The following is a 57,671-nucleotide window of genomic DNA, read 5'->3' as shown; positions in this document are numbered from 1 at the left end:
GCCCGTATCTTGTTGAGTCCCACATCGGTGCTCACGCCCCGTTTACTGTGACTAATGAAGGGTTATCTATGATGGCGGAAGCGGTACAGGCAACAGGACGTGGGATTCACGTTCACGTCGCCGAAGACCGTTATGATGTGACACACAGCCACCATCATTACGATCAAGACATTGTTGAACGTTTAGACAGCTTTGGCTTGATCAATGAGAAGACATTGCTAGCACATGGTCTGTTCTTATCTGACCGTGATATCGATATCTTAAATGCGAAAAACGGTTTCTTAGTCCATAACGCACGTTCAAACATGAACAATAATGTGGGCTACAACCAGAAAATAACTCGCTTCAAAAATGTAGCATTAGGTACCGATGGTATTGGTGCAGACATGCTTGAAGAGCTTAAATTCTCGTTCTTTAAACATCGTGATGCGGGTGGTCCATTATGGCCTGATAGTTTTGCGAAGAGCTTGTGGAATGGTAATGAAATTCTGGCAAGGAACTTTGGCGCCAAGTTTGGCCGCTTAGATGCGGGCAATAAAGCGGATTTAACCATCTTAGATTATACAAGCCCAACACCGTTTGAGGCAGATAATCTAGCGGGTCATATCGCTTTTGGCATGAATGCAGGGAACGTAAACAGTGTCATGGTTGAGGGTAAATTCAGCTATGAAGACCGAGCTTTCCCATTTGATATCGAACCAATTTACGCTGAGGCTAGAAAGGTAGCTAAGCGTGTTTGGAACACAATGGATCAACTAAACTAATGTGAGGTTTGGTTATGGACGCAGTTAATACTAAGTTTAAGTGGCAAGAAGCTACTGGAGAAGCGAAGTATATAGCTGACCGTCATTATGAAGGCGTACTTGAGGGGCGATTTTATCGCTCCTCATGTCCTCGCGGCATAATTAAAACGGTCGAAATCCCAACGCTACCAGCAGGTTATCACCTGTTTGGTGCCGAAGATGTACCTGGACAAAATGCATTGCCAATCGTTGAAATCGATTGGCCTGCGTTTGCGGAAAAAGAAGTTCGATATGTCGGTCAGACGATATTTTTACTCGTCGGTCCGGACCCTAAAATTATTGAACAGCTACTCGAAAAAATAGACGTAGAGTACCTCCCTCAAACCCCTGCTTATACTATCCCTCAATCCAAGTTTGCCTTAGACGGGCCTATTCACGGAAGTAATAATCTGTTTGACAGTCATGTGCTCAATAAAGGCGATATTGTTGAGGGATTTTCCAACGCTGTCACTGTGATTGAAGAGCAGTGCGAGACGGGTTATCAAGAGCACATCTATCTTGAAACACAAGGTGTTGTGGGTTATCCCAAAGATGGAAAAGTGGTGGTTGAAGGTTCAATGCAGTGTCCTTGGTATGTGCATCACTGTATGGCCGTAGTGCTTGGACATGATCGTGTAAGAGCGATTCAGTGCCCAACAGGCGGCGCGTTTGGTGGTAAAGAGGATTACCCTGATGTATTGGCGGGTCCGTTAGCTGTTGCGGTTGAAAAACTGCAACGCCCAATTCGAGTGATTCTTGAGCGCAGTGAAGATATTGCGTTTACCTCCAAGCGACATCCCGCGAGTTTCCATTACCGTACCGGACTTGATGCCAATGGTAAAATTGTGGCGATGGAGATAAATATAGACATTAATTGTGGCGCCTTTTTGAGTCTGTCGGGGATTGTCCTACAACGCTCAATTACCACCGCAACCAATGTGTACGATATTCCTAATGTCCGAGTTAATGGCAATGCCTGGGCAACCAATACCGTGCCAACTGGTGCATTTAGAGGATTTGGGTCACCACAAACCTGCTTTGGCATTGAAACTCACATGAATCATGTGGCTAAAAAAATCGGACAAGATCCTGCTTTCTTTAAACAGCAACACTTCTTAACCTCTGAAGCTACCTCGTTAACCGGCGGTACTATTTTTGGCGATTTAGTGCTGGACAAAATGATGGATCGAATCGAAACGTTATCGGAATATCGCAATAAAGTCGACCAATACAGCCATCATCCAAAGCGAAGTGAGAAATGCCGAGGAATTGGAATGGCGGTATTCCAGCATGGCTGTGGTTTTGCCGGTGATCTGGAAGATGTGTTGGTTAACGCAAAAGTAACCATCATTAAACAAGCCAATAATCAAGTTCATATCTTGGCATCCAATACTGATATGGGGCAAGGGCTAAGTTTGACTTTCCGAAAAATCGTAGCGGAAAATCTAAAACAACCTATAGAAACGGTATTCTTGGATACACCGGATACGGCAAAGGTCCCTGACTCTGGGCCAACCGTCGCATCAAGATCCATCGTTATTGTTGGTTATTTACTTGAAAAAGCAGCGAAGAGGTTATGTGCAGCATGGGTTGATGGCGAGCATATCGAAATCAATGAAGCTTACCGTAAACCTGACTATCACGTTTGGGATCAGCAGAATTACCAAGGCAATGCTTATCAAGTGGTAAGTTACGGCGTTAACGTGGTTGAAGTCGAAGTAGACATGGCGACGGGTCAAACGGAAATCATCGGTGCTTATGGGGTATTTGATATCGGTAAAGCGATCGATGAGCAGGTCTTTAAAGGACAAATTGACGGTGGCATGGTGCAAGCGCTTGGTTATGGAAGTTGCGAAAAAATGGAGCTGACCGACAAAGGAATATTTGCCCAACGAACCATGGCGGATTATGTGATACCTACCGCATTGGATGTGCCGACTATTGAGAGTGATTTGGTTGATAACCCTTATCCATATGGTCCTAGCGGAGCTAAAGGAGGTGGAGAGTTGACCCATAATGGAGCTGCAGCAGCATACGCAGCAGCTGTTGAGTGTGCGATCAATCGACCATTCTCTTCCATTCCTGTCACCGATGAAAAGGTGTTTGAAGCACTAAGAGGTAGTGATCATTATGATAGTTGAATTTTATCTCAATGATAAATTAACTCAGGTCGAATCTGAGCCCATGCAATCCGTATTGAATGTATTGCGTGATGACTTGAACAACACCGCGAGCAAAGAGGGGTGTGGCGAAGGTGAATGTGGGGCCTGTTCGGTATTATTAAATGGCGAACTGGTGAATGCGTGCATGACGCCTATTGCTCAGGTAGAAGGGGAACACATTACAACACTTGAAGGATTAAGAGAGACCGTCAAAGGGAAGTGCATCATTAACGCTCTGCTTGAAGCAAAAGGGGTTCAATGTGGTTTCTGTACTCCTGGTATGGTGTTGGCGCTCTATGTATTAATGGAGCAGAAATACAACAGCCATGCGGACGGGTTATCAGAGTTGGAGATCCGCACCGCATTATCAGGCAACCTGTGCCGTTGTACGGGTTACAGCATGATTGTTGATGCCGCAAAAATCGCATGGCGAAAATGGGGGGAGTTATGACAGTCAGTTATCGACCCGAGTCGCTGGAGGTTGTGTTAGATAAGCTAGCACAGGCAAAACATACCCTGTTCGCTGGTGGTTCTGATCTCATGGTTCAGCACAGTGCACGACCAGGGATCCCTCCAGAATATAATGAAAACGTAATCTTTTTAGATGCGATTACGTCATTAAAAGAGATAAAAGCGATAACAGTAAAAGGAGACCGTTATATCAGTATTGGGGCAGGAGCCAAACTCCATCAAATAGAGAGTGATCCATTAGTCCCAGAGATACTGCAACAGAGTGTTGGTAGTATCGCGGCACCTGCCTTGAGGAATCGAGCGACACTCGCAGGCAATATCTGCAATGCGTCACCGGCTGCGGATTCACTGCCTGCCCTGTATGTGCTTGAGGCGCTAGTGATACTTGCTAGTGTGGATGGAGAACGTACGGTGGCCATCAGTGATTTTATCACCGCACCTGGAAAAACGATAATCGCTGAAAATGAACTGCTTATTGCAGTACTCATTCCTAATGTAGAGTGGCCTATCAGTTTTTATCACAAGGTAGGAACCCGAGCAGCAAATGCTCTTACTAAGTTATCTGTGGTGGGAGTTGCAAAGGTTGTTGATGATGTCATGGTTGATTGGCGCATTGCCTTTGGTGCTGTTGGCCCTACGGTGATCCGATCAACCGAGATAGAGAAACTGTTATGCCAACAACCGCCAACGGCATTGATACAAGAGAGATTGGTCAATAAGGTGGTTAACGCCTATGGTGACATTATTAAACCTATTGATGATCAACGCTCTACAGCTAGTTATCGTCACGGTGTTTCATTAGCACTGTTGAAACGTTGGTTGAACCAATTAGCCGACCAATAATCAAGATGAAACGCCTATCAAGGCTATCAATATCAAATTGATAGCCTTTTTTCTTATTTTGATAAAAAACCTCTCAGAAAATCATATTTGGTATTGGATTTAATTTTCGGCACACATTGGATTATGAATTTTTGCGTCATAAACAGCATAAATTCGCTGAAAAACGAACAAATCACGACCAATATCACATTATCTTTAGTTAGTTTGTTATCAACAAATTTTGGCTTAAATGTTGCTATTTAGTACTTAAGAAGCTGCTGATATGAGCGGATATTTTTAAATTAGAAGAAGCTACTGATTTTAAATTACGTAAGATTCAAAAAGGTAACCACAATGATTGAACATTATTTACAACCAAACTCTACAGCTCAAGCCCTCCAATTGGCAAAAGAACATGCGGGTGTGTCAACTTGGTTTTCTGGTGGTTCTAAGCTTAATGCAGCGCCAACCAAAACAAACAAAACTGTTGCCATTTCGCTAGATAAATTGGACCTTGATAAGATCGAAATGAATGAAGAAGCGCTGCATATAGGCGCAACGTGCAACATTCAAACATTGATCGATCATGAACTCACGCCTTCTGCACTTAAACAAGCGGCAGGGTTTATTTACTCAAGACACGTTCGTAATCAAGCGACGATTGGTGGAGAGATTGCCGCTAAACAGAGTGAAGCTCTTATTGTGCCAGCACTGTTTGCACTTCGTGCCCGCGTGATTCTTGCTGATGATCGTGAATTGAACGTTGAAGAATATATCAATGCAGACGAAAGAGAATTAATTGTTAAAGTCATCATTCCAAACCCTCAAATTGCGTGTATCGGGTATAACTTAACACGTTCTGCAGCAGGCCTATCCGTAATGACTGCCGCAGTTTCTATTGATGAAAATGGTAACAAAATCATCGCCATTGATGGTGTGTCTACGAAATATAATGGAAATGCCACGCCAGTACGTTTACGTGATCTGGAACTTCAAGATCTGAAAGGTGAATTGTTAGAGCAAGCTGTTTCTGAAGCCGTACACCCCGTAGAAGATTTATGTGGCGGCGTTGCGTATAAACGTTATGTTGCTGGCGTTATCATTACCGATCTACTTGCAGAATGTCAGCAGTTAGCAAAGGATATTTAATCATGACTATTACTTTTACATTAAATGACCACCTACAAACAATACAATGTGAGCTAGGTGAGAACGTTCAAACGCTACTACACGGTTTAGGTTATCACTCCGTTCGTAATAGTGATGATGGTTTTGGTTTTGCAGGTTCAGACGTTATTTTACTGAATGGAAAACTGGTTAATGCCTCAATGCTGATAGCAGCTCAATTACAAGATAAGTCTGTAGTGACTGCGGAATCTCTAGGCGAATGGAATCAACTTAGCCTAGTTCAACAAGCGATGATCGATGTTGGTGTTGTACAGTCAGGGTATAACGATCCCGCATTGGCATTGATTTTGACTGAGTTACTTGAGAGAGACGCGCAACCATCACGTGATGTGATTGATGATGCGCTGTCAGGACTGTTCAGTCGTGATGCAGGTTATCAACAGTTTTATGAAGTGGTAGAACTGGCAACCAATCGAATGAAAGATCCTAGCTACACTAAACAGTTTGCGCCTGAGTTTCGCGAAGAGCTTAATGTTGTTGGCAAAAATAGCCCGAAAATAGACTCGGCAGTTATGGTTCAAGCTAAGCCATGTTATGTGGAAGACAGAATTCCTGCTAATGCATGTGTTATTAAAATGCTACGTAGCCCACACGCTAGCGCATGGATCACTGAATTAGACGTATCAAAAGCGGAAGCGCTTCCGGGTGTTGTTTCTGTCATCACTCATAAAAACTGTCCCGATGTACCTTATACCCCAGGCGGACAAAGTGCGCCAGAGCCATCGCCACTTGATCGCCGTATGTTTGGTCAAAAACTGCGTCATGTTGGTGATCGTGTAGCGGCTGTTGTAGCGGAAAGCGTTGAGATCGCAGAGCACGCATTAACGTTAATTGATGTTGAATATGACGTACTACAAGCGGTAATGAGCATTGATGAAGCGCGTGATGCTAATGCCCCTATCATTCATAATGAGCCAATCGAATATGGTGTAGGTGCTCCGGATGATCTTGCTGAGCAGAATGAGAATGCTGACCCACGTGAAGGAAAGTTAATCGTTAACTTCCCAATCGGGTGTTACCCACGTAAAAATATTGCCGCCAGTGTTCGTGGTCATATCGGTGACTTAGCGAAAGGTTTTGCAGAAGCTGACGTCATTATGGAACGTACTTACGAATCGAAACAGGTACAACAACTGCCAGTAGAAACGCACATCTGTTACAGCTACATGGATGGTGAGCGTTTAGTCATGCATGATGCGACTCAGGTGCCGTGGCATGTTCGTCGTCAAGTGGCGAAGATCCTAGGGATTAAACAGAACAAAGTACACATCGTCAAAGAGCGCGTAGGCGGCGGATACGGTTCGAAGCAAGATATCTTACTTGAAGACGTTTGTGCATGGGCGACATGGACAACTGGCCGTCCGGTCTATTTCCACCATACACGTGAAGAGGAGTTCATCTGTAATTCTACTCGTCACGTTGCTAAAGTTACGGTGAAACTTGGCGCGACCAAAGACGGTAAACTGACTGCGATTGATATGGAGTTCCTAGCCAATACTGGTCCTTATGGTAACCACGCGTTAACCGTACCTTCAAATGGCCCAGCGCTCTCTTTACCACTTTATCCTTGTGATAACGTTGATTTCCGCGTAACAACTTACTACTCAAATATCTGTCCTACCGGTGCATATCAGGGCTACGGTGCGCCAAAAGGTAACTTTGCGTTAACCATGGCGATGGCGGAACTGGCAGAAGAGTTAGGCATTGATCATTTAGACATGATTGAAACTAACCGGGTTGTTGAAGGCCAAGAGTTGAAGATTTTGGCGGCGATTGGTGAAGGTAAAATGCCGACATCGACTCCTAAAGTGCACAGCTGTGCCTTGAAAGAGATTCTACGCGAAGGTCGTAAATTGATTGATTGGGATTCACCTAAGGCGTCAAATGGTGATTGGAAGGTAGGCCGTGGTGCTGCCATTATTCAGCAGAAATCAGGCATCCCAGATATCGACCAAGCAAACTGTAGCATGAAGATGGCTTCTGATGGTACCTTCATTATCCACTCAGGGGGTGCCGATATCGGGACCGGTTTGGATACGGTGATTGTTAAGTTGGCAGCGGAAGTGTTGAGTTGTCCACTGGATGATATCACCATCCACTCTGGCGACACTGATCACGCCCCATTTGATAAAGGTGCATACGCTTCTTCAGGAACGTGCTTCTCTGGCAACGCGGCGAAACTTGCAGCGGAAGCAATGAGAGAGAAAATCTTGAAATACGGTGCTGAATTGCTAAAAGAGCCGGTTGAAGATGTCACCATTGTTGCACCTGGCTTAGTGAAAGGTAAAACAGGCGCAACAGTCAGCTTCTTCGATATTGCTCATACTGCTGAGAGTGGCACAGGTTGGGGACAGTTATTAACCAACGGTTGCTTTACAACGTCTGAGTTCGCTTTCCCATATGGTGCTAACTTTGCTGAAGTAGCGGTCAACACTCGTACGGGTGAGATCAAGCTGGATAAATTCCATGCGCTATTAGACTGTGGTACACCGGTCAACCCAGATTTGGCGCTAGGTCAGATTTACGGTGCTAGTATGCGAGCGATTGGTCATAGTATGAGTGAAGAGCTGATTTATGATGATAACGGTAGCCCATTAACACGCGATCTGAAGAGCTACGGCGCACCAAAAATTGGTGATATCCCAACTGAGTTCAAAGCGGTATTAGTACCGAGTGATGATCCTGTAGGGCCTTATGGCGCGAAATCTATCTCTGAGATTGGTGTGAATGGTGCAGCACCAGCGATTGCATCTGCTATCCATGATGCGTGTGGCGTGTGGTTACGTGAGTGGCACTTTACACCAGAAAAAATCTTGAAAGGGTTAAATAAAATATAAAAAACCTCAAAGCGGTCTTTTGCATCTCTGTGAAAGACCGCTTTTTTATTATTGATAAAAACAATTATAATTATGAAATAAAGTTTAGAGGGTATTATGGAATTTTCACACGCAGTAAAAGCAATTCGTGGGACACTATTAGATATCGCGAAAGTGGTCGATAAACCGGAAGAAATTGAAGAGAACTTACGTTATATAGAAGATGGATTAATGCTAGTCGAACATGGCCGCATTAAGTGGGTAGGACAGTGGGAAGATGGAAAGCACTTAGTTCCTGCCACTGTTCGTATTCGTCACTATCCTGGCAAAATGATCATGCCGGGTTTTGTGGATACTCATATTCACTATCCGCAAGCTGAAATGATGGGGGCTTATGGGGAGCAGCTGCTGGAGTGGCTTGAAAACTACGTTTTTCCTACGGAAGCCAGATACGCAGATAAAGAGTACGCACGCGAAATGTCGAACTTCTTTATCAAACAATTATTAAGAAATGGCACCACAACTGGGCTAGTGTTTGGTACGGTACACCCAGAATCTGTTGATGCACTGTTCGAATCTGCTGAAAAAATCAATATGAGAATCATCGCGGGTAAAGTGATGATGGACCGAAACGCACCTGATTATCTACTCGATACTGCCGATATCAGCTATAACCAAACCAAAGAGTTGATTGATAAATGGCATAAAAAAGGTCGCGCGTTATACGCCATTACACCTCGTTTTGCTCCTACTTCAACCCCTGAACAGCTTGAGATGGCCGGTAAGTTAAAAGCAGAATACCCGGATACTTATGTTCATACGCACCTGTGTGAGAATAAGAATGAAATCTCATGGGTTAGAGATTTATACCCAGAACGCTCAAGTTATTTAGATGTCTATCACCACTATGGACTGACTGGTTCGAAGAGTGTGTTTGCACACTGTGTTCATTTAGAAGATGAAGAGTGGGACTGTTTAGCAGAAACGGATTCAGCCATCGCATTCTGTCCAACCTCTAACCTCTATTTGGGCAGCGGTTTATTTAGACTGCAAGAAGCTTGGAAGCGTAATATTCGAGTGGGTATGGGAACCGATGTTGGTGCTGGAACCACTTTTAACATGTTACAAACCTTGAATGAAGCCTACAAAGTGATGCAGCTACAACAGTATCGTTTACCGGCGTTTGAGGCATTTTACTTGGCAACATTAGGTGGTGCTAAGTCACTTTCACTGGACCACTTAATTGGTAACTTTGAAGTCGGTAAAGAAGCGGATTTTGTCGTCATCGATCCCTGTGCCACCCCACTGCAGCAGCTTAGGTTCGATAACTCTAAGTCCTTAGCAGATGAACTATTTATTTTAATGACATTAGCGGATGATCGCAGCATTTATCGCACCTATGTAGATGGTCGATTGGTATACGAACGCAGCTAATGATGTAAAGACAGTTACCCTATTTCAATTGCAATTAGTACATACGAAGGAAGGCGAATGCACATCTGTGTCATTGCCTCACCCTTTGTTATGGATGATAAACTAGAAGGAATACATGATGTCTGATAATAGTAGTGTACATAATGCGCAACCCGAAGCAGAAATGGACCCGCAACCAGTAGGTCTTAGTTCATTAGATAGTTATTTTGAAATAACACAACGAGGGAGCAGCGTTAGAAAGGAAGTTCTAGCGGGTGTGACCACATTCTTGGCCATGGTGTATTCGGTAATTGTTGTACCGAGCATGCTAGGGGCAGCAGGTTTTGACCCTGGTGCAGTCTTTATTGCAACCTGTATGATTGCCGCATTCGGTTCTCTATTAATGGGTCTGTGGGCGAAACTGCCTATGGCTATTGGTTGTGCCATCTCATTAACAGCGTTCACCGCGTTTAGTTTAGTGTTAGGGCAGGGGATAAGCATTCCTGTTGCTCTTGGTGCTGTATTCTTGATGGGTGTGGTGTTTACGGCAATTACCGTAACAGGCGTACGTCAATGGATCTTAACTAACTTACCGTATGGTATTGCACACGGTACTGGTATTGGTATTGGTCTGTTTTTATTGCTTATTGCTGCAAATGGCGTGGGTTTAGTGGTTAAAAATGAATTTGCCGGATTGCCTGTGCATTTAGGTGAATTTACTTCACTACCCGTAATCATGTCAATCATTGGTCTTGCCGTGATTATTGGCCTTGAAAAGCGACGTGTCCCTGGTGGGATTCTACTCGTGATTGTTGCTATTTCTGTATTCGGCTTAGCGTTTGACCCTAATGTGAAATATCAAGGATTCTTTGCCATGCCTACATTTGGTGGTGAAAACTCGTTGATTGGGACCATGGATGTGATGGGTGCACTTAACCCGATTATCATTCCAAGTGTATTGGCACTAGTAATGACCGCTATCTTTGATGCGACCGGTACGATACGTGCGGTAGCCGGACAAGCCAACTTATTGGATAAAGATGGGCAGATCATCAATGGTGGCAAAGCACTGACGTCTGACTCAGTCAGTAGTATTTTTGCTGGTATGGTCGGCGGGGCACCAGCGGCGGTATACATTGAATCAGCAGCAGGTACCGCGGCAGGTGGTAAAACAGGGTTAACCGCGACAGTGGTCGGCGGCTTATTCTTATTGATGCTATTTTTAGCACCTATCAGCTATTTAGTTCCTGCATATGCGACTGCTCCTGCACTTATGTACGTAGGTCTTTTGATGCTGAGTAACGTGACGAAACTGAACTTTGATGACTCAGTCGATGCGCTTTCAGGGCTAATGTGTGCAGTATTTATCGTACTTACCGGCAACATTGTTACTGGTATCATGCTCGGATTCAGTTCGTTGGTTGTTGGTCGTTTAGTATCCGGTGACTGGAAGAAATTGAACCTAGGTACAGTATTAATTGCGATCACACTGGTGATTTTCTACGCCGGTGGTTGGGCCATCTAGTAGGTAATTAATTTTGGTGCCACAGTGTCATACTGTGGCATCTCATCCCCAATACTTGCGCCAATGTAAGTCGGGTCAGTGACGTAATATCTCTCACCTTCCAGCATCACATATTTTCCAGACACGCCACTATTATTAGTAAAAGCAACCGCAGCAGCAAGGTGTCCCGGATAGTGTAGACCCACGGTTTTCAACCCCACCACTTCTTCGACTAAGAAAGAGAACAGAAAAGCGCGATCTTCACAATCAGCGGCACGCAACATTAAGGTGTGCATTGGCGCTGCATAGTACTCTTCTCCCCATTGATCCACATCGAGTTCATACTCGAAACCAAATTGAATCAAACTTAAAATTGTTTGTACTTGGACTCGTTCAGGCTTGCCATCCAATGCTTGTTTTAGTTGATCCACCAGACTTAAGTAGTTGGCGGAGGTTGGATGCGCCTTAAAGTACCAATTGAATTCGAGTTGAGGGTGGTGGCGATAATACTCGTTAAGCTGTGAGTAAACAAAGTAACTTAATTCTGTGTCGTTTTTATCATCTTTCAGAGTGTGCTTTTGGCTAGAGAGTTGAGTGCTAACAAGTGGCTTACTAAAAGAGAAATCAAAACTCTTTTTGTCACCGCTATCTTGTTGGTAGGTATAGAGCGAGTTCATTGGCTGCTTACCAATTAACGTGTAATAAGTAACATCATTAGAGGTGATGGACTTTTTACTGAATATTTTCTGTTGGCTGGGAATGAGTAAGAAAATATCACTATTGTCATAACCCAAACGCACGTCATAACCCATATCTAGCAACAGCGCCCATACAATAAATTGACTATTATTCTCGTTATTGTTGGTTAGCTGTTTGGCGTATATATCAGTGACAGAGATAAGTGCCCAATCGGGTAAGTCGTATTCGTTAGCATAGTGTTTTAGAGTAACAGATGCTTGGTGGATCGAGGTGATATTTTGTGCCCAGGTATCTGCAATCACATCACTCGACGGTGTGTTTATGGGATTATTCCAAGACTCTAGTTCTGGCAATTGAAAAGAGAGGCCTAAGTAATCGAATTGAATACTGGAATCTTCAATAATCGGCTCAATCTCGGGTAACGGTTCAGGTTCGGGTATCGGTACCACAGGAGAAGGTATTGGAATGTCGATAACAATTTCTGGAATAGGAGTGAGATCCGGTTGCGGTGTTGTTGGTTCGGGTGCGACAGGAGGAATATCTATTTTGGGTTCAGTAAACGCTTTTTTCCCGGCTTGGGTACGCATGTCTTCCCAATCTTTTTTCAATGCATCATGGAACGCTTTTTGATCGCTAGTTAAGTAGTCGAGGTATTCAGCTTGTCGCTCTTGTTTCCACTTTTTAAACTCTTCAGAAGTAGCAAAACTGGACGAGGCGAAAATCACAGCAGAACAGATTAACGCATAAGGTAGATAGTGACTGAACCGACGACTAAACATAGTGTTATCTCTTGATAGTGGAGCCTAGATCTAGGCTCCATAATTATCGATAAATTATTGGGTTAGGGCTCGTTGCTTTCTTAACTCTTCAATTTTTGACGCCATCTCTTCGTGTGACTTTTTACCTTGGAATTGCTGCCACGCGGCTTCATCATTGGCCATGCTAGTACGAATCGCATTTTGTGATTTAGCGACTAAATTCTCTTCATCAATAGCAACCCAAATATAAACTTCTCCTTGAGGTCCAACGATTCGTCTAACAATGCGTGAGCCCATTAGGGATTCATCGGTAAGAGATTCTGCGGTACTGGAAGCGGTTTTATCAATCGATTCAGCGTCAGTTACGCCAGTTGTACCTAAATAGTTCTTAACCATCGAAGAAATTTGTGTTCGTACATTTTGAGCCAGTTGTACACGCGCCGCGAGGGTAGCTTGATCCACCATGTAATTCATGCCAGCGGCAGATTTTGGTGATGAGCCTCGACCTGTGACAACGAATCCATCAATTTGTCCGGTGCAAAAGAACTCAGGGGCATCAGAGACACCATCGTCAAATTTACACCAGTTTGCGTCAATCGGGGTTGAGGGGGTATTGGTAACCACTTCATCTTTCACTTCGTCTGTTGTGCTACCACATGCAGCTAATACCAGACCAAGTGAAGCGATAAGGGATGATTTCAATAGGTTCATTTTCTTAGCTCCATCTAATTATGACTATGTAAAATATAAGAAGGAAGATAGCATAATTAAGAATAGTTAATAAATGTATATTTGCCTCATCAATGGAACAAAAATGGGTATGCATTTTCCGAACTAGAAAAATCAATAGCTTAACAATTAAGATAATAAACACCATAAAAGAGGGGGGATTYGTATGTAAAATTGGCGAGAAACAATTCTCAAATGTGACATAAATGTATTATTATGTACTAGCATAGTAGGGGTAGTACTGATTCACGGAGAGAATAAATGAATAAACTAATCACGGTATTAATCAGCGTGTTGATGTTGTCATCATGTACCGTTATTGATGGTTTTTTTGATGGTCGACAACTCGACAGCTTACGCGATGACACTGATACGGAATCAGTCGTTGAAAATATTCAGTGGGCGATTGAACGCTTGGGTGAGGAAGATGAATATGCCCCCGATACCTTGGCAACATTAATACCTTTAGCCACTGATAAAGCCCTTGATATTGATCTTCTTCAACTTAATCCCAACCTGTTTAATCAGCTGATTGAGCGCTACCTCTCGATTGCCAAAGAGGGAGTGCAGACCGAAGAGCCAGATGATTGGGAGGTCGCGGGTTTTCCATATAAAATTACCAATGACTATTTAAGAACATCTGCCGCTTATAACCTGGGCCGTTTAAAGGGGGATTCCATCTCCTCACAACTCTTGGTATTACTCAGAAAAGTAGATTCACCTGCGCTTCAGGCTGTGGTGTTGAAATCAATGAATGATCGTGTCGATGTCTATAAAGCTAACCCCGAAATCCGCGCCCAAGCTATCAGTGCACTCTCCAGTGTGGATATTAATAAGCTTGCGGCGAATAGCGTATTGGCAAACCAGCTATATACCTTAGAGAGTGAACTGGTCACGCTGCCAACGATCAATAGAATATTAAGCAAAATCGATATCTATCAACTGGAAGAGCGTAATCTAAATTACATTCTCGATCTTAATGAAGGGATTATCCTTTACCAGTTAAAGAGCCCATCGGTAATAAAACCTCAAGAGGTGCAGATGAATGCACGTCTATTAGCATCGTTGGCATTGCCTGCTGTAGAGCACCTCGATGGAACGGTGCCAGTATTTAGCTCAGTTCAGAAAGGGGCGCAACGGATTTTGCTTCAATATATGCCGGGTATCTATTACTACAGCATGAGTGGTCATGCTAAAACCAGTGATTATACGTATGGCCAGCTGCTGGCAACTCGACAATATATGGAGCGTTATGAAGCCTATTCGTTGGCTTCGCCGGATAAGTTAGTCGCTCTAGGTGATGATGGCGCCCCTTTCTACAACCACCACGTATTAATGAACGCGTCTATTTATCGAGATACTGAACAATCATCAAAGAAGATGATCTTTTCAAGCTTGTATAAACGTGTTGAGTCGCGACCAACTGATTATGTTGACTTTATCTACTCCTATCTCAATGTGAATTACCCGCAAGATTTTGCTAACTATTTGTTAAGAAACGAACATCGCACGTATAAGACAGCTCAGTTAGATGCACTGCAGCACTACTACGCCTTGATACTGACACAAAATGAAGCGGTAAAAGAGAGTACAAAACAAAAATTGATTGCTAAAGCGAGTGCTGCGCAGTTAACTCGAAGTTTGAAATACAGTGATAGAGAACTAGACGGTTACGCAAAACGTGTCTATCCCACCTTTGTTACCCTTCACCCTTCTGCCCTGCTAACGCAATTGAGTACAAAACATCAATCAGTACAAAAACAAGCTGGAGTACATCAATTGGTTGATTACTATCTAGCCGCTCTGGATGGGCTAGAGGTAAGTAATCGAACTAAATACCTTGATTTTGGTGCCGCAGTAATTGCTGAGCACAATATTGAGTCGAGTAAAAAAATTCTCGGGTCTTATCATAAGGTTCCACTGGATAAAGCCGTGAACTCTTTAAACAATATCGGCTACCGAAGCGTGAAGAAGATGAATCCTGAGGAGCTGGTTTATTTAGGAAACTACATAACATCTCGTAAAACCGAATTGACCAACAGTTTAGTTAATCAATATGGCGCCATGTTTAATCGCTCTATCAATGGCGCTGCTAATGATGATGCTGCTCTGATGGCAGCGCAACAAGGAATGGTAACATTAGAGAGCATGCGGCCAACGCTGTATAAAAGTGTGAGTCAACGTTTTAACGGTGTGGAGCTATAGATGATGAAAATATTAATGACCCTATTGCTAAGCATCTTTGCCGTTGTCACATTGAATGTAAATGCTGAGTCTTCATTCTCCTATCGCTCGACATTTAGCGTGGAAGATTACGCAAAAAGTTTGCCTACTATGCCCAGTTTTGATTTTGATACAGAGAAGAGTTCGAAGTTATACGATCGCTCTACTCGACGAATATTAAAAGTGAGCATTGATCAAACTCCCGATGCGACGTTGCGAATTATGCCGGAATTTACCGCTAGCAAAAATGCTACGTGGAGTGAAACCTATCCTGCGAAGCCGGCAACTACGAGTTTAAGCAAAATTTATGCGGTGCCACACAGTAAGGTGTTCGTACCAGTTTACTATACAGGAAGCCGTAAAGTTCTGGATAGAGTGGTTGTAGAGGCTGGAGGTGTACTCTATTTTACCGCAAACTATCAATCGAAAGAGAACAGTAATATCCACTATAAACGTTCTAATATCGGACTGCAGTTAACCAACCTCAGCGGCAGTATGAAAGCTAATGGCGAGTTAAGCTATAAAGTGAGTAATGCATATACAGCGGCGAAAAGTGGTTACATTGTCAAAGTGAAAGCGGGCAGTGTTAGTGATACATTTGTACTTCCACCTGATCACTCGTTGAGCAATACAGTGACAATCAACGCCGCGGCAAAAAATGGTTCAAAAGGACGCGCTGGAAGTAGTGGGCGTGGTGGTACCAGTTATAGCAGTAGTGTTTTAGGGAGTGTTGCTGGTGCATTAGGTGGGGGCAACGGCGGTGATGGTAGTAATGGTGGCAATGGCCGTGACGGTTCTGATGGGGGGACTGGCGGCTCAGGTAAAGATGCGGGTACAGTAAAGATCACCATGAACGCGTATGCTTCCCCTTTTTATAAGAGGCCACTAAAAGATTATTCCATCAAATCAAACAATGCCAATGTTCGTTATTTGCTGGTAGAGCGTCAGTCTGTTTCAGTGAACGCATCAGGCGGTGTTGGTGGTAAAGGTGGAGATGGCGGTGACGGTGGTGACGGCGGTAATGGTGAAGCAGGAAGCGCTGGGCGTAAAGGTCAAGATGCCTCGGAGTATAGCTCTGGCGGCGGAGGTGGTACCGGCGGTGATGGCGGTGATGGTGGTGACGGTGGTGATGGCGGTAATGGTGGTCGAGGCGGCAATGGCGGTGATGGTGGTAAAGTCTATGTCACGATTTCAGGAGACGGACCATTTAAATCAGCGGCACGCAGTTCACTCTCTGTTAGTGTAAGTGGTGGAGCAAGAGGAGCCGGAGGAGCAAAAGGCTCGTATGGCGACGGCGGTGATGCCGGTTATGCAGGTCCTGGAGGCCCAGGTGGAAGTCCCTATTATACGACGAAATGTAGCACCAATTATGATGGCTCAACCAGTTGTTACCCTGTGACTAAATCAGGTGGTTACTCAGGTTCAAGTGGTTCAAGTGGTTCGAGTGGATCCCGTGGTTCGAGTGGCAGCACCGGTAAATCAGGTAGCAGTGGTTCGAGAGGGTCTGTAACTTATCAATAAAAAAAGTGCTTGAAATGGATAGTTCAGCAGCAGTTATAGAAATATCGCACATTAGTAAAGAGTACTCAGTGGGATCTGGCCTTAAGGAAGTGATCTACCGGGACGCTTGTTTAGAGGCCCATTCAGGAGAGATAACTCTTATTATGGGAGAGTCGGGCAGTGGTAAAACATCACTGCTTAGACAAATTGCACTCATTGATAATAAACAAGTGGGGACAATCTGTTATTTCAATCAACAAGTACAGCAGCTCTCAACGGCAAAAAAAGCGAAACTAAGAGCCAAGCATATAGGCTTTATTTTTCAATCCTTTGCATTAATTGAAGAGTTCAGTGTTGTTGAAAATTGCGCCCTTCCTTTAATCATGAATGGAACCTCTCGACGTCATGCATTACTACAAGCAGCGAATAAGATTGAACACTATATTCCTGGCTTAAACGTAGAAAAAAAACCGACCCAACTCTCTGGAGGACAACAACAGCGTGTCGCCATTATTCGTGCGTTAATTCACGAACCTCAAGTGGTCATCGCGGACGAACCGACGGGTAATCTCGATTCTGCCAATTCTAAACGGGTAAGGGATGCCTTATTGGAGATGGCTCATCAACAAAATAGTGCCGTTATTATCGTCAGTCATGACCCGAGTTTTATCGATATCGCCGATCGTTATTATGAGCTTCAAGACAGTAGTGTCGATGGGGTTAAATCGACCTTAATGAGGATCAAATAGTGAGGGTGGTTGATTCACTGTCTATTATTCTGAGGTTATTCTGGCCACAGTTTCTCTCTTATGCAGGCGTGATGATAACGGCTTTGATCACGCTCTTTATTCTGATCTCTGTATCGGGCTCTTACAACACCCATGTTCATCAAGATTTCGGCAATAAACAGGCGCATTTTACCTTAACCAATTTAATCGATCAGTCCAGTAGTACAGAGCTAACCCGAGTTAGAGATCTGGTTGCGACCGTTGATGGAGTTTACGTCAGTTCTCCATTTATCGCAGTAGAAAACTGGCAACAACTCTCGGCTAATACACAGATATTTGCATCAAAACAACGAGGTCAGTTTACCCGTTTTAATCGTGGTTATGTTCAAGTGATAGGTATCGATCGACGCTCTCCTTCAATCATCTCATGGGACCATCTGAATTTTTATACTGCTGGTGTATTTAAAACGCGAATCACGAATTTAGAGTTCATGCATCAGTGGTTAACTAACCCATATTTAATTATTCCCAATGCGGTATTAGACAGTGGGTTTTATCCCCCAATTTCGCAGGAAGCAACCGTTATTAATACAGTCACTAAACAGCACTGGCAAGTGAAAGGCTTTTTACAAGATTACGCCGATCAAGCGATCCTCTATGTGGGTCTTGACCAGTTTCAGTGGTGGAGCGAGCAATTCGAGTCGGCAGAAAGCGGTGTGTTAATTAGGTTAAACGAAGGGGCAGATTTAGCCTTTGCAAAAACAAAGATTCAACAGGCTTTGGTACCGTTAGAGGGGAGGTGGAAAGTGACTTCATGGTTAGATGACAAACAGAAACAGATGAGCCTGCTCACTGTGATCAATACGGTCTCTATCGGCTTAGTGAGTGTGATTGCTTTTCTGTCTTACCTGCTAGTGACGTTGTTTTTGACCAAATCTGTAATCAGTAAAAATCGCACCATCAATATTTTCACTATCACAGGCTACCGAATTCAAGATGCCTTGTTTATTTGGATGGTATTGATCTCTGTAAGCTGCTTTGGTGTGGCTTTAGTGTGTAATAACTCTTTGGTGTCACCCGCCCTGAAGGATTTTTTAGATTTCACTTTGGTTGATACAGGGATAAATAGCCAGTTGGCGCTGTTCTGTATTGGGTTAAATCTTTTTTCAATTTTTGTTTTTCACCGTGCAATTATTAAGGTGTAATTTGTTATGAGACTGACGTTTAGTACTCTGTTATTACTGTTTCTACTGGGCTGTCAAAGTACCACAAAAACTGAGGAGTCCATCCCTACGGTATTTGAATCTTTGGGGAAAGATCTGAGCGCTGCCGAGGCTCGAAAGACAACGCATACTCCGTGGTTGAGCGGAGAGGGCGTGGCTTTAACCATTGTCGGGCCGATCTACGACTCTTTGAAGCGAGAGAAATCGACTTCAAATCGTATGTTAGCGTCATTGATCACCACTATTGCGGCAGATCCTTCTAGTGTTTCTTCCCTCTCTGCGATTAATTACCAATCACACTTTGGTGCAATAACATACCGTAAGTATGATTTAGACGTTAACACCTTCACCTATATTCCAGCGTTGATTAACAGTGCATTTTCTGATGAAGCAGCTCTGAATGCCGTTATTGAGTCGTCATCGATTACTCGGAGTCAACGTGGGTCAAACGCGGAAGTGGGTCTGTACATTGATGATAAAGCGTGGAACAACAAAATCATTCGATTGAGCGGTTATAAATCCATTAAAGTCTCTGGTTTTGAGCGCAATACCAGTTGGTTTCGATATCAAAAAGCCATGCCTGAAGGGGCGTCCGCTGCCGCAGTGCAAAATCAATTGGCGAGTATGTTGGTCTATGCGTTAACGTCGAGTATTCGAGAGTATGCTAGTGTGAACCGCGAGCAAGTGATGCAGCATGCTAACAATGAGTTTGTTTTAGAGCGCAGTGATGGCGATACATATGCGTACCTTTATCGTGATCGAAATAAGATGTTAGAGGAACAGAAGCGACAAAAACTCGAATCCCTTGATAAAGAGAATGTATTGCTGCACAGCACCAATACGGTCCGGTTATCGATTGATGAAAATAGCGGTCAAACTCTGTTGGTAAGAAGAGAGAACTTTTTAAGCAGTGTTGAGTTGGTCTCCATTCAGAACTCAAATCAGAGAAAACTCATCTGGCAGAGCCAAGATTGGGATGAAGTGGCTACCAGTGCGTACTACTTATTAGATCAAAACCGTGTGGTAATGTTAACCGATAAAGCACTCTACTTTATTGATGCCAAAACAACTCGAACCATCAAGCGCATAGCGATTGAAGGGGACGCCCACATCACTATTGATAGCGAGAGTGCGGAGACGTGGTTAACGCACGCCGGGGCGATCACCGCCTTGAGCAGTGAAGGAACTAAAAAACGAGGTTATCGGATCAGTGATCCACTACTGAGTACAGCGTATCAAGGGGATGAAAAAAACCTCTACTTTTTAACGCAAAGCGGCAATGTTGATAAATTCAATCTAAAGGTTCGATCACGTGACCGACTCATGACTCAAAGCGGCCTGAAACAGCTGGTGTTATGTGATGGGGGAGGGCGTATGGCGGTTTATCGCGAACAAGCGCTGTACGTCATTAATACCAAGAGCAAAAATAATCTCGAACTTACCACAAAAGAGAAAATTAAAGCGGTTGACTGTAGCAGTGAATACGGCAAGTTATTGGTGATGACTGAATCGGGAGCGATCAAACAATATGATCTAGAGACTCTTGAGTTACAAACAACGCTCAATACAGAGTACTCAACGTTTGACAAGCAGAACAGTTTTTATGTGGTGAAATACCTCACTGACGAAAAGTACCTTTATGGTGGTCGTGATAACCTCCGTTTACGAAGCAGTGTCAGTGAAAAAGAGGTAGATCAGCAATTCTTAACGTTAACCAATAAAGTGGCTAAGAGCAGTTCTTGGTTGGATCAATCGGTTATCGACCAAGCCATTTACGCCGCACCTCTCAGCGAATCTGATAGAGCAATCTATCATCACCTCTTTGTGGATGACCCTCTCGATGCAGTAACCATTGATGAACGCTTAGCGTTCCACCTTGAAGAGAAAATTGACCCGATTCTACTCTCAAATCAGTCGAAAGGTTTTCAGCAACTTGGGGTCAATATTGAGACAGAGCAACAAGGGAATATCAGTATCGTTAAAGAGCTTAACACTGATAGTGATCAGACACTTTCTGCCAGTATCCCTGATTTTGAGTTGTTGGGTTACAACGTAGACAAACTTCGTTTAGGACAGCACGGCTTTGATGCTCGGATTTATAGCACACTAGGCAGTGCGTCATTGATGTCCAATGTGACCAATTTATCCCTCTCTGAAGACAGTAATACCTTAGTCATTCCAAGAGATGATGGCTCAATTTTAATCCGTAATATCGCCAGTAGTGACTCATATTCAATTGAACTCTCAGAGGATGTGCTCTTGGTGGCGTCACTGAATAAGAACAATGATAAGTTAGCCATTGTGAGTGAGAAAGGGATCTTACAGGTTTATCACATTCGCCTCGATTTTGAGGACAGTGACAATCGTCAATTGGAACTGATCAAAGAGATGGACAGTTACGCGGGTAAAGTGAATACCCTGCGTTTTATTGATGACGACACTATCATGAGTGGCGGTAAAGACCAAACCGTTAAATTGTGGAGTATTGAAAGTGGCAAGGTCAAAGGAACAGAACTTCTCGGTCATACCGATGAGATTGTATTGAGTGAATTTGATAACAGTTTAGGTCTTATTATCACCAGCAGTCTGGATGGAACAATACGCGCTTGGGATCCAATTAATCATGAACAGTTGTTCTCATACCGCAACAGTCGAGATGGCTTTATAGCAGCGTTCAGTACTGAATCAAACCGCGTAGCGATGCGAGATGGCCAAAAAATTGTGGTCAAAAGTTTGATCACTAGTGATACGTTAGGGACTACAGTGATAGAGGGAAACCGAATTCCGAAGAGTCTTGCATTGGGATTTGACGGGAAAGTCCTGTTTGTCGCCTATGATGATCAACTTGAGGTACGGAAAGTGTCAACGGGAGCCCTTATAGATACTTTAGTTTTTGATGAACCCATGGTTATCACTGGGATGAAATTGACATCAGACGATAACAACTTAGCGATTGTAGAAGGTAATGAAGTCCACTTGATTAACACTGGTCGTTATTTCTTAGTTAACCTAGGAGCACGATAATGTCTATAGAACGCTGCCGTTATCTTCTGCCATCGGTGCTGATCTTATTGTTAGCGCCCCCTCTTGTGTCTGCTGAAGAGGAGCCAAGCGACAAGCCGAAATGGGCCATGGATAGCTTTGTACAAAAAAACAGTTTCATTGGTCGTTCCAAGCGTTGGTCAGCAAGCGATCCTTACGCTTCGGTAAGCTCTATTGATGACGCATGTAATGCCGGGTTAACTCAAGTCGCTGAGTATTTCAGTGTCGAGGTGCAATCAAAGGTAAAATCCAACATGACGGTTGCCGGCGAGCAGTTTCAAAGTCGTTTTGAACAGCTAACAACAACAGAGAGTAGCATTACACTGACAGGCATTAATCGTAACGACACTTATCTTGAGTACTCCAATGAAGGAAAAGAGGTTCAAGCTTACTGTTTATATACACTGAGTACTCAGCAACTGGCTAAGATTAAAGCGAGATTAGAGCAAGAACAACAGGAGTTAGATCAGCAGGTAGGAATGATTATTGAACAGGTCATTAATGGCGAGTTTGACCGTGCAAGATTGCAGATTGCTGTATTGCGAAATAACCGTAAAGTATCAGAAAGCTTACCAAATGAACTGGAATTGTTGCTTACTGAGCAAGAGGAAAAGTCATTAAAGGTTTTTACCAACCTGACCAAAACCCAATTCTCTGTGGGCGAACACCTTTCTGCTAAAATATCCAGTAACCAAAATGCCTATGTCTATCTTTTCCTTGAAGGGCGTAAGGTGCCGTTATTGCTCTTTCCATCGCCTCAAAGTACCTATAACTATATTAGTAAAGAGCAGGTATTGAGCTATCCACTCAAAAGCCAGATTAATGAAAATGAAGTGTTTCGTGTTTCGCCAAAACAGCGAGATGCTCTAACGTTAAAAGTGGTCACCTCGATAGAACCGATATCAATGGCCTTTATCACCGAGAGTTTTACCGGGTATTCAGTCTCAGACTCAGTGGGCTATCAGCAATTTATTAGTGATTGCCTATTAAGCCAAACATGTGTCATTGAAGATAAACCGGTATTGGTTGATATCGAAAGCTCTCAGCTCAAAGTCGCGTCCTATCAGGTTCTGATGAATGGAAAAACGTCCAGTAAAGAGAAACGCAGAATAAAGCAGGTATTACGCTCTCAGCACATCGAAGTAACAAAAAGTGGCAGTGCAATTGTGTTTGAAGTGAGTACAGAGAAGGTGTTCTCAAATCGTTTAAATGCGGACATCTACGTCATTACCGGAGAGCTCTATGCGAAAGAGAGAAATGGCGATGAAAAACGGTTAAGTCGACATAAAGTGACCGGGGTCTATGCCAGTAACAAATTGGACAGCTATTTAGAAAAACTCTATCAGTCACTGGTTAAAAAAGCGAAAGGATGATGAAATCGTTTCTTGTCTTCAGTGTCGTGCTATTGAGTCTATCAGCACATTCCAGTGTAGAGTGGATTACTGTTCACCCTAAACAGGTCGATATTCAGGATGCACCGTCAGTGACACTGAATATGTCGAGCCATTACGTGACCAATAATAATACGATTGGCAGATTAGAGCCCTTTGACATAATGCGAACGGAGTTTTCATGTAAACAGTTTTTGAAGGTGATGGACAGTCTTGTAGGGAAAAGAGAGCAACAACTTAGAAATGCTTGTGATGACTATCCATTGGAGCCGATAACGGGCGTGACATTACAAGAAGCTGAGCTGGCCTGTACAAGCTTGGGCGGCGAGTTACCCAGTGAGTACCAATGGTTAGCGGCTGCACTTTATCGAGGTAGCGTTACTACCCTTAGCGTGAAAGCGTGGTATCAAACTATTTTAGTTCAAGAGTATCAAGAAAATGAACAGGCAACATCAACTATGGCAAGGGATTATAAAGTGGATGTAGAGGATGCTTACAGCAACCTATCCGGTATCAAAGGCTTGGTTGGCAACGTGTGGGAGATGACCCGTAGTCAATGGAGTGAAAACGACCGGCAATATGTGATGAAGGGTGGTTCTTTTGACCTGATGAGAAAGCCCATGTTACTAAATCCGGCCTATCGAGCTGGGTTCAATCCTGAAAGCGTGCTCGACGAGAATGTCGGATTTCGTTGTATTAAACAGTAAGGAGTGACAATGAAAGGTTTAATCACAATGTGTAAAACCAGTATCCAGCTTATTGCGATATTGCTGTTGTGTAATGGGGCGGCAAATGCGTCGTTCCCAACGACGAGTGGCGCATACACCAGTACTAATTTTGCAAATACAAACAAAGCTCCACGAACGCTCTATTACGCGTCTGGTGGTACTGCAAATGTGTTAACGTTAATCGATAAAGGCAATCGCTTGTCACTATCAAAAGGTCCAAAGTCAATAACGCCACTTTTTAGCGCAACGGTCACTAGCAATAAACAATACAGCAATGAGAAGCGAAAGTTTGCCAGTGAAAGTGCCAATGACTTGTTATCACTTAAGCAGGATAAAAAGGAGTTTAGTAATGAGGTTGCTGAACTCAAACTGAAAGTGTCAAAAACAAAATCGAATGATGATAAAGCTGATTACCTGCAAGAAATTAACGCCTTAAACAGTGAAATTAAAAAAATAAATGCAGAAATTAGACGCGTTGAGCAAGGGGTGGCTACATACAAAAATCTGCCTATTTTGTCGCTGGACGAACTCTTTTCTAAGCAGCCAAATAGTCGATTTTTTATTCTTCAGCAAGGTACCTTAAGCCTGATTGTGCCAAACCAGCAAAATACGTCGTTGAATACCAACATTACAGGTGCAATGCAGCGCGGAAGTCAATCTATCTATACCGTTAAATCGTCACTAAAAATTGGCTCGACTAGGGTTCACTCTGATGGTTCAACCTTGCTTCATGTTGAGAAAGTAAAAGATACGGTTACCGAGATTCGATTTGCAGGAAAAACCTATCAGTTAATGCGCATCGAAGATGAGAAGGTGAAAGCCATGAGCGATATGGCTAAACGATTTCCAACTTCTCCAACCTCGTTCAGTTTTAAAGGTGAAACTTTGACCACTTCTTATGTGTGGAATAAAAGTGGCGGTGGGGCCAAAAAACTCTTAGTGGAGTATAAATATACTGGTAAAAAGAAAAATTTGATCCAAGTGAAAGCGCAAGCCGAAACAGAGTTGTTTGACCCTAAGACGACATCAAGTAACACTGAAAAACATATTGGTATCATGGCGAAAACGAAATCGGGTTCTCTACTTGAGCTTAAAAAAGTACAAAAAGTGCTCGATAAAGTTGAGAGTTCGTGGGTCTTAGATAACAAAAACAGAATCATCAAATTGGGTGAAGAGATCCTGTTTGTCTCAAAAGAGAATTACTATGGATTTGAAGGATTATGGTATCTGGCGTATTGGATGAAAGAGGGCAACCTCAGCAGTAAGAAAATATTTTTGATTAATGGAACGGAACCGATCTCTTTGACCGCTACGTTAAAAGGATCCAAGGTTGAGATTACCAAAGCCGGAAAAGTGCTTTATCGATTTACGATGGACAGTAAAGGCTTTGTTACCCAATTTGAATTTGTACCGTTGAATCAAAGTTTGCAATTAGTGGATAAACAGACGGATACCACACGTGCGAATAGTAAGAAGATAACTACGTATATGCAGCAGAATGGAGTCGCTAAATTATGATCAACATGGGTAAGTATTTATGGGTAGTCTTGTTTCTTGTTGGTTGTCAAACCACAGACAAAAAACCTGCCGAATCCAACTCATCCCCGCTTCATATATCTGTTTCTGATGAAGCAGAGTACAACAGTATTTTTGATGATGAACCTGAGGAAGATAACGATAAGTTTAACGCGTATTTTTATGACTCAAAAGGAAAGCGGTTTTTATCCCATAAGTCGTCGACCAGCACCATAAATACAGCGGTGAGCAGACTGCTGGATAAAGGGCTAAAACAAGCATTTTCAAAACTGGCTTATGTCCCTGATGAGATAAATGTCGCGCTGGAAGTCAATGCGCCTTACGCCCATAAAGATGAGATTTTATTTTCCGCTGAAGAGTACATAGTACAAGCACCAAATCTGTCGATACAAGCTCAGCAAGGTGATACAGAAAAAGTCATAGGGAAAATACTCAAACGAGAATTGGATCCATTTTACGACGCTTCTGAGGCCAGTTTTGATGACACCGCCAAAGTATCGGATTTAGTGCTTTATATATTAGCGGATCAGAAGGGTGGGGATTTAATCATTAAAGTGAGTGTGTTGAGTAAATCCGCAGAAATTCTTGGTATTAAAACCACTAAGGTTGGTCTAAATGGAGCGGCATCGACCACAAGTGGTTTTGTCACAGTTGATGTTCCTTTTTCAACCAGCAATGGAAGCCGAGCTTATCAAATTATGCGTAACGCTGTCAGTCGTGAGCAGCTGTATGGTGTCGGTTCTAAATCTATTGCCGCGACCAGTATGTCGTTGGAACAAGCGAATAATTACTGCACTGAATACAGCCAAATGCTTGCCTCACCGTATGTATTTGAGTTCGCTCGTAGGAAGTCGGAGATAAATCGTCCAACGGGTATCGCTAATCTGGAGTTGATTGCGGCACTGGATGAGGATACCGACTCTGATTTCTATCGTGAAGATGATTACCTTGAGCTTGAGGATGATTACCAATCAAATCACTTTTTAGTGTTCGATTGGAATGCTGAGACATACGCTATTGTTGCCAATAGTTTCTCTTCAGAACGCATGACATTCAGATGTTATAAGCAGTAAGGGGGCAGAAATGAATAAAAAAGTATTATTAGCAGTGGCGATGTTCTGCATGCCGAGTGTGTCGTACGCAGGAACGAATGTGGCCATTGCGGAGTTTGTGAACAGTATTCGTGGCTCATTTAATATGCTAGTGGCACATAAAGAAATTGTTAGTGCAAAGACGTTAAGAAAGACCAATAAAATGATAGAAAAGGGCTATCGAAGTGAAGTACTGAATATGCAGTTACTGCTTGAAAGCTCAGGTCTTGATGCAAATGTCAGAATGCTGAGTGCTAAACGTTTTCCTGAATTTTCATTGCAAGAGAACCTGGTAAAAACGGAGTTAACAAACATGGTAAAAACCATCTCTAAAGAGTCCAAAAGGCGCTTAGAGAGCAGTGTACTTACCGCAGACGTTGTGCCAAGCGAGGAAGGAAGTGACGATGAGAGCGGTGACATTGCCGATGACATCGATCTTTCAGATGATATTGGCTCAGACATTGATTTTGACGATAGCATTGTTGATGTATCGAGTGATGTCGTAGCTAATGAGGTCGGGGCGATGATCAGCTTGGATCAAGTGGCTTTAGATACGTTTATAACCATAGTAACGGAGTACTCTTACCGTAAACCATTTAGGGGGCAAGAGGTCCTTTGGTATGCCGGAGGTAACGAAGGAAATATTGTGTTGGGAAGAGGGAACCCAAATTTAAAGCAGGCATTTTTACCTTTTCATCATGATCAGTTTGTCAAACCTATGCCACTGCACGCAATTTTTGCAACAACATTTATGCCTAACCGGCAAGGTGTACTGCATGTCATGGAAATGTATATCATTTTAGTCGTGAATGAATCTGAGCATGGCACAGTGCGTGTGGCTCAACGAAAAATCAATAAGTTTCGTTGGGATAGAAATCCCTACTATATTTCTGCAGCAACTGGAACGGTATTACGAAAGATCTTCACCAGTACATTAGGTAAAAAAGTAGAGATGTTTTAACGCGTATGACAGTCGATCGTGCTCTGCTCATCGCTAGAATTATGTTGGCTGGTCAAACTCGTTTGATCAGACTGACTACCTACTCGATTCCGTTAGTATTCCTATTTGTTTTTTACGCTTACTTGGGGGCCAGTTCCGTACTTAATCGGTTTGAACATTATATGGAACAGAGCTTTGTTGGCATCATGGGGCAAGTACAAGTGAGTTCTCCTTCTCGAGATTTTTTGACCGCATTACAACAGGTCCCGGTGCTAAGCGGTGTTTCAAATTCATTGCGATTAGAGTCAAAATCCCTGCTTCATATTGGTACTGAACAGTTAGATTTAGTCAAAGGGATCACGCTACTCACCTATGAAGATGACTATTTACAGAATAAGTTCAGCGATTTAGATTCACAACAAGTGATCATGAGTCGAGTATTAGCCAATCAACTCGGAATAACGGAAATGAATACTGAGTTGACGTTAATGGTGCCGAGTGTGAAGGTGAAAAAAACCTTCTCCACTATTTACTTGGTGGATTTTGGTTTTTTAACCTCTGATCCGATTGTGATCATCTCTCAGCAGCAGTACCAAACTCTATTTGGAGTCCCCCCCAAGTTTAACCAACTTGAGTTTAGTGGTCTGAGCACATCGGCGGTTGATAAGCTACGAAGGACTATTGATGATCATTTCACTAACAGCCAATCACTCTCCTATAAAGTGGTCGATGTGAAAGCGTTAACGTCTGAGCACAGTCAAATCTTTTCTAATCTACAACATTTCAAAATCGTGTTATTTGGTTTTTTATTAGGCTTATGTTGTGCCGTATTTTACGTAGCGGTGAGAATGCTAATGGTGGCAAAACAGAATGCCTTAGAGGTTATGCAGTTATTAGGAATGACATACTCTGAACTGTGGGCTTATATAGTGATCCTTTCATCATTATTTACTCTACTACTCTATTTTGCTGCCCATCTGAGTTGGACTCTGAGTGAACAACTCATATTTGCCTACCTTTCCCTGATATAAAGAAGCCGCTAACAATTGCGGCTTCTCTATATATGATTAATGGAAGAATTTCTGTAAACGTTGTGAGCGTGCAACCACCATTAGATCGAACAACAGTACCGTAGCGATAGTCATTCCAGCCATAGGGAAAAGCAAACAGAGTGTAATAACAGTGATAATAGCAGGCAATGAAGCCGATATTGCTTTTGGTTTGATTGGCGATGCAAGTGTTGCCAACCCATACGGTTTACGTGACCACCACATCATGACTCCAGAGATTGCGACAAAAATAAAAACTACGCATAACAATGTATTGGCAATCAGGTTCCATAAGCCCATGTCTCCTTGATGAAGTGCGATCCCTGCAGCCATAAATTTCGCCATGACTGAGTAATCTTGCCAAGTAACATCAGCCAGCACTTTGCCTGAATACTGGTCAATGTGTGTGGTTCTGTCATCGCGAGCATCGGTGATATCTCCGCTCATGGTATTGGCGGATACGGTGTATACGCTCTGTTCATCTTTTGGAAAATTAAGCTTAAACCGGGTAAAGCCTTCAGCGTAAGCAAGCTCAACGATGCGATCGACATTGACAACACCACTTGATTCCGGCTGCTCTGTTGAAAGTGGTAAATGAGTCAGCTCAAGATTCCAGGGGACCTCCTCTTCAACTCCATGGTTTAAGGTGTTGTGGGTTTGTGTTGAGAGAGGAACATCATCCCATTTCTCAGCAGGGAAACTGCTCCATGGCTGAACAAATTTCCCTCCCCATACGCCTGCCCATGCTAAACCAGAAATCAAAAAGAAGAGTAGAAAAAGGGAGAATATTGCCCCCAGATTAGAGTGTAAGTCTTTAATGACTGCTTTTGTGCCGCTACTAAAGCGCAGTGTAAAAAATGAAGCGCGGCTCTTTGCATCTTTTGGCCACCATAAATAGAGTCCAGAAACGATCAGAAGAATGGATAAGCTAGCAGCAATCTCAATCATACGATCACCAACATCACCGATCAAAAGGGTGCCGTGGATATCGTTGGCTAAGCGGTACCAACTATTATCACGATGAATTTCACCTAATATGGCCCCTGTATACGGATTGACTAGAACATACACACCTTGGCCGCTAGCTTTTACAATCGAAAAACGACTGGATGTCGTCGAGTTAACCGGAGTTATGTACTGTTTGATGCTGGCATTAGGGTAGAGGTTTTGCACATTGAGACGTTGCTCAGCGACAGAGTATGTATGGTGTTGAGGAGTGATATTAATTATCTCGTCATGTTGCAATTGCTCTATTGAGTCATTAAACAACATGATTAGTCCCGTGATTGAAAGCAATAGAATAAATGGGATGACATAGAGGCCAGCGTAAAAGTGCCAACGCCAAACCGAAAAGTAGAAATTACGTTTTTTGCTGTTCTCATCCGCCATATTGAGCGGTGAAGTAGTAGAGGTAGAAGTCATTCATTAACCTTTAAAATAGTGATAAATGGCCCTCCGTCAAATCTAAGAGGATTAACGTAGAGATCATTGAATACAGTGTGAAGTGGTTAGTAAATGGAGGGTGGAGCACGTGGAGTGCGGTGTAAATATCGAGTGCGATCGATAATAGAATGATACGCAACGGTAATAACGAGTGAGAGCGTTACGTTAGAAATGAAAGTGGGTGTGGTATCAGAAAAAGTGCTTATATAATGACTAAAAGGGCACTCAATTGAATGAGAGGGTTGAGTGGGAGACTGATCGACTTGGATCAGCTGAAACCCTTTTACTGTACAGATGGTTTCCCAGTGGCCAGCCGCAGCACTGTGCGCATTGATAACGGGCATCGATATAATCAGTAACCAGCTAAGCGCAAATGCGAGTAGGGTCATACTATGTTTTATCGAAAGAAAAGCCATAACCGCCGCTGATTTAAAAAATTAGCGGCAGTTTATCGTGATGACTGGTAACTATCAATTAACAATTGGGGTTATATTCAGTGACATCATAGTTACACTGCAAAAGTGTCAGCATTTAACCACAGATGCAAAATGATACTAGCGACATAACCTAAGGCAATAACGGGAAGCCATTTTAGATGGCCAAAGAAAGTGTATTGACCATGAGCAGCCCCCATCAATGCCACTCCTGAGGCTGAACCTATTGAGAGTAAACTTCCTCCTACTCCTGCAGTTAAGGTGACTAATAACCAATTACCACTGCTCATTACTGGGTCCATCGTAATGACTGCAAACATGACTGGTATGTTATCAATGATGGCAGAGAGTACTCCAACCGCGATATTGGCCCATATAGGATCCCATTGGGTATACATCACCTCTGAAACTAAACCGAGGTAGCCAAGTAAATTTAATCCACCCACACACATTACAACACCATAAAAAAACAACAAAGTATCCCACTCGGCATGTGATACACGGCTAAACACATCAAAAGGAACAACAGAGCCTAGCCGTTTTAATGCTTTTTCATCGTGCCTTGCAATGGCAGTCGCCCGTTTTTTAGCCAGTGAACTAGGTAGGGTTTTACGTAAAAAATAACCGAAGAACTGCAAATAGGCTAACCCCATCATCATACCTATTACTGGAGGAAGATGGAGGAACCCGTGAAACGAAACCGCCGTCGCTATGGTCAAGATAAAGAGGCCCATGATGCGTTTTGCGCCGCGCTTAAGGTAGATATCTTCATGATTGGCTTGCGGTTGAATTTTCTCAACAAAACGTGAAATGATGAAAGCAGGAATAATGTAATTAACGACTGAGGGAATAAACAGTAGAAGGAACTCTTGAAATGGAAGAATGCCCGCCTGCCAGACCATTAGGGTGGTAATATCACCGAATGGACTGAACGCGCCACCGGCATTGGCTGCAATTACAATGTTAATACACGCAAGGTTAATAAACTTCGGATTGCCTTTTCCCACTTTTAAAACCACCGCGCACATAAGTAGAGCCGTGGTTAAGTTATCTGCAATTGGTGAAATAAAGAAGGCAAGGATACCAGTAAGCCAAAATAGGGTTCTAAAATTAAATCCTTTACCTATCATCCAAGCCTGTAACGTATCAAAGAGTTTTCGCTCTTCCATTGCACTGATATAGGTCATAGCAACTAACAGAAAGAGAAGCAGTTCAGCGTATTCCAACAAGTTGTGTTCTATTGCCGCTTTAGCAACGTCGGTTTGACCATGTTGTTGAAACACATAACCTAACATGATCCAAATAATACCTGCCGCTAACAGCACAGGTTTTGATTTTCGAAGCTTTAAGTACTCTTCGGCCATCACCACGAGATAGGCGGTGACAAATATTGCAATTGAAATATAACCGACGGTAGATTGCGTTAAAGTGCCAGCCAAAGATTGAGTTTGTTCTATTATTCCATTATTCATTTATATGACCACTTTTGATTCTATCTGTCTTAAATACTAGTAAAAATAATCCGGTTATTATGACCAATGTACAAATGATAAACCCCCATCATAAAAATAGTACGTGGTTACGAAAAACCCTTGCGAATATAATCAATGTGTGTTGATTAGCTTTTGAAATAAAACAGTTTTATATGATGCTAAATCGCACGCGATAGCGACACAAAGAGGGGGCTATTTACCTCAAAATTTTTTAATTATACTAATTGCAATGGACGACCTTTGTAGGGTTTGCATTTTTATGAAAAAGCACTAAAATCGTCCCATTAAAATTTTTGATTTATCCGCGCATTGCGATACACGACAAGTAAAGGAAACACAATGATTCAAGTAGTTGGTCACAAGAACCCAGACAGCGATAGCATCTGTTCAGCCCTCGTTGGTGAAGCACTTTTAAAAGCACGCGGACTAGAAGCTGTTGCTGTACGCCAAGGCGAGCTTAATCGTGAAACTTTACATATCCTTAAACAAGCAGGCGTTGACCAACCAGTAATGTGTGAAGGTGTTGCGGGCTCTAAAGTTTGGTTAGTGGATTACTCAGATCTTGCACAAGCACCAGATGACATTGCAGATGCAGAGATTGTTGGGATTGTTGATCACCACCGTTTGGGTGATGTAATGACGGTTAATCCATTAGAAGCGTGGATCTGGCCTGTAGGTTGCACTTGTACGATCATGTTTAACCTATACAAGATTGAAAATGTTGAGATCACTAAGCCTTTAGCAACACTCATGCTCTCTGCGATTTTGAGTGATACTGTCGGCTTTGCATCGCCAACTTGCACACAAAAAGATAAAGATGCTGTTGCTGAGTTAACGGTATTAGCAGGTGTAGATGACTTAGATGCATTCATCAAAGCGTTATTGATTGCTAAAACCGACATCGAAGGCCTGAGCGCTAACGAATTAGTAGAGAAAGATCTTAAAGCTTACCCGTTCAAAGAGCGCAATGTGGTTGTAGGCCAAATTGAGTTAGCCACCTTAGAACAAGTGGATAGCATGATTGATGAGTTAAATGCTGATCTTCAGCGTCGTTGTGACGAAGAAGGCCTTGCCATGGCAGCATTGATGTTGACTGATATTACAAGCAGTACAACACGTCTTCTTTATAAAGGTGAGTGGAATGAGACTCTAGATACTCACTGTAAAGATGGACAGTTGATGATGGAGAACACGCTTAGTCGTAAGAAGCAGGGTTGGCCTTGGTTACAAACGGTACTTGCATAAGACATAACCGATATTGAACGATATACAAAAGGAGTGCTCAGGCACTCCTTTTTCATTATGGTTAATTGATGGAATTTAACTGCTTACATTGAAAAGTTGACGAATGGGAAACAAGGTAAAAAGCCGTTTTCAGCACAGTTGATTAGACCGACCTGAACCCCTTTAATCTCTTTAGTCATATTAAATACGCCGACTTGCACATGCGAATCCGTCGACATGTTAACCGCTCCGACATCAACCATAGTGTAGCCTTCAGAGTAGTTAACCACACTCACGTTAGCGCCAGTCACATCATTGGTAATGTTAACCAGCCCTAGGTTAGCGCCAACATCTGTCCCTTCATGCCAGTTGAATAGACCAAATGAAGCTCCCGTCATAGAGTTATGGACACGGTTACCACCAATGAACAACGGAAAGTTAACGCCTGTAATATTGTCGCTTTCAGACATGCCTAATGCGAAGTCGACACCAGTAACATCGCCAGTTTTACCATGTAAGGCTGCCAAACGTACCCCTTTTACAGATTCTGCTGCAGGGGCATTAAATTCGTTCAACGATGAGAACATGGCAGGTGTACTCTCGGCAACAACTGCTGTAGATGTCAGCGATAAAACAACAAGTGAGCTCAGTAGACTCTTTTTCATTATGTGTACTCCAAGGGTGAATGTGAGGTAAGTATAGGCAATGAGTCATAAAACAGGTCATCAAATTGTAAATTTAACGGAGTGTCTATAGGGATGTCTAATAAACGAAGAAATAATAGAATAGTCTACTTTGAAAGGTAAATTCAGCTTTGTGATTACTAACATTCCTGTTACATTCAAAGTGTGATTGAAGTCTGGGTGAAACATCACCCTATGTTATGTAACAGATCTATATCAAGGACGATTGTGAGCAGTAAAAGAAGTGAGTTTATTTCAGGAATGAAAGCCACAATACCGTTGATTGTTGGCGCTATTCCCTTTGGTATTTTATTTGGCACTTTAGCTCCGAACAGTGGTTTGTCTATACCTGCTACCTTAGCCATGTCTCTGTTTGTTTTCGCCGGTTCTGCCCAGTTTATTGTTTTAGCACTGATCGCTTCTGGAGTAGGGCTTAGCGTTATTATATTAACGACGCTTGTCGTGAACCTTCGGCACCTTCTTTATGCCACTGCATTAGTTGATAAAGTGAAACATCTTCCCCTTTCACTGCGTGCTTTAATGGCGTTTGGATTAACGGATGAAACGTTTGCCGCGGTGAGCCTACGTTATCAGTCAAGTGATAATAAATTGGCCCATTGGTACTACCTAGGTTCAATGATTGCTATGTACAGTAATTGGTTTCTCTGTACGGTATTAGGGGTGATTCTTGGCGAGTCTTTTCCAGATATGAGTCAGTGGGGACTTGAGTTTGCCATGGCGGTGACCTTTATTGGAATGGTGGTTCCTTACCTCAATACAGCAGCAATGTGGAGTGCGGTGATAGTGGCTGCGAGCTGTTCAATCGTCTTTGCAAACCTTCCTCATAAGCTTGGTTTGATCGTAAGTGCACTGTCCGGAATCGCGGTCGGTATGTTAATAATTCGGATACAAAAGGCAAAACGTCAATCTGCTGAACCGACCAATGACAATAGTATTCGGGGAGAGAGATAATGAATGAGTGGTTATTAATTGGGGGGATGTTTTTAGCGACCTTCTCCATACGTTTTGTGATGTTTGCGTTAGCCGGGAAGTTTAAGTTTCCGATGTGGATGGAGCGTTCATTGCGTTTCGTTCCACCGACCGTATTAACCGCCATTATTGTACCTATGGTGGTGATGCCTCAAGGGGAAGTTGATGTCAGCGTCACTAATCCCTATTTGCTCTCAGCCATTGCCGCATTTTTAATTGCGTTATTAACTAAAAATCTGCTGAAAACCATTAGTTTAGGAATGATATTTTTCTTTGTTTTAAAATGGATACTTGCAACGGGTATATAGGTAAAAAATGAATTCAAAAGTCGATGCTGTAGAGAAAGATAACATGTTGCAATTAACGCGTTTGACGCGCTTCAATACCACTATTTGGACTGTATTGATTGGCACCTTGTTGGCACGTACCACCTACTTTATGGCATGGCCTTTTTTGATTGTCATTCTCTACCAAGATTACAATATAAGTGCTATCAGCGTCGGAAGCATGTTTGCCGTCTCAGCGATTATTGGGTCTGTTACGGGGCTTTATTCAGGATACCTGTCAGATAAATTTGGTCGGAAATGGGTCATGGTTTTGGGCTGTATTATCGCGGCTATTAGTTACTCAGGAATTGGTTTTGCGCACTCGATTACTCAATTTGCAATACTAATAGCTGGCTGTGGGTTAATGAGACCTATGATTGAAGCACCGGCTAAAGCGGTAATCAGCGATAATTTGGATGATCTTAAGGATCGAGAGCTTGCCCTTAACATTCGTTATTTTATTATCAATATTGGCGGGGCCATTGGTCCATTGATAGGTATCACGTTGGCACTAGAACACCCACAAATACTCTTTTGGATAACAGGGGTAACCTATGTTGTGTTTGCTGTTCTATTGTTAATCGCATTTGGCCGCCACCCAGAGAAAATTCAGCAGCATGACGGTGACGTTATTAGCCTAAAACAGACCATAAAAATCATATCAAAAGACTCAGTTTTTATTAAATTACTGTTAGCAAATATACTAATGATGTTTGTTTATGGGCAATATGAATCTTCAATTCCGCAGGTTATTGTCCGCTCTGGAATAGAAGATGCTGCGAAGTTTATTAGTGCATTGGTCTTGGTGAATACCTGCACCATTATATTATTCCAATTTCCAATGTTGAAACTATTACAAAATGTTCGTTTATATCAAAGAACCAAAATTGGAATGATCTTGATGGGTGTATCTCAAATTGGTTTCTTGTTGGTACCGATTGACTGGCCTGTAGGTTGGTTAATTGCCTGTTTTGTGTTGAGTGTGGGCGAAGTCATCGCTTTTCCAACGTTGAATGTACAAATTGATCAAATTGCACCTGCTCATTTACGAGGAAGTTATTTCGGAGCGGCTTCCATTTACTCCCTTGGTTTCGCGATGGCTCCTTTTATTGGTGGTGTCATCATTCAGCTCTTAGGGGCAAGTCAGTTATTCATTTTTTGCTTTGGCATCAGCATTTTGATGATTTGGCTCTATGGAATCGCCGAGAAAGAGATTATCCTACGTCAAAATAGTTAAATGAGGCCCCTCCCATGCATGCCAGTAATCAGATATTTAATGATGAATCCTTTGCAAAACAGAACTTAATGGATGCTCATTTTGAGAATTGTCAATTTTATCGTTGTGACTTCAGCCGTGCAGATTTAAGTGATGCCATTTTTAAGCAGTGTAAATTTATTGAGCAGGGTGAGATAGATGGTTGTCGATTTGATTATGCCAAACTTAAAAATGCCAGCTTTCAACAGTGTGATTTAAGCATGGCACATTTTAATGGAACTAATTGCTATGGAATTGAATTACGAGAGTGTAACCTGAAAGGGGCTGACTTTATCCGAGCCAGTTTCGCGAACTATATTACCAATAAGACTTTTTTCTGCTCTGCGTTTATTACGAACTCAAACCTAAGTTACGCCAACCTAGAAGATGTGAAGCTGGAGAAATGCGAATTATTTGAAAATCGTTGGAATGGTGCCAATTTATTAGGTGCATCTTTAGAAAGTTCAGATCTAAGTGGGGGGGAGTTTTCGTCTGAAGCGTGGGGGACCTTTGATATTAAAAATTGTAACCTCTGCCGTGTGGATCTTGAAGGGTTAGATCCTAGACAAGTAAAGTTAGAAGGGGTATTAATCTGCGATTGGCAGCAAGAACAATTACTCGCACCACTTGGCGTGTCTGTTGTCGCTACATAACAGACACCCAATATCAGATTAAATAGCAGCCGTGGCTTGCGCTAACCACTCGGTATCAGCCTTGTTTAGATGTGGGCTTAATTTCTCAAAAACGGTTTGATGGTACTGATTGAGCCACTCTTTTTCACCACCGTCTAGCATTGAGTGAGTCAACGCAGAGGTTTGAATCGGTGCCAGTGTTATGGTTTCAAATCCGTAAAACTGGCCAAACTCATTCTCTTCAAGCTCAACCACTTTTATGATGTTTTCAATACGAATACCATATTGACCATCACGATAAATACCAGGTTCGTTGGTAATTACCATACCCGGCTCTAAGGGTTGATCGATCAACGCTTGTGAGAAACTTTGTGGTCCTTCGTGGACATTAAGACACATACCAACACCATGCCCTGTACCACATTTGTAATCAATACCGTGCTGCCATAAGACACCGCGAGCTAAGATATCCAAATTACAACCACGCGTTCCTTTCAAAAACCTTGCTTGCGTTAATCGGATGACTGATTTCAGCACTAAGGTATAATCTCGAGATTCAATATCGCTGACTTTACCAAAGTGGAAGGTTCGAGTGATATCTGTGGTACCACCCGGGTAGTGGGCTCCTGAGTCAACGAGAAAGAACTGCTGTGTTCCAACCTGTTTGTTGCTCTCATTCGTTGCGGCATAGTGCATTTTTGCACCATGTTCTGCATAACCGGCAATAGTATGAAAGCTTTCACTGATGTAATTGGGTATCTCACGTCGATAACTCATTAGCTGGTGTTCAGCTGAGAGCTCACATACGGCATCACGAGGGACATTATCATCAAGCCAATGGGCAAACTTAGTAACGGCAACACCATCGAGACAGAGCGCGTTCTCCATACTCTCGAGTTCAACCGTGTTCTTAATCGCTTTTAGTAAAGTGGCATAGGCAGGGCCTTGAACCGCTTTGGTCGAACGGTTGAGGTAACTGATGAGTAAGCTATCTGAATGTTTGGGGCAGTAACGCAGAGCGTCATCGTCAGGTAACTGAGAGAGCACTTTTGAAATCGACTCATAGGGTTGAACTCTAACACCTACTTGTTGAAGATTCTGTTGAATAGCGGATGGTAATTTATCGAGATCGATAAACAGGGTCGCACTACAATCCGACACCAGTAGATATGACTCAGACACTGGGCAGTAAGGGGAGTCACCGCCACGTAGGTTAAGTGTCCACATAATATCGTCCAACGTAGAGATCAGATGATGCTGTACGCCATCGTTGTTCATTTTCAACCTAGTTCGGGACAGTTTATCTGTGACTGTCTCACCTGCATAATCAATTAAGTGATCAAACAGACTCTGTTTAGGTCGGCTTGGACGGTCATGCCACACCATGCCAATCAAGTCGTGAGTTAATACAACCTCAATCTCTTTATCAACAAAAGCCGAATGAAGTTGGAGTAGGAAATCGTGGTTGATAGTGCGACCATCAACACCTACTTTTGATCCTTTCTCTAAGGTTTGAGCGAGCCATTCCGGAATGGTTGGCGTGTCATTCAATCTCGCTTTAAACAGATCGATACCACTACCAGATAATTGCTCATTTGCTTGAATGTAATAGCGACCATCTGTCCAAAGCCCACCACCAGTTGGTGTAATAACGGCATCACCAGCAGAACCAGTAAACCCAGTAATCCACTGACGCGAAAACCAGTGGTCAGCAGAATACTCACTATGGTGTGGGTCAAAATTAGTCACAATATAGGCAGCAAACTCATGCTGTTTCATGTTCGTTCTGAGTGCTTGCAGGCGGTCGGAAGTGTGAGGTAGGCTCATGTTTATATAATCCCTGACAGTGAAACGTTGTTGCAATGAATATTGTGTTCAGTGGTACCAGAATGCACTGGTTTTTGCGATGAACAATGGTCACTAACCATTGGGCATCGAGTACGAAAAACACAACCAGTAGGTGGATTTAACGGAGAGGGCAAATCACCAGGTAGCAGTTGAATATCTCTATTTCGAGCTAATTTTGGATTGGCAACGGGCACTGCTGAAAGTAGAGCACGGGTATATGGGTGTGCCGCTTCATCAAAAACATTCCTATAATGACCTGTCTCCATAGGCTTTCCTAAATACATAACCATAACACGGTCACTAATGTGCCTAACCACGCTCAGGTCGTGGGCAATCATCACCATGGTAAGGTTCATCTCTTTTTGTAAGTCACTTAATAGGTTGATCACTTGAGCCTGAATGGATACATCAAGAGCACTAACGGGTTCGTCACAGATGATCAATTGCGGTTTCAATATAAGCGCTCGAGCAATACCAACACGCTGACACTGACCACCAGAAAATTCATGAGGGTATCGATTACGTTGTGTCGCAGACAAGCCTACTTTATCCATCACTGCCATGACACGACTTTCGACCTCCTTTCGCTTCATCGTAGGCTCATGAATCAGCAGTGGTTCTGCAATGCTTTCTGATATGGTCATTCTTGGGTTTAAACAAGCAGCAGGGTCTTGAAAGATCATCTGGAAATGACGGCGACTGTCTGTAAGTTGTTGCTTATTAAGCGCAAGCATATCTTCGCCTTCCCAGCGAAGTTCGCCGCCAGTAGGTTCAATAAGTCTTAATAGCGCACGAGCGAGGGTAGATTTACCACAACCTGATTCGCCAACAATTCCCAAAGATTCACCGCGATATACATCCAAATCGATACCATCGACAGCTTTAACGACTTTAGGTTGAGAACCAGGCATCCATGACGAACCCACTTTAAAATGAACGCGTAAATCACGTGCTTGCATTAAAATATCTTTGTTGTTGTTCATGCTATTTTTTCCGAAAGTATTGGCGACGAAACGACCGCAGAAACAGGAGAGTATGCGTGACAGGCTAATGCTTGCTGCTCATTCACATTGACAAACTCAGGCATCTCTTTTTTACAGATTTCTGAAGCGGAATTACAACGCTCATAAAACGGGCAACCTTGTGCGTTTATTAGCGCACTGGGTGGATTACCGGCAATGGTTTTTAATCTATCGATATCATCGTAAATAGACGGAATTGCGGTGAGAAGGCCTTGAGTGTAAGGGTGATTAGGGCTTTCAAATAAGGAATTAATACCGGCTTGTTCCATGCGTCGGCCCCCATACATCACCAACACTCGGTCGCACATTTCGGCCACAACACCCATGTCATGCGTAATTAATAAAATGGCCGTGTTAAAATCAGATTGAAGATCGCGCAGTAGGGTTAAGATCTGCGCTTGCACGGTAACATCAAGCGCGGTTGTTGGTTCATCAGCAATGATTAGCTCGGGCTTACACAAAAGTGCCATCGCAATCATGACTCGCTGACGCATCCCACCAGAGAGCTCATGGGGATATTGTGACATACGAGTTTGTGCAGAAGGAATACGAACGGCATCCAGCATCTGTATAGAGATTGTGGTTGCCTCTTTTAGACTCATTCCTTTATGTTTGCACAATACTTCGGTTAGCTGCTTACCAATTTTCATAAAAGGGTTGAGTGAATTCATAGGATCTTGAAAGATCATGCCGATTTTTTCAGCGCGAATTCGATTTAACTCCTTTTTACTCATCTCCAGTAAGTTTTTGCCGTGGAAAAGAGCGTCACCACTGACAATGCCGTTATCTGCAGTTAATCCCATTAGGGCAAAAACAGATTGGCTTTTACCTGAACCTGATTCACCCACTATGCCTAATGTTTCCCCTGGTTGAATAGAAAACGAAAGGTCCGATACTGCTTGTACGAGTCCATCTTGAGTTTGAAAGCGTACGTTCATGTTGTTAACAGTTAAAATACTCATGATTGCTCCTTAACGATCTTTCGGGTCGAGGGCATCGCGTAAACCATCGCCAATAAAATTAAAACAAAATAGGGTCGTGACTAAAAATATTGAAGGAAAAATTAACTGCCAAATAGCCACATCAATGGTTTTTGCACCGGCAGAAATAAGAACTCCCCAACTTGTATCAGGTGGCTGAACGCCAAGTCCTAAAAAGCTCAAGAAGGACTCAAACATGATAAAACCAGGGACCATTAGTGAGGAGTAGACCATCACGATACCCAAAACATTTGGCATGATGTGTCGCAAGACAATGCGTGTATTAGAAACACCGATAGAGTGAGCCGCTTCAATAAACTCTCTTTTCTTTAAACTGAAAGTTACCCCTCGAACGACTCGGGCAATACCAAGCCAGGAAACCATACCTATAACGATAAAAATTAAGTAAATATTATTCCCAAATAGAGTAACAAACAGAATGACCATGAACATGAAAGGTACTGAATCTAAGACTTCAATAATTCTCATCATTACACTGTCTAACGCACCGCCAATAAAGCCAGAAACACTTCCCCATAAGGTCCCAATCGTAACGGCGACTAGTGCGCCCATGAAACCAACCATAATGGATAAGCGACCTCCATTCATTGTGCGAGCAAAGATATCTTGCCCTAGGTCATCGGTGCCGAAATAGTGACCGGATTCGAACGAGGGTTTACCGAGTTCGTAAGGATCAGAGATAACCTCCCAGTCAATCTCATCGTGAGCGAAATTGGAGAGCATTGGACCAAATGTGATACATAAAACGATAAACGCTAAGATAAACACAGAAACCATTGCTGCACGGTTTTTCTTAAAACGCATCCATGCGTCTTGCCATAGACTTCTACCTTCAATCGCATCGATCGAGTTTGCTAGATTGTCAGTAAGAACTGAAGCGTCAATTTTCTTGGTTAACATAATGAAATCCTACAGACGAATTCGAGGATCGATGATCGTATAAAGCAGATCAACGATTAAATTAAACAGGATGGTCAGTGTGGCGACGATAAGAGTAATTCCCATTACTAAACCATAATCACGGTTAAGGGCACCTGAAACAAAGTGTTGACCCATACCACCGGTACTAAAGAAGATGTCAATGATGACTGATCCTGTGATGACCGATACGAAACTAGGACCAAGCATTGCTACTACAGGAATGAGTGACGGTCTGAGTGCATGGTGAAATAATATGTATGAGGTCGATAAACCCTTTGCTTTGGCCGTTCTGATGTAGGGTTGGTTTAAGGTTTCAATCATTGCACCACGCATCACCCTAGCAATGCTGGCAATAGAGCCAATGGCTAAACTGATCACTGGCAATATCAAATAGGGGATTTTCCCTCCTTCCCAGCCACCAGCAGGGAGCAGGCCAAGATGAATAGAAAAAATGGTTACGAGTATTGGAGCGAGCACGAAGGCTGGTATCACTACACCCGTCATGGAAAGGGACATTAACATGTAGTCCAAACGACTGTTTCTGTTAAGGGCGGCTATGGTGCCAAATAGCATGCCTAACGGAACAGCAATAGCGAAAGATAGCGCGCCTAAAATTGCAGATACAGGCCATGATTGCGAAACTAGTTGAGTGACGGTGAAGTCATGGTAAACGAAACTTGGCCCAAGATCGCCTTGAACAAAGTTAGATATATAGATAATGAATTGGACGAAAAAAGGTTCGTTAAGATGAAATTTTGCCTCGATATTAGCGCGGACGATTTCAGGCATAGGCCTTTCCATATCAAACGGTCCACCGGGAGCAATGTGCATCAGCCAAAATGAGACTAATGCGATAAAGAGCAGCGTTGGGATCGCCACTAACAATCTACGGGCAATATATGACAGCATAATATTCCTACAATACAGATTACAAATTACATGGAACTTAAGGCTCTGCTACTGATTGGTTTGAGAAAAAATCAGAGCGTCGGAAGTAGTGACAGTCACTGACTAACGTCAGTGACTGTGGTTACGTATTATTTTGCGATGATGTAAACATTTTTACGATAGAAGGAGTTTTCTGGGTTAGAGCGCTCATAACCACCGACTTTAGGGTTACTCAGATATTTGTTATCACCGTTACGGTAAAGTGGGATAATTGCCATATCATTGATCAGATGCGTTTCAGCTTGAATGTACTCTTGAGAAGGATCCGTAAGAGTTTTCGAACTTTTCATCAACATATCGTATTTAGGATTGTTGTATTTAGAGTCGTTATATTCACCGGTTGAAACAAAGATATCCAACCAAGTAGAGGCTTCATTATAATCTGCTGTCCAACCACCACGGTTGATGTTGCCAGGATCTTTCAGTGAGTAAAATACTTTAGGTTCAAGCTGCTTAATTTCAACTTGTGCACCTAAAACACTTTTCCACATACCTACCATTGCGGTTGCCATTTTGACATCAGTAGAGAAAGTCGGTGTAGTAAATGTCAGCTTAAGTGGGTTGCTTTTGCCGTAACCCGCTTCAGCAATAAGCTCTTTGGCTTTTGCGTTACGTTGTTTTTGAGACCAGGTTGCAAACTCAGGTTCAAAGCTCTTGAATCCATCAGTTTGTGGTGGGACAAGCGTAAACATTGGAATACCACCGTTTTTCACGACAGCTTTAGTGATGATATTACGGTCGATAGCAAAAGAGAGTGCTTTACGAACGCGCAGATCTTTGGTCGGCCCTTTAGCTGTATTTAGGTAGTAGAAGGTAGAGCCTAAAGAAGCACCAGTCTCTCTGACCATCTCTGGGTGTGCTTTTAGCAACTTGTTCTTTTGTGCGGCAGGAATTGAAGTGGCTTCGTCAATTTCACCCGCTAAGAAACGGTTGAGTGAGACGTTAGCATCACCAATTGGTAACCATGTGATTTTATTTAGCACGACATTATCAGCATCCCAGTAGTGGCTGTTTTTAGTCATGACCATTTTCTCATTCACTTTCCACTCTTTAACAGTGAATGCACCGTTGGTGACGATATTGCCTGGTTGAGTCCACTCGTTACCAAATTTCTCAACGGTTCCTTTGTGTACTGGAGCAAGTACCGGGTGGCTAAGCAGCTTTACAAAGAAAGGAACAGGTTTTTCAAGTGTCACTTCAAAGGTGTTCTTATCTAATGCCTTAACACCCAACTGATCGGCTGCCATTTTACCATCCATGATCATGGCTGAGTTTTTAATGCCAGGTATCGCCGCGAACCATGCATATGGAGACGCTGTATTTGGATCAATCAGACGTTGCCAGCTATAAACAAAATCGTCAGCGGTAAGAGGTTGGCCATTCGACCAAACAGAGTCACGTAAGGTGAATGTATACACGGTGTTATCGCTATTAACATCCCAGCTTTTGGCAATGCCTGGAATAGTACGCCCTTGTTTGTCCTGCGTGGTTAAGCCCTCAAACAGGTCACGACCAAGGTTAAAAGCAGGCTCAGCGGCTTGTTTTGCAGGGTCAATGGAGGTTACTTCATTGCCATTGTTAAGTGTAATCTCTTGTTTTTCAGCTAGCACTGTTCCCGTAGGGTAAGGCTTGGCGAAAGTATTGGTGCTTAGCACGCATGAGAGTATGACTGCTGAAAAAAGTGGTTTACAAAGTTTCATAATCTTCCTCGATGTCCTAGTAATAGTTCGTTTGATACGAACTACAATGTCTGTATATTTCCTTATGATGCGCATACACAGTATATTGTATAAAATATTCCATCAACGTTTATTTACAATTATGCAACATAGGACGCGAATCAATGAAAATGTAACCGTTGTTGCAAAGAGATTATTGAAAAGTAAACATAAGTAGGATAAATGAAACATTTCCTTGCATGCCGTTTATTTCGTCAGAGTGCAGTTTCTAATCGATACAATTAACAATTAATTAATAAAATTTGTCCAAAACAGCGGTGAAATGGCAGTGTAGAGGTGATTTTTGTGACATCAAATGGTACCGTATTAACAGTTTCTACCATAAGGATATGATTTACATGCTAAGCAACTTGCCAAAACCACTTCAAGACCCGATTTTGTCGCTCTCTATTGATTATCGAAATGATACCAGAGCAGATAAAGTGGATCTCGGAATTGGGGTTTACCGTGATAACACGGGAATTACTCCCATCATGAAAGCCGTACAGATGGCAAATAGTCAGGTACTTGCAGAGCAGACAACCAAAGCGTATGTAGGTCTTGCTGGTTGCGAAATATTTAACCAAAGTATGGTTGATCTGATGCTAAAGGACACGTCTGCTTACTCTCGCTTATCGGCAATACAGACTCCTGGAGCTAGTGGTGCACTTCGTATGCTGGGTGATTTAATTAAACTCGCTCAACCTGATACGACGATTTGGATCAGCAACCCGAGTTACGTGAATCACAAACCGGTAATGGAAGCGGCAGGACTGAAAGTTCGACAATATCATTACTTCTGCCCGAAAACGAAACGCGTTGATACTGAATTACTACTCCGTGATCTTGCTCATGCAGGACCAAAAGACGTCGTTCTTCTTCACGGTTGCTGTCACAACCCAACTGGGGCTGATATTGAGTTAGAAGCATGGAAGACCATTACTGATCTGGTGCTTAAAAATGGATTCACTCCATTTGTTGATATTGCCTACCAGGGTTTTGGTGACGGATTAGACGCGGATGCTGCAGGAATGCGCTACATGGCTGATCGTGTTGAACAGATGTTTATCGCGACTTCTTGCTCGAAGAATTTTGGGTTGTATCGGGAGCGAACTGGTGCCGCTATCGTGGTTGGTCAGAATCCAGAGTTAGCTCAAAAAGCCAAAGGACAACTGCTGCAAATGGCGCGTGCGACTTATACGATGCCGCCAGATCATGGTGCTGCTATCGTCGGTAAAATTTTGACAGACCAAACATTGACAACGATTTGGAAAGAAGAGTTAGAGCAGATGCATGGACGTCTGATCTCTTTGCGTTCTCAGCTAACTTCTGCCTTACAAATTGAAACCAACAGTAATAAGTTCGATTTCATTAATGGGCACAAAGGTATGTTCACGGTTACGGGGTTCTCTCCAGAACAGATGACACAGCTTAAAACTGACTATGGTATCTACGCGGTAGGTGATGGGCGAATTAATATTGCGGGTCTTCAAGAACAGCATATTGATTACGTAGCAAAGGCACTGGCTAGCGTTTCAAATTATTGATTAAACAAGTAGGAATAAGCAATGAATAGATGGCTAATCCTGACACTCCCAATGATATTAGTAGGGTGTGTGACGTTGACGAATGATCAGCAAGAAGTGAAAAAAACAGACATAGAAACCGTGGAGATGGAAAAATCTGAACCAAGTGAAGTTGTTCCAGATAATGTCATCACTGAAGCTGAACAGATTCGCAATGATGAGCCAGTGGTTGTCGACAAACCGAAAGAGTCAAAGCCTATAGTTAAACTTGAGAAACCGGCTAAAAGGTTAAAAACGAAAGAGGGGAAGCTCATCTTGGGTGAAGAGGAGTGGGTTTACATTAAAGGGTTAAACCACAGTGTAAAAGCACGAATCGATACAGGTGCAACAACCTCTTCTGCTAGCGCAATCGATATAGTGACCTTTGAGCGTGACGGTAAAGACTGGGTTAAATTTAAACTGGCTCACAATGAGAAAAACTCTGAAGAGATCGCTTTGCCAGTAAGCCGCTGGGTTAAGATTAAACAGTCTTCAAATACTGATAAAGTGCAAGAGAGGCCAATTGTTTTAGCATGGATTCAATTAGGGGATGTAAAGGTTGAAACTGAGTTTACTCTAACCGATCGTTCGCACCTTAATTACGGTCTATTAATGGGCCGTAGCTTCTTCCGAGACATTGCAGTGGTCGATGTCAGTAAAAGTTTTGTTCAACCCAAAGTTGAAAAAAAATAACGAAAAAGGGCTTGAATCATCAAGCCCTTTTTTATGCATGCCTTTGCTGTTGAAATGGCGCTAATCTAGTAGAGAAATCGAGCGGTCATTATTACTTGTGAACCATAAACGCCATGAAATTTCATTGCAGCACCCACTGAGAGTTGATCGGTTGAGTGGAAACGAAAATGCGCACTACCAATCGTCTGTGACTCATCACTGTCAATTAATTGACCGATGCTGCCACCCACTTCCATTTGAGGTAAAATCCAAGCCCTAAGGCCAACATTTAACTCGGTCATATTTTCGTCACCGACCTTATCACTGCCACTGCTTTTTACATTGTGCAGCAGAAGCTGACCAGTAAGATCACTAAATTCATTCAATGGACCATTAAATCCAGCTCCAACTGCCAAGTCCCAATCTCCTGAGAACTCTGAATCCATTTTGGCAATAAAATGTGAATTTTCAGTGATATAACCACTCATTTGCCCGCCAAAAGTAGAAGGGCTTCCACCAATTCGAGCTTCGATGAAGTTATAGCTAAAATTTTCAGCCAATACAGAATTTGAACAGAGTAGTGAGGCCCCAAGAATACATGGGGAGAGTAATTTAATTGGCCTTACAAGCATAAGTAATTCCGTTTAGGTGAATGAAAGTGTGTCAAATTGACGTTACAAGAAAAAGCTAAGATTAAGTAAGCAATAAACAAGCCACAATAAGTAAATATAATAACGAAATCATGTAAGTAATCAAGGATGCAGTGTGTACTTAGTGAAGGTGACGAGAACTTCTGTGTTCAATGTAGGAGAAGCACAGAGATAATAGTAAGCAGAGAATAAGGTATCCTAAACCAACTAATAACCAGATCTCAAAAATCATACCTGATGAGTTAGCGATTTCAGTACCGACAAAGGTAAGCTCTTGAATAGAGATAAGGGATATGATTGAAGAGTCTTTGACTAAAGAGATAAACTGTCCAGCTAAGGCAGGTACGATTGCCGTTAAAACTTGTGGGGCAATGATAAAACGAAAACGTGACCAGCGTGATAAACCTAGTGATTGTGACGCTTCCCACTGTCCTTTAGGCACTGCTTCAAATCCTGATCGAACAATTTCTGCAATATATGCTGCGGAGATCAGTCCTACGCATAACACTCCGGAAATGAGGTTCTCCCACAATTGAGCCGGTCCAAAAAGGAATGATTGCAGTGGATGTATGTCACCATGATGATAGCGCAATAGGTTCTCTAAACCCATAACGGGTATCAGTTGATTTGAAATAAAGAAATAGAAGATAAATACAAACACTAAAGGTGGGATGTTACGTATTAATTGTACATAGGCAGTTGCTAATCGTCGTATAAACGAGACTGAAGATAATCGAGCAATACCTACAAGTAATCCAAGTGTCGCAGCAAAAACCATCCCCCATAAACTGAGTCTAATCGTTGACAGAAGTCCTTGGAAAAAATAGGGCATGCTGTTGTTAGCACTTGGGGTGAAAATGAGATGCACGGCTTCCAACCAATGCCAGTGATAATTTAAGCTGACTGAAGAGCGGTAGTAAAACCAATAACTAACGACAGCCAAAAGAGTGAAGACAATAAGGTCTAACCTGTTGAATGTAAACTTACTCATTGCATTCCTCTAGTGGCCGCTAAGTGGTGAGTTAGAGCTGATCTTGCCAATCTAATGTGGTAAACCAGTAGTCATAGCGTTGTTGTAACCACCCATCGTCGGTACGTGCTTGTATCCACTCATTGAAGAAATGTTTTTTATCCTCTTCACCTAATCGTACAGCAAAAGCTTCGTTACCCTGGGACAGACTTTGAGTAAAAGGAAGGTAAAGGATCGCGGAATAGGTAATCGATTCCTGTTCTGGCTTTGGTGTAGAGGCAATCACTGCATGGGCATTGCTGTTCAACACTTCTTGAAAAGCCTGAGCATCGTCATCAAATTGCAGTAATTTTGCCTTTGGAAAATGTTTTTTTGCTGCTGTAACGGCGACGGTACCACGCCTAACGGCAATCTTAAACTTTCGAGAGTTAAGCTGGCTCATTTCGGTCACATCGGGTAGTAGAGATTTATTAACGGCGACTTTAGTACCAGAGTGCGAGTAGGGTGAGGTAAATAAGACACTTTTAGCGCGTTCTTCTGTGATGGTCATACCCCCGATGATAACATCAAATTTTTTACCATGCAGAGAAGGAATGATGCCATCCCAAGCGGTAGGGACAAATTGAACCTTTAACCCCGTATCTTTTGCAAGCCGATTGGCGACGTCAATTTCAAAACCGATCAGTTCACCTTGGCTATTGCGCATTGCCCAAGGGACAAACGTTGACATTCCAACTTTGATAACCCCTCGCTCTTGCATCTCTTCTAACGCAGATGCTGCGAAAGAGTGAGACGAGAAGGTAAGTAGTACAAAGCATAATAAAGCGTAAAAGCGTAACATAATTGATATCTCCCTATAATGAGCGCCATTGAGCGCCGAGTTTAGTTTCCAGTTGTGCAGCAAAAAATGAGAGTGTCACTGTTAAGCAGAGGTAGATTAATGCCACAGTAAACCAAATTTCAAATGGCATTGCCGTATCCGCTATGATATTTCGTCCTTCGGTAGTTAAATCAAAAATGGCCATCACACTCACAATTGAAGAGTTCTTTATTAGTGACACAACCTCATTGGTTAATGGAGGCAAGGTACGTTGGAGTACTTGAGGCAGTATCACATAATAGTAGGATGAAAATGACGATAACCCCAATGTACGGCACGCTTCAAATTGTCCCTTTGGTATTGAATTTAAACCAGAACGTATAATCTCAGCCGTATAGGCTCCTTGAAATAACGCCAACGCTAATACTGCTGTGCTAAATCGGTCTAACCCTATCACTGGCCCTAAAACGAAATAGAGAATATAGATTTGAACTAACAATGGGGTATTACGTATGACCTCTACGTAGATACGGGCGACAACTCGAGCAACAATGGACGAAGAGAGGCGAGCAAGAGCGGTCAATAACCCTATCAATAGCGTAGCTACTAAACTTAGAAAAGAAATTTTGATGGTAACCGACAAGCCCGTCAGTAATTCCGCTGACCACCACTCTCCATCTTCGTAAAAAGCAATGAAATCTGGAACACGATGCCACTGCCATGTATAACCCATAACCTGAGCACCGTTATTTAATACCCACAAAATAGCAAACAATAAAACGATAATTTGTAATATCGCATAGAACGCAGGTTTGATTAATTTGATCATACCAAGCCTATCAGTAACTTAATATTTGATTTAAGAACTGCTGCGTACGATGGTGCTGGGGGCTGTCAAACAGTTGTTGAGGTGGCGCACTTTCAATAATCTCCCCTTGGTCCATAAAAATAACACGGTCTGCGACTTTCTTAGCAAAACCCATCTCATGAGTTACACACACCATGGTCATTCCCTCATCAGCTAAATCGCACATTACATCAAGTACTTCACTGATCATTTCTGGATCCAATGCTGAAGTTGGTTCATCAAATAATAGTATTTCAGGTTTCATACAGAGTGATCGTGCTATAGCCACTCGTTGTTGCTGGCCACCGGATAACTGACTCGGGAATTTATCAACCTGTTCAGAAATATCGACGCGCTTTAAAATGGTTAAGGCACGTCGCTTAGCTTGTGTAGGGGACAGTTTAAGGGTTCGAATCGGAGCAAGAGTTAAATTCTCAAGAACAGACATATGAGGAAATAGATTAAAGTGTTGGAAAACCATGCCAATGCGGCCGCTTTTATGAATAGAGGTAATTTCATTAGATTGAAAGAGGCTTAAATGACCAGAATCAAACTGCTCAAGGCCATTAATACACCTAATTAGTGTCGATTTTCCTGAGCCCGATGGGCCACAAATCACCAACTTTTCCCCTTGATGCACAGTTAGGTCGATCTCTTTAAGCGCTTGAAAGTCACCAAACCACTTATTGAGAGCACTGAACTTGATAACGGGTAGCTCTTTAGATGATAGTTGATTCAATTCAAGCACATGACGTTCCTATAAACGAGATCTTAATTGATATTATAAAGTTAACAGGTTAATTACAAAGTATAAATGGGAACAAATACAATTGAAAACGTAAAGTGAGGGAAAAATGTACAAAAATGACGATTGAAGGTGCTAAATCTAACTAACACTCTTTTTTGTATTTAAACGTTGCACTAATGATGCTAAGGCGATAAGTTAATTGTCAGACTAAAAAAAGCACATACCAGTGAAGTGTTGATGAATACAAGGGAAGTGAGCATGCACCAGAATGATGATTTACGAATAAATAAGATTAAAGAGCTTTTACCACCAATTGCAATTTTAGAACGTTTTCCTGCAACTGAACAAGCTGCTCAAACGGTATATGCTGCGCGTAAAGCGATACACAACATTCTTGAAGACAAAGATGATCGCCTATTGGTGGTGGTTGGTCCTTGCTCTATTCACGATCCAGATGCAGCACTTGAATATGGTAAAAAGTTAAAAGTTCTTCGCGATGAGCTTGGCGATCGTTTAGAAATTGTTATGCGTGTTTACTTTGAAAAACCACGTACCACTGTGGGCTGGAAAGGGTTAATTAACGACCCTTACATGGACGATAGTTTTAAATTAAATGATGGTTTGCGTCTCGGTCGAAAATTACTATTGGATCTCACTGATATGGGGATGCCAACCGCCAGTGAATTCCTTGATATGATCACGCCGCAATATATGGCTGACTTAATTAGTTGGGGCGCCATTGGGGCTCGTACCACTGAATCACAAGTTCACCGCGAATTATCATCAGGCTTATCCTGCCCGGTTGGTTTTAAGAATGGTACAGATGGCAATATTAAAATTGCAACTGATGCTATCCGTTCAGCCGAAGCGCCACATCACTTCTTGTCAGTGACAAAGTTTGGTCATTCAGCGATTGTTGAGACGAAAGGGAACCCAGATTGTCACATCATTTTACGTGGTGGAAAGGGACCTAATTACAGTGCTGAACATGTAGCAGACATTAATAAACAACTTGCGGCGTCAGGGTTACCTCAGAAAATCATGATTGACTTCTCACACGCAAACAGTAGCAAGAAATTTGAACGACAGATGATCGTTTCAGAAGATGTTGGTTCACAGATGGCAAATGGCGATAACTCAATTTTTGGGGTTATGGTTGAAAGTCACCTCATAGAGGGTCGCCAAGATATCGTTGATGGGAAAGCAGAAACCTACGGTCAAAGTGTTACTGATGCCTGTATCGGATGGAATGATACCGAAAAGCTGTTGAAACAACTTGCTGATTCTGTAACTGCTCGTCGTAACGTATAAACGCTTTTTACGTCTATCTGAAAATAACCGCAGCACTCTGTTGCGGTTATTTTTCACTGACCTTCCACTCGAAGTTAGTGACTCTTTTTGAATATCTGACTGGCTAATAGTGAACCACCACAGATAAATATGATGCCTATTACCGTGGTTGAGGTGAGCATCTCAGCAAAAAGAGGAATGGCCAGTAGGCTGGCAACAACCGGTGTTAATGAGCCAAAAGCTGCCGTCATTTCTGCTCCTAATCGTGAAATAGCAAACCCATAACAAAATCCCGCAATGAGCCCAACACACACGCCTTGAATTAAAAACTGTATCAGTAATTCTGAAGAAGACACAGTAAACATATTGATTTCAAAGGGCATAATTACGCAATACCCTCCGAGTAACAATAGAGAACCGATCGCGGTAATTCCGGCACCTTCAATGGCATTGAGCCCTGACATTCGCATGCAAATGGTAAACATAGCCCACATGGCGCTACCAAATAGGAACAACACGACGCCTTTTAATTGCAAATAGTCGAAATCAATCAAGCTGGTGGAGATCATGATAGCGATGCCTACGCCGATAGAGAACAAGCCAATTTTACGATGTGTCGAGAAGGGTTCACTGAACAGTGTGACTGCAATGGCCGAGACGAACAGTGGCAATGTACCCGGAATTAACAGGCTGCCATATGAGACAGACGCGTATTGCATCCCAGTTGCTCCAAGATAGAAAAAAGGAAACCCAGAACCCGCAATAATTCCTAGCAGATACTTGATGGGGACTTTTTGAATCTTTTTACGGCTTTTATAGACTACAGTCGAAAAACACAATGCAGGTAGAACAAAGCGTAAAATTGAGAGATCTACCATGGTCATTGCTGAATTTGCACCGGCTCGTAATGAGAGAAAAAAGCCTGACCAAACCAGCAGTGTTATGAACACTGCAGGGTAGCCATAATTAAATCGGTCGGTGTTGAGTGCTAAGGTTGGAACTGCAGACATGTAAGTCAACTTTTTAGTAACAAGGTGTTTACAGATTATGCCGTAATATGTCATGGTGAATCTCGGCGTTCTTAACGCTTAAAAGATAATTATCGCTGATTAATAGCGTTTAAATGATAAAAAGTGGTGGAAAGAAGCGTGGATAGATTGGATGTAAAGATAGTAGACATTTTACAAACTCAAGGACGATTAACCACCGCCGAGATTTCGGATGAAGTCGGATTATCAGCGTCCCCTTGTGCACGCAGGTTAAAGAAGTTGGAGCAACAAGGTGTGATTACTGGTTACCGTGCCTGTATTGACCGAAAAAAAGTCGGACTTGGGGTCACGATCTTCGTTAATGTCGGTTTGAGTAATCATCAGGAGGAGGTTATCAATGAGTTTGAAAATGCCATTATCGATATGCATGAGATAGTGAATGCGCATATTGTGTCTGGGGCAAATGATTACTTATTGGAAGTGGTGACGAGTGATCTTGAACATTACGAACAAGTGATGCGTAAACTGCAAACTTTATCTATGGTTAAAGATATCAATACTAACTTGGCCATACGATCAATAAAGAGTGATACCCCACTGGTATTCAGTGCCATTACACATGATGAACACGGTAATGAGTAACGAGAGGAGGATAAATTAACTCATGTTGAAAGTTTATTCTGATTGATAGGGTCTTGTTAAATACTCAATTATCAAAAGTGAATAAAGATGGACAACTTAACACAATGGGTTATCGACATGACAGCGGAGCAGCAAGGAGCCATGCTTGTTGCTTCCATCATTCTATTGTCCTATCTACTCGAAGATCTGGCCATTATTACAGCAGCTGTGTTAGCCTCTAATCAAGACCTCTCACTTTCACTCGCAATCATTGCAATACTGATTGGTATCTCGACTGGGGATATCGGACTCTATCTACTGGGCAGGTTCTCAAGGCATTGGCGTTGGTTTCGTTATCGTTTATTAACCAGACCTGCTTTTAAAGAGATAAAACATAGACTGCAGCAAAAGACCATCCGTAATATCTTCATCATCCGATTCATACCAGGTCTTCGTTCTGTTGGATACGCTCTGTGTGGTCATTTTAACATTCAATTTACTCATTACATTAGCGCAGTGGTACTCGCCACCTCCTTATGGACGGCAGTGGTTTTTACCTTGGTGTATCAACTTGGTCAACAGACAATGATTCAATCTAACCCGTACAAATGGGCGGTCATTCCAATCGCATTACTTCTATTAATACTCAGCAACAGAACCTTTTTTAAGGCTGGCTTAAGGAACAAGGAGGTAAAATGAGTGTGTTATTTTCAGAGAGTAATTCACCACTACTCACCATTGTTGAATCTGATAGTGAAGTGAACCAAGGGATGCCACCCATGGAGTCTGAGGAATTAAAAAGTCTCTCACGTTATGAATTTTGGCCGACCTGGTTTTTTTATACGCCAGTGATTGTTCAAAGCATCTGGTATGGCATCAAATATAAAAATATGGCACTGCCGTTAATTGTTAACCCTACTATTAAACTGAGTGGCATGGTGGGAGAGTCAAAAAATGACATTCTTGAATTAGCAGGCATTGAAGCTAAACAGTGGATCTCTGACTTTGTAACCTTAACGAAAAGCAGTGAATCGAGTAATCAGCAGACTCATAATGCATTAATGGCCATGAGTGACGAGCAGATATCATTTCCAATAGTGGCAAAGCCTGATTTAGGTTGCCGGGGGGCTGGCGTTAAATTGGTCAAAAATGAGCAACAACTCGAAAGCTATATTTCAAGCTTCCCGAACCAAGCACGTTATTTATTACAGACCAAAGCCCCTTATGAAGCAGAGGCGGGACTTTTTTATGTTCGTTACCCTGGAGAGAAACAAGGGAAAATAATCTCAATCACACTGAAATACTCTCCGTTTGTTACTGGAGATGGGCAGTCAACATTAAAAGAACTGATTATGAATGACCCTCGTGCTGGACAGCTTAATCATCTCTATCTGCCAAGGCATGAGGAGGTCTTAGACCATGTGATCAGTTGCGGCAGTAAATTTCGATTGGCTTTTGCGGGTAGTCATAGTCGAGGGGCAATTTTCAGAGATGGGAACCAATACATATCTCCCAAGCTGACCGCACGGTTAGACACTATTTTTGATGATCTTCCAGGGTTTCATTACGGCCGCTTAGACGTGAAGTTTAAGGATATAGATAGTTTGATGGATGGCCACTCCTTTACTATTCTTGAAATCAACGGAGCCAGTAGCGAAGCCGCTCATATATGGGACAGAAAAACCCCACTAAAAGAGATTTTTAACACCCTACTATTTCAATATAAGACGTTATATCAGATTGGTAAACAACAGACCCAACGTGGGTATTCGACACCGAGTTTTAGTGAGCTATATAAAGCGTGGCGACAAGAGAGTCAGCTCGTTAAGAAGTACCCAACGACCGATTAATCGGTATTTACTTACCCAGAGGCGTGTATAGGTAAACGATGACTAAATATAGACAAGCACCAACGGAGAAACTCTCCGTATTGGCGAATATCGAAGTGGTCGATCAAAGTATCGAGCTATTGTCTCAATTAACTGAACAGCAATATCTTTATAGAGCACTTCCTTATTTAGAGAGCAGCATTGGCGAGCATACCAGACATAATATTGACCTCTACATAGCGATCATGGAACCAAAAGAGAACGGTCTTATTGATTATGACGTGCGGCATAGAGGATCTGTGGTTGAGAGTGATCGTCAACAAGCGATCGCCAAGTTTACACAGATTAAACAGTGGCTATTGGCACTGACGGCACAACAAATCACGTCAACAACCTTGATAAAAACAGAAGTCTCCATTAAAGATACACGTTGTGCGACTTTACGCTCAAGCATGGAAAGGGAGTTGGTATTTGTTGCTTCTCATACCACGCATCATTTGGCGTTAATGAAAGTAGCCGCAATAAGTTGCGATGCACAGGTTGATAAAAATCTAGGTTACGCCCCAGCAACAACGACGTATCAAAGGGAGCGTTGTTAATGTGTACCTTGTCATGGGTCATGGAAGATCAAGGTTACCATCTGTTCTTTAATCGAGATGAACACAAATCCCGAACTCCTGCCCAGCCCCCTAAAAAATTTTCGAATAATGGTATTCATTACCTTATGCCTATTGACCCAGTAGGAAAAGGGAGTTGGATTGCCACTAATCAATTTGGAGTGACAATCGGCCTACTCAATAATTATCAAGGAGTAACACCAGATGGTGAATTGATCAGCCGTGGCCAAATAGTGAAACAGTTAGCAGAAAGTCGTACTCTGCATGACATTCGAAGCGAAATTGAGGAGATGCCACTTCACCGTTATGCTCCTTTTACAGTGGTAATAATAATACCCAGCCATCCAGTCCTTTGTTACCAATGGAATGGGCATGGTTTACATTCAATAAAGGCGACATCACCGATGGTTTCGTCAGGGGTATCACTTAAAGAGGTAACGGAGTATCGAGAGGCTATCTTTCACTCACTCGTCGATCAGAGTGAAAATAGCACAAAATTGCAGGCTTTCCATTTACACCAACATAGTGACTATGGCTACCTTTCAGTGTTAATGCATAGAGATGATGCGCAGACAGTGAGTATGACAAGTGTTGAAGTAAACAATCGAAAAATCACAATGAAGTATCATTCCATACCCGTAGATAAACAGGAAAAAATGTGTCAGGAACCGTGTCAGATAATAGATCGCGATTTTATTAAATAATGTGATTATAAGGTGAAATAAATACCTTAAATCCCCGTTCTTATTTACTGTAGAATATTTAAATGCACTCAATAAACGAATGGATGGAAAAAATGAACAGAATTATTTTATTATTTATATTGATATTCAGTGGTGTAAGTCATGCCAGCGATGAGATATATACTAGTTTTTTTAGTAATAAGGCATTAGGTGGCTACGATGCCGTCTCATATTTCGAATCTGACCAACCAATAATGGGTAATGCCACGTTTTCTACGGTATACAAAAGTGCAGATTGGTTTTTTTCATCTCAACAACATTTAGATGCTTTTAAAGCTAACCCAGAAAAATACGCCCCGCAATACGGTGGTCACTGTGCTTGGGCAGTAGCAGAAAAAAGCGATAAAGCACCGGGTGATCCAGAGGTGTGGACCATCGTTAACAATAAACTATATCTAAATTACAACAAAGATATTCAACAAAAATGGGAGATGAATATTCCAGGGTTCATTTCAGATGGTGATAAGAATTGGTCTATTATTGTCAACGAATAATCACTCTGGATAGTAAGGAGATATTATGAAATATATTAATAGTAAATCTATCTTGACTGGTTTTATTACATTAATCTTTGTTC

The 57,671-nt window shown here is 42.5% G+C and carries 51 protein-coding genes (1 of these 51 running past the window's edge); 33 read left to right on the top strand and 18 right to left on the bottom strand.

Going from position 1 to position 57,671, the window contains the following annotated elements; all coding sequences use genetic code 11:
* From ssnA to L4C32_RS07430, 8 genes are all read left to right on the top strand, one after another.
* On the top strand, positions 1-764 hold the 3' portion of the coding sequence (gene ssnA / locus L4C32_RS07465; RefSeq protein ID WP_428196238.1) for a putative aminohydrolase SsnA. The gene continues 565 nt to the left of window position 1, outside the view; only the last 764 of its 1,329 coding nucleotides appear in the window; its start codon lies beyond the left edge, outside the window; the stop codon is at positions 762-764.
* A gap of 14 nt (positions 765-778) precedes the next feature.
* Positions 779-2,923 carry a xanthine dehydrogenase family protein molybdopterin-binding subunit gene (locus L4C32_RS07460; protein ID WP_428196237.1) on the top strand — a complete coding sequence of 715 codons (2,145 nt, stop codon included), beginning with the start codon at positions 779-781 and terminating at the stop codon, positions 2,921-2,923.
* Positions 2,913-3,395: a (2Fe-2S)-binding protein gene (locus tag L4C32_RS07455; protein WP_428196236.1), complete on the top strand. Its 483-nt coding sequence runs from the start codon at positions 2,913-2,915 to the stop codon at positions 3,393-3,395. Before L4C32_RS07460 ends, L4C32_RS07455 begins: the two co-directional genes overlap by 11 nt.
* A complete protein-coding gene (locus L4C32_RS07450; RefSeq protein WP_428196235.1) occupies positions 3,392-4,258 on the top strand; it encodes an FAD binding domain-containing protein in 867 nt (288 codons plus the stop codon). The genes L4C32_RS07455 and L4C32_RS07450 overlap by 4 nt, the downstream gene beginning before the upstream one ends.
* A 333-nt stretch (positions 4,259-4,591) precedes the next feature.
* Complete coding sequence (gene ygfM / locus L4C32_RS07445; protein WP_428196234.1) at positions 4,592-5,386, top strand: molybdopterin-dependent oxidoreductase FAD-binding subunit; 795 nt, start codon at positions 4,592-4,594, stop codon at positions 5,384-5,386.
* Positions 5,387-5,388: 2 nt separating this feature from the next.
* Positions 5,389-8,262, top strand: coding sequence for a molybdopterin-dependent oxidoreductase Mo/Fe-S-binding subunit (locus tag L4C32_RS07440; protein WP_428196233.1), 2,874 nt, complete (start codon positions 5,389-5,391; stop codon positions 8,260-8,262).
* A gap of 96 nt (positions 8,263-8,358) precedes the next feature.
* Positions 8,359-9,675 (top strand): guanine deaminase, encoded by a 1,317-nt coding sequence (gene guaD / locus L4C32_RS07435; protein ID WP_428196232.1) that lies wholly within the window; start codon positions 8,359-8,361, stop codon positions 9,673-9,675.
* 118 nt (positions 9,676-9,793) lie between these two features.
* Entirely contained in the window at positions 9,794-11,179 is a 1,386-nt protein-coding gene (locus L4C32_RS07430; RefSeq protein ID WP_428196231.1) for an NCS2 family permease, read from the top strand.
* Here L4C32_RS07430 and L4C32_RS07425 read toward each other — a convergent pair.
* Both L4C32_RS07425 and L4C32_RS07420 read right to left on the bottom strand, forming a co-directional pair.
* The gene (locus L4C32_RS07425) at positions 11,176-12,636 is read right to left on the bottom strand and encodes a hypothetical protein (protein ID WP_428196230.1); all 1,461 of its coding nucleotides are present in this window, start codon (positions 12,634-12,636) and stop codon (positions 11,176-11,178) included. The two genes, L4C32_RS07430 and L4C32_RS07425, sit on opposite strands and share 4 nt — an antisense overlap.
* A 54-nt stretch (positions 12,637-12,690) precedes the next feature.
* Positions 12,691-13,326, bottom strand: coding sequence for an LPP20 family lipoprotein (locus L4C32_RS07420; protein WP_428196229.1), 636 nt, complete (start codon positions 13,324-13,326; stop codon positions 12,691-12,693).
* Positions 13,327-13,605: 279 nt separating this feature from the next.
* On the opposite strand from L4C32_RS07420, the gene L4C32_RS07415 reads away from it, so the two are divergent.
* Genes L4C32_RS07415 through L4C32_RS07365 form a run of 11 tightly spaced genes read left to right on the top strand, consistent with a single transcriptional unit; the run spans position 13,606 to position 28,777 of the window.
* Complete coding sequence (locus L4C32_RS07415) at positions 13,606-15,549, top strand: hypothetical protein (protein WP_428196228.1); 1,944 nt, start codon at positions 13,606-13,608, stop codon at positions 15,547-15,549.
* Positions 15,550-17,088, top strand: coding sequence for a hypothetical protein (locus L4C32_RS07410; protein WP_428196227.1), 1,539 nt, complete (start codon positions 15,550-15,552; stop codon positions 17,086-17,088). It abuts the gene before it with no gap.
* A gap of 14 nt (positions 17,089-17,102) precedes the next feature.
* A complete protein-coding gene (locus L4C32_RS07405; RefSeq protein WP_428196226.1) occupies positions 17,103-17,816 on the top strand; it encodes an ABC transporter ATP-binding protein in 714 nt (237 codons plus the stop codon).
* Positions 17,816-19,000, top strand: coding sequence for a hypothetical protein (locus L4C32_RS07400; protein ID WP_428196225.1), 1,185 nt, complete (start codon positions 17,816-17,818; stop codon positions 18,998-19,000). Before L4C32_RS07405 ends, L4C32_RS07400 begins: the two co-directional genes overlap by 1 nt.
* A 6-nt stretch (positions 19,001-19,006) precedes the next feature.
* Positions 19,007-22,042 (top strand): WD40 repeat domain-containing protein, encoded by a 3,036-nt coding sequence (locus L4C32_RS07395; protein WP_428196224.1) that lies wholly within the window; start codon positions 19,007-19,009, stop codon positions 22,040-22,042.
* The gene (locus L4C32_RS07390) at positions 22,042-23,433 is read left to right on the top strand and encodes a hypothetical protein (RefSeq protein ID WP_428196223.1); all 1,392 of its coding nucleotides are present in this window, start codon (positions 22,042-22,044) and stop codon (positions 23,431-23,433) included. The genes L4C32_RS07395 and L4C32_RS07390 overlap by 1 nt, the downstream gene beginning before the upstream one ends.
* Positions 23,430-24,158: a formylglycine-generating enzyme family protein gene (locus tag L4C32_RS07385; protein WP_428196222.1), complete on the top strand. Its 729-nt coding sequence runs from the start codon at positions 23,430-23,432 to the stop codon at positions 24,156-24,158. Before L4C32_RS07390 ends, L4C32_RS07385 begins: the two co-directional genes overlap by 4 nt.
* A gap of 9 nt (positions 24,159-24,167) precedes the next feature.
* Entirely contained in the window at positions 24,168-25,697 is a 1,530-nt protein-coding gene (locus L4C32_RS07380; RefSeq protein ID WP_428196221.1) for a hypothetical protein, read from the top strand.
* Positions 25,694-26,788: a hypothetical protein gene (locus L4C32_RS07375; protein ID WP_428196220.1), complete on the top strand. Its 1,095-nt coding sequence runs from the start codon at positions 25,694-25,696 to the stop codon at positions 26,786-26,788. Before L4C32_RS07380 ends, L4C32_RS07375 begins: the two co-directional genes overlap by 4 nt.
* Before the next feature lie 10 nt (positions 26,789-26,798).
* Positions 26,799-27,767: a hypothetical protein gene (locus L4C32_RS07370; RefSeq protein WP_428196219.1), complete on the top strand. Its 969-nt coding sequence runs from the start codon at positions 26,799-26,801 to the stop codon at positions 27,765-27,767.
* Positions 27,768-27,772: 5 nt separating this feature from the next.
* The gene (locus tag L4C32_RS07365) at positions 27,773-28,777 is read left to right on the top strand and encodes a hypothetical protein (RefSeq protein ID WP_428196218.1); all 1,005 of its coding nucleotides are present in this window, start codon (positions 27,773-27,775) and stop codon (positions 28,775-28,777) included.
* A gap of 36 nt (positions 28,778-28,813) precedes the next feature.
* Here L4C32_RS07365 and L4C32_RS07360 read toward each other — a convergent pair whose 3' ends face one another.
* From L4C32_RS07360 to nhaD, 3 genes are all read right to left on the bottom strand, one after another.
* Positions 28,814-30,217 carry a PepSY-associated TM helix domain-containing protein gene (locus L4C32_RS07360; protein WP_428196217.1) on the bottom strand — a complete coding sequence of 468 codons (1,404 nt, stop codon included), beginning with the start codon at positions 30,215-30,217 and terminating at the stop codon, positions 28,814-28,816.
* Between the two features lie 86 nt (positions 30,218-30,303).
* Positions 30,304-30,627 (bottom strand): DUF2946 family protein, encoded by a 324-nt coding sequence (locus tag L4C32_RS07355; RefSeq protein WP_428196216.1) that lies wholly within the window; start codon positions 30,625-30,627, stop codon positions 30,304-30,306.
* 119 nt (positions 30,628-30,746) lie between these two features.
* A complete protein-coding gene (gene nhaD / locus L4C32_RS07350) occupies positions 30,747-32,144 on the bottom strand; it encodes a sodium:proton antiporter NhaD (protein WP_428196215.1) in 1,398 nt (465 codons plus the stop codon).
* A gap of 360 nt (positions 32,145-32,504) precedes the next feature.
* Here nhaD and L4C32_RS07345 point away from each other — a divergent pair, with 360 nt between their 5' ends.
* Positions 32,505-33,410: a manganese-dependent inorganic pyrophosphatase gene (locus L4C32_RS07345; protein WP_428196214.1), complete on the top strand. Its 906-nt coding sequence runs from the start codon at positions 32,505-32,507 to the stop codon at positions 33,408-33,410.
* Between the two features lie 83 nt (positions 33,411-33,493).
* On the opposite strand, the gene L4C32_RS07340 is transcribed toward L4C32_RS07345, so the two are convergent.
* A complete protein-coding gene (locus L4C32_RS07340; RefSeq protein ID WP_428196213.1) occupies positions 33,494-34,054 on the bottom strand; it encodes a VC2662 family protein in 561 nt (186 codons plus the stop codon).
* A 246-nt stretch (positions 34,055-34,300) separates the two neighbouring features.
* Here L4C32_RS07340 and L4C32_RS07335 point away from each other — a divergent pair, with 246 nt between their 5' ends.
* Genes L4C32_RS07335 through L4C32_RS07320 form a run of 4 tightly spaced genes read left to right on the top strand, consistent with a single transcriptional unit; the run spans position 34,301 to position 37,296 of the window.
* On the top strand, positions 34,301-35,044 hold the full coding sequence (locus L4C32_RS07335) for an AzlC family ABC transporter permease (RefSeq protein WP_428196212.1): 744 nt from the start codon (positions 34,301-34,303) through the stop codon (positions 35,042-35,044).
* The gene (locus L4C32_RS07330; RefSeq protein WP_428196211.1) at positions 35,044-35,370 is read left to right on the top strand and encodes an AzlD domain-containing protein; all 327 of its coding nucleotides are present in this window, start codon (positions 35,044-35,046) and stop codon (positions 35,368-35,370) included. The genes L4C32_RS07335 and L4C32_RS07330 overlap by 1 nt, the downstream gene beginning before the upstream one ends.
* 7 nt (positions 35,371-35,377) lie before the next feature.
* Complete coding sequence (locus L4C32_RS07325; RefSeq protein ID WP_428196210.1) at positions 35,378-36,625, top strand: MDR family MFS transporter; 1,248 nt, start codon at positions 35,378-35,380, stop codon at positions 36,623-36,625.
* A 14-nt stretch (positions 36,626-36,639) separates the two neighbouring features.
* Complete coding sequence (locus tag L4C32_RS07320) at positions 36,640-37,296, top strand: Qnr family pentapeptide repeat protein (protein ID WP_428196209.1); 657 nt, start codon at positions 36,640-36,642, stop codon at positions 37,294-37,296.
* Positions 37,297-37,314: 18 nt separating this feature from the next.
* Here L4C32_RS07320 and L4C32_RS07315 read toward each other — a convergent pair whose 3' ends face one another.
* The 6 genes from L4C32_RS07315 to L4C32_RS07290 all read right to left on the bottom strand — a co-directional run bounded on the left by L4C32_RS07315 (position 37,315) and on the right by L4C32_RS07290 (position 44,715).
* On the bottom strand, positions 37,315-39,102 hold the full coding sequence (locus L4C32_RS07315; protein ID WP_428196208.1) for an aminopeptidase P family protein: 1,788 nt from the start codon (positions 39,100-39,102) through the stop codon (positions 37,315-37,317).
* A gap of 2 nt (positions 39,103-39,104) precedes the next feature.
* On the bottom strand, positions 39,105-40,106 hold the full coding sequence (locus L4C32_RS07310) for an ABC transporter ATP-binding protein (protein ID WP_428196207.1): 1,002 nt from the start codon (positions 40,104-40,106) through the stop codon (positions 39,105-39,107).
* Positions 40,103-41,107 carry an ABC transporter ATP-binding protein gene (locus L4C32_RS07305; RefSeq protein ID WP_428196206.1) on the bottom strand — a complete coding sequence of 335 codons (1,005 nt, stop codon included), beginning with the start codon at positions 41,105-41,107 and terminating at the stop codon, positions 40,103-40,105. Before L4C32_RS07305 ends, L4C32_RS07310 begins: the two co-directional genes overlap by 4 nt.
* A gap of 9 nt (positions 41,108-41,116) precedes the next feature.
* On the bottom strand, positions 41,117-42,046 hold the full coding sequence (locus L4C32_RS07300) for an ABC transporter permease subunit (RefSeq protein ID WP_428196205.1): 930 nt from the start codon (positions 42,044-42,046) through the stop codon (positions 41,117-41,119).
* Positions 42,047-42,055: 9 nt separating this feature from the next.
* Entirely contained in the window at positions 42,056-42,976 is a 921-nt protein-coding gene (oppB, locus tag L4C32_RS07295; RefSeq protein WP_428196204.1) for an oligopeptide ABC transporter permease OppB, read from the bottom strand.
* A gap of 128 nt (positions 42,977-43,104) precedes the next feature.
* Positions 43,105-44,715, bottom strand: coding sequence for a peptide ABC transporter substrate-binding protein (locus L4C32_RS07290; protein WP_428196203.1), 1,611 nt, complete (start codon positions 44,713-44,715; stop codon positions 43,105-43,107).
* Positions 44,716-45,092: 377 nt separating this feature from the next.
* Between L4C32_RS07290 and L4C32_RS07285 the strand changes: the two genes are divergently transcribed.
* Complete coding sequence (locus L4C32_RS07285) at positions 45,093-46,280, top strand: amino acid aminotransferase (RefSeq protein WP_428196202.1); 1,188 nt, start codon at positions 45,093-45,095, stop codon at positions 46,278-46,280.
* 21 nt (positions 46,281-46,301) lie between these two features.
* The gene (locus tag L4C32_RS07280) at positions 46,302-46,991 is read left to right on the top strand and encodes an ATP-dependent zinc protease family protein (protein WP_428196201.1); all 690 of its coding nucleotides are present in this window, start codon (positions 46,302-46,304) and stop codon (positions 46,989-46,991) included.
* 65 nt (positions 46,992-47,056) lie between these two features.
* Here L4C32_RS07280 and L4C32_RS07275 read toward each other — a convergent pair whose 3' ends face one another.
* From L4C32_RS07275 to L4C32_RS07255, 5 genes are all read right to left on the bottom strand, one after another.
* Positions 47,057-47,602: a hypothetical protein gene (locus L4C32_RS07275; protein WP_428196200.1), complete on the bottom strand. Its 546-nt coding sequence runs from the start codon at positions 47,600-47,602 to the stop codon at positions 47,057-47,059.
* Positions 47,603-47,741: 139 nt separating this feature from the next.
* On the bottom strand, positions 47,742-48,611 hold the full coding sequence (locus tag L4C32_RS07270; protein WP_428196199.1) for an amino acid ABC transporter permease: 870 nt from the start codon (positions 48,609-48,611) through the stop codon (positions 47,742-47,744).
* A 31-nt stretch (positions 48,612-48,642) separates the two neighbouring features.
* Complete coding sequence (locus L4C32_RS07265; protein ID WP_428196198.1) at positions 48,643-49,431, bottom strand: transporter substrate-binding domain-containing protein; 789 nt, start codon at positions 49,429-49,431, stop codon at positions 48,643-48,645.
* A gap of 13 nt (positions 49,432-49,444) precedes the next feature.
* The gene (locus L4C32_RS07260) at positions 49,445-50,239 is read right to left on the bottom strand and encodes an amino acid ABC transporter permease (RefSeq protein WP_428196197.1); all 795 of its coding nucleotides are present in this window, start codon (positions 50,237-50,239) and stop codon (positions 49,445-49,447) included.
* Between the two features lie 10 nt (positions 50,240-50,249).
* Positions 50,250-50,996: an amino acid ABC transporter ATP-binding protein gene (locus L4C32_RS07255; RefSeq protein WP_428196249.1), complete on the bottom strand. Its 747-nt coding sequence runs from the start codon at positions 50,994-50,996 to the stop codon at positions 50,250-50,252.
* A gap of 267 nt (positions 50,997-51,263) precedes the next feature.
* On the opposite strand from L4C32_RS07255, the gene aroG reads away from it, so the two are divergent.
* On the top strand, positions 51,264-52,316 hold the full coding sequence (aroG, locus tag L4C32_RS07250; RefSeq protein WP_428196196.1) for a 3-deoxy-7-phosphoheptulonate synthase AroG: 1,053 nt from the start codon (positions 51,264-51,266) through the stop codon (positions 52,314-52,316).
* Between the two features lie 74 nt (positions 52,317-52,390).
* Here the strand turns inward: aroG and L4C32_RS07245 are convergent, their stop codons facing one another.
* Complete coding sequence (locus L4C32_RS07245; protein WP_428196195.1) at positions 52,391-53,305, bottom strand: DMT family transporter; 915 nt, start codon at positions 53,303-53,305, stop codon at positions 52,391-52,393.
* A gap of 138 nt (positions 53,306-53,443) precedes the next feature.
* Between L4C32_RS07245 and L4C32_RS07240 the strand changes: the two genes are divergently transcribed.
* The 6 genes from L4C32_RS07240 (at position 53,444) to L4C32_RS07215 (ending at position 57,588) form a co-directional block, all read left to right on the top strand.
* Complete coding sequence (locus L4C32_RS07240; RefSeq protein ID WP_428196194.1) at positions 53,444-53,926, top strand: Lrp/AsnC family transcriptional regulator; 483 nt, start codon at positions 53,444-53,446, stop codon at positions 53,924-53,926.
* A gap of 87 nt (positions 53,927-54,013) precedes the next feature.
* On the top strand, positions 54,014-54,604 hold the full coding sequence (locus tag L4C32_RS07235; protein ID WP_428196193.1) for a VTT domain-containing protein: 591 nt from the start codon (positions 54,014-54,016) through the stop codon (positions 54,602-54,604).
* On the top strand, positions 54,601-55,755 hold the full coding sequence (locus L4C32_RS07230; protein WP_428196192.1) for a D-alanine--D-alanine ligase: 1,155 nt from the start codon (positions 54,601-54,603) through the stop codon (positions 55,753-55,755). Before L4C32_RS07235 ends, L4C32_RS07230 begins: the two co-directional genes overlap by 4 nt.
* 38 nt (positions 55,756-55,793) lie before the next feature.
* Positions 55,794-56,333 carry a DinB family protein gene (locus L4C32_RS07225; protein ID WP_428196191.1) on the top strand — a complete coding sequence of 180 codons (540 nt, stop codon included), beginning with the start codon at positions 55,794-55,796 and terminating at the stop codon, positions 56,331-56,333.
* The gene (locus tag L4C32_RS07220; protein ID WP_428196190.1) at positions 56,333-57,055 is read left to right on the top strand and encodes an NRDE family protein; all 723 of its coding nucleotides are present in this window, start codon (positions 56,333-56,335) and stop codon (positions 57,053-57,055) included. Before L4C32_RS07225 ends, L4C32_RS07220 begins: the two co-directional genes overlap by 1 nt.
* A gap of 92 nt (positions 57,056-57,147) precedes the next feature.
* The gene (locus L4C32_RS07215) at positions 57,148-57,588 is read left to right on the top strand and encodes a YHS domain-containing (seleno)protein (protein WP_428196189.1); all 441 of its coding nucleotides are present in this window, start codon (positions 57,148-57,150) and stop codon (positions 57,586-57,588) included.
* Positions 57,589-57,671: the final 83 nt, after the last annotated feature.

The organism is Aliivibrio kagoshimensis (genome assembly GCF_050337105.1).
Taxonomy (GTDB): Bacteria; Pseudomonadota; Gammaproteobacteria; order Enterobacterales; family Vibrionaceae; genus Aliivibrio_A; species Aliivibrio_A kagoshimensis.
Note: the sequence above shows the minus strand (reverse complement) of the source record. Positions and strands in the feature narration are given on the sequence as shown.

What these genes read in the sequence shown, in the direction of transcription:
- L4C32_RS07275 (WP_428196200.1), bottom strand. Translation starts at nt 47,602, where the DNA reads ATGCTTGTAAGGCCAATTAAATTACTCTCCCCATGTATTCTTGGGGCC.
- L4C32_RS07270 (WP_428196199.1), bottom strand. Translation starts at nt 48,611, where the DNA reads ATGAGTAAGTTTACATTCAACAGGTTAGACCTTATTGTCTTCACTCTT.
- ygfM (WP_428196234.1), top strand. Translation starts at nt 4,592, where the DNA reads ATGATTGAACATTATTTACAACCAAACTCTACAGCTCAAGCCCTCCAA.
- L4C32_RS07440 (WP_428196233.1), top strand. Translation starts at nt 5,389, where the DNA reads ATGACTATTACTTTTACATTAAATGACCACCTACAAACAATACAATGT.
- L4C32_RS07220 (WP_428196190.1), top strand. Translation starts at nt 56,333, where the DNA reads ATGTGTACCTTGTCATGGGTCATGGAAGATCAAGGTTACCATCTGTTC.
- L4C32_RS07230 (WP_428196192.1), top strand. Translation starts at nt 54,601, where the DNA reads ATGAGTGTGTTATTTTCAGAGAGTAATTCACCACTACTCACCATTGTT.
- nhaD (WP_428196215.1), bottom strand. Translation starts at nt 32,144, where the DNA reads ATGAATAATGGAATAATAGAACAAACTCAATCTTTGGCTGGCACTTTA.
- L4C32_RS07345 (WP_428196214.1), top strand. Translation starts at nt 32,505, where the DNA reads ATGATTCAAGTAGTTGGTCACAAGAACCCAGACAGCGATAGCATCTGT.
- L4C32_RS07375 (WP_428196220.1), top strand. Translation starts at nt 25,694, where the DNA reads ATGATCAACATGGGTAAGTATTTATGGGTAGTCTTGTTTCTTGTTGGT.
- L4C32_RS07225 (WP_428196191.1), top strand. Translation starts at nt 55,794, where the DNA reads ATGACTAAATATAGACAAGCACCAACGGAGAAACTCTCCGTATTGGCG.
- L4C32_RS07330 (WP_428196211.1), top strand. Translation starts at nt 35,044, where the DNA reads ATGAATGAGTGGTTATTAATTGGGGGGATGTTTTTAGCGACCTTCTCC.
- L4C32_RS07380 (WP_428196221.1), top strand. Translation starts at nt 24,168, where the DNA reads ATGAAAGGTTTAATCACAATGTGTAAAACCAGTATCCAGCTTATTGCG.
- L4C32_RS07390 (WP_428196223.1), top strand. Translation starts at nt 22,042, where the DNA reads ATGTCTATAGAACGCTGCCGTTATCTTCTGCCATCGGTGCTGATCTTA.
- oppB (WP_428196204.1), bottom strand. Translation starts at nt 42,976, where the DNA reads ATGCTGTCATATATTGCCCGTAGATTGTTAGTGGCGATCCCAACGCTG.
- L4C32_RS07265 (WP_428196198.1), bottom strand. Translation starts at nt 49,431, where the DNA reads ATGTTACGCTTTTACGCTTTATTATGCTTTGTACTACTTACCTTCTCG.
- aroG (WP_428196196.1), top strand. Translation starts at nt 51,264, where the DNA reads ATGCACCAGAATGATGATTTACGAATAAATAAGATTAAAGAGCTTTTA.
- L4C32_RS07370 (WP_428196219.1), top strand. Translation starts at nt 26,799, where the DNA reads ATGAATAAAAAAGTATTATTAGCAGTGGCGATGTTCTGCATGCCGAGT.
- L4C32_RS07290 (WP_428196203.1), bottom strand. Translation starts at nt 44,715, where the DNA reads ATGAAACTTTGTAAACCACTTTTTTCAGCAGTCATACTCTCATGCGTG.
- L4C32_RS07415 (WP_428196228.1), top strand. Translation starts at nt 13,606, where the DNA reads ATGAATAAACTAATCACGGTATTAATCAGCGTGTTGATGTTGTCATCA.
- L4C32_RS07315 (WP_428196208.1), bottom strand. Translation starts at nt 39,102, where the DNA reads ATGAGCCTACCTCACACTTCCGACCGCCTGCAAGCACTCAGAACGAAC.
- L4C32_RS07460 (WP_428196237.1), top strand. Translation starts at nt 779, where the DNA reads ATGGACGCAGTTAATACTAAGTTTAAGTGGCAAGAAGCTACTGGAGAA.
- L4C32_RS07215 (WP_428196189.1), top strand. Translation starts at nt 57,148, where the DNA reads ATGAACAGAATTATTTTATTATTTATATTGATATTCAGTGGTGTAAGT.
- L4C32_RS07430 (WP_428196231.1), top strand. Translation starts at nt 9,794, where the DNA reads ATGTCTGATAATAGTAGTGTACATAATGCGCAACCCGAAGCAGAAATG.
- L4C32_RS07340 (WP_428196213.1), bottom strand. Translation starts at nt 34,054, where the DNA reads ATGAAAAAGAGTCTACTGAGCTCACTTGTTGTTTTATCGCTGACATCT.
- L4C32_RS07320 (WP_428196209.1), top strand. Translation starts at nt 36,640, where the DNA reads ATGCATGCCAGTAATCAGATATTTAATGATGAATCCTTTGCAAAACAG.
- L4C32_RS07245 (WP_428196195.1), bottom strand. Translation starts at nt 53,305, where the DNA reads ATGTCTGCAGTTCCAACCTTAGCACTCAACACCGACCGATTTAATTAT.
- L4C32_RS07455 (WP_428196236.1), top strand. Translation starts at nt 2,913, where the DNA reads ATGATAGTTGAATTTTATCTCAATGATAAATTAACTCAGGTCGAATCT.
- L4C32_RS07305 (WP_428196206.1), bottom strand. Translation starts at nt 41,107, where the DNA reads ATGAGTATTTTAACTGTTAACAACATGAACGTACGCTTTCAAACTCAA.
- guaD (WP_428196232.1), top strand. Translation starts at nt 8,359, where the DNA reads ATGGAATTTTCACACGCAGTAAAAGCAATTCGTGGGACACTATTAGAT.
- L4C32_RS07405 (WP_428196226.1), top strand. Translation starts at nt 17,103, where the DNA reads ATGGATAGTTCAGCAGCAGTTATAGAAATATCGCACATTAGTAAAGAG.
- L4C32_RS07235 (WP_428196193.1), top strand. Translation starts at nt 54,014, where the DNA reads ATGGACAACTTAACACAATGGGTTATCGACATGACAGCGGAGCAGCAA.
- L4C32_RS07410 (WP_428196227.1), top strand. Translation starts at nt 15,550, where the DNA reads ATGATGAAAATATTAATGACCCTATTGCTAAGCATCTTTGCCGTTGTC.
- L4C32_RS07325 (WP_428196210.1), top strand. Translation starts at nt 35,378, where the DNA reads ATGAATTCAAAAGTCGATGCTGTAGAGAAAGATAACATGTTGCAATTA.
- L4C32_RS07355 (WP_428196216.1), bottom strand. Translation starts at nt 30,627, where the DNA reads ATGACCCTACTCGCATTTGCGCTTAGCTGGTTACTGATTATATCGATG.
- L4C32_RS07395 (WP_428196224.1), top strand. Translation starts at nt 19,007, where the DNA reads ATGAGACTGACGTTTAGTACTCTGTTATTACTGTTTCTACTGGGCTGT.
- L4C32_RS07420 (WP_428196229.1), bottom strand. Translation starts at nt 13,326, where the DNA reads ATGAACCTATTGAAATCATCCCTTATCGCTTCACTTGGTCTGGTATTA.
- L4C32_RS07260 (WP_428196197.1), bottom strand. Translation starts at nt 50,239, where the DNA reads ATGATCAAATTAATCAAACCTGCGTTCTATGCGATATTACAAATTATC.
- L4C32_RS07285 (WP_428196202.1), top strand. Translation starts at nt 45,093, where the DNA reads ATGCTAAGCAACTTGCCAAAACCACTTCAAGACCCGATTTTGTCGCTC.
- L4C32_RS07450 (WP_428196235.1), top strand. Translation starts at nt 3,392, where the DNA reads ATGACAGTCAGTTATCGACCCGAGTCGCTGGAGGTTGTGTTAGATAAG.
- L4C32_RS07360 (WP_428196217.1), bottom strand. Translation starts at nt 30,217, where the DNA reads ATGACTTCTACCTCTACTACTTCACCGCTCAATATGGCGGATGAGAAC.
- L4C32_RS07365 (WP_428196218.1), top strand. Translation starts at nt 27,773, where the DNA reads ATGACAGTCGATCGTGCTCTGCTCATCGCTAGAATTATGTTGGCTGGT.
- L4C32_RS07310 (WP_428196207.1), bottom strand. Translation starts at nt 40,106, where the DNA reads ATGAACAACAACAAAGATATTTTAATGCAAGCACGTGATTTACGCGTT.
- L4C32_RS07300 (WP_428196205.1), bottom strand. Translation starts at nt 42,046, where the DNA reads ATGTTAACCAAGAAAATTGACGCTTCAGTTCTTACTGACAATCTAGCA.
- L4C32_RS07425 (WP_428196230.1), bottom strand. Translation starts at nt 12,636, where the DNA reads ATGTTTAGTCGTCGGTTCAGTCACTATCTACCTTATGCGTTAATCTGT.
- L4C32_RS07280 (WP_428196201.1), top strand. Translation starts at nt 46,302, where the DNA reads ATGAATAGATGGCTAATCCTGACACTCCCAATGATATTAGTAGGGTGT.
- L4C32_RS07385 (WP_428196222.1), top strand. Translation starts at nt 23,430, where the DNA reads ATGATGAAATCGTTTCTTGTCTTCAGTGTCGTGCTATTGAGTCTATCA.